The organism is Planctomycetota bacterium (assembly GCA_035384565.1).
Classification (GTDB): domain Bacteria; phylum Planctomycetota; class PUPC01; order DSUN01; family DSUN01; genus DAOOIT01.
Genome location: DAOOIT010000042.1, coordinates 1 through 56,877, shown reverse-complemented (window position 1 = coordinate 56,877; position 56,877 = coordinate 1). Strand labels below are relative to the sequence as shown.

Genomic DNA, 56,877 nt, shown 5'->3' with positions numbered 1-56,877 from the left:
TCTTTGACAATTCGGTCTAACCTCCCGCGGGTTGGCAACCCGCGGGAGGTTGGGGCGGGGGGGTGTCTTCGCGGGTGATCGGCTCGGCCGGCTTCTCGGTGAAGAAACGGTAGAAGCAGAAGACGTTGAGGGCAAGGATGCCAACCCAGGAGCCAATCGCGATGAGCCAGCCGGCGGCGGTCATGGCGGGTCCTCCAGGGGTTCGGTGCGGTCCCAGAGGTCGCGGCGCTTGTGCCAGGCGATTTCGAGGCCGACCACAAGGCCGATAAACAGCACGAGAAGCATCAGGCGGGCGCCGAGCACGTAGGGGCGGTCGGGGTCAGCGACGTCCACCATCAGCACCACCTCGATGATCTTGGCTCGCCGGGGGGCGATCTCGGCGGGGAAAGCGGCCTGGAGGAGCGAGCGGTTGAGCTGCTGCAAGCCGTCTTTCGACAACCCTTTGGGCCTGTGGCTGGCGAGGTCCGGGCTCTCCATGATCTGGTTGAGGCCGGCGAGGATCGCGGTCTTGTGCGCCCAGGCGACCTCTCTGGCGTTGGCGGCCTCGGAGGCCGCGGCCCGAGCGTCGGCAGGAAGCAGTCCCCAGACCCTTCGCCGGAGGTCGCGATCGCCGAAGTCAAGCAGCTTGCCCTCCTGGTACCCGTCCACGCGGAGCTTGGCGCAGAAGGCGGGCCAGTCGCGGATGCTGCCGGGGCGGAGGGCGGGGGGGCCTTTCTGGAGGAACCAGGCGGAGAGGATGACGAGGAGGAAGATAGGGGTGACGTACTTGATGACGTAGCGGTAGAGGCGGGGCACGCGGAGGTCGGCCCCGTAGTGCATCTCGGTCCAGGCCTTGTCAATGCCGAAGAACCAGCCGAAGAGAATGGTCTCGATGGTGGCGAAGAGGACGAGGCAGAAGGTGCCGCCCCAGAAGTCCAACTCGTCCACCACGCCGTTGCCGAGGAAGAAGATGGCGGGCTGGCAGAGGACGAAGGTGACGACGATGAACAGGATGGCGGCCTTGCGCTTCGTGATGCCCAGCTCGTCCTTGAGGAAGGCGACGGCGGGCTGGGCGAGGGAGACGGAGGAGGTGATGCCCGCGAGGAAGAGGAGGAGGAACCAGGCGGCGCCGAAGAGGTTGCCCGTGGGGAGCGTCGCCCCGAAGAGGCGGAGGATGGGCAGGCGCTCGAAGATGAGGGGCATGGTGACGAAGCCGAGGTTGAAGGTGCCGCTCTGCGCGATGTCGGCCATCTGGGCCTGGCCGAAGAACAAGAACGCGGCGGGCAGCACGATGGTGCCGCCGAGGAGGACCTCGGCGAACTCGTTGGCGCTGGCGGCGGAGAGGCCGGAGAGCACCACATCGTCGCGGCGCGAGAGGTAGCTGGCGTAGGTGAGGATGACGCCGATGCCGACGCTCAGGGTAAAGAAGATCTGGCCGGCCGCGGCGAGCCAGACGTCGGGATTCCTCAGCGCCTCGAAGTCGGGGTTCCACATGTAGCCCAGGCCGTTGAGGATGTTCTGGCCGGGGTTGGCAGGATGGGCGGGGAGCGTGAGCACGCGAACGGCCAGGGCGATGGCGATGAGGAAGAGCAGGGGCATGGCCCACTTGCAGAGCCACTCGATGCCCCGCGTGATGCCGCGGAAGAGCACCCAGCAGTTGGCGAGGAAGGTGGCCAGGAAGAAGGCGTAGGCGACGGCGAGGCTGGAGAAATGGGTCTGGTTGAGGCCCTGGTAGGATTGCAGGAAGCCCTTCATCGCCGCCTGGTCGGTGGCGCTGGCGTACTCGCCGAAGAGCGAGAAGAAAGCGTAGGCGAGGGTCCACGATTCGATGTAGGTGTAATAGATGAAGATGACGATGGGCCCGAAGATGCCGATGAGGCCGAAGTACTTGATGGCGGGGTGGCGCCAGAGCCGGTGGAACATGCCGGGCGCGGTGCGATGGCCGAAGGCGCCGCCGTAGCGGCCGGTGGTCCACTCGATCCACATCAGGGGGATGCCGAGCAGGACGAGGGCGACGACGTAGGGGATCATGAAGGCGCCGCCGCCGTTGCGGGCGGCCTGGGCGGGGAAGCGCAGGAAGTTGCCCAGGCCCACCGCGCTGCCGGCCACGGCCAGGATGATGCCCAGCTTGCCCGTCCACCTGTCGCGCGGCTCGCCGCCCACCGCCTCGTCCTCCAACGGCCCTGCGTGCCGGGGATGCGTGCTCGACGGCAGCCAGCATCCTACCGGCTCGCGGCGGCCCCGTCAAGGCCGGCGTGCGGGGGCTGGGAAGGGTGCGAACCGGAATTGCGGGCAGGGTGGTTCTCTCTGGAGCCGGAAGGGCTCGCATGGGATAGCCCAGGGCAACGCCCTGGGTTCAGCGGGCTCCACGGGTCCAGCCCTGAAGGGGCGAGATAGAAGCTCTCGATTCCGCCCTGTCAGGGCTGCCGCGGGGCGGTCTTGTTCCCAGGGCGTTGCCCTGGGCTATCCTATCTCGCTCCTTCGGAGCTCCCGCAGCCACCTGCAATTCCGGCCCGCACCCGGCTGGGAACGCGGCTTGACATGGCGGGGCTTTCGGTCATGCTTAGTAGAAGAGGATGCGAAGAGGAGTTGAAGATGGCCGACCGGCGTGCGAACATGTGGATTCAGGGGCTGGCCGCGGCGCTGGCCCTCGCGCTCGGGGGCGTGGGGCAGGGCAAGCCCACGATCCCCGAGGAGAATATCCCGGGCGATGCCAAGCCGGAGGTGCGGCGCTACCTGGAGCAGCTCTACTCGCGCGACCCGGTGACGCGGGCCTATGCCGCCGTGCACCTGGGGCGCATGGGCGACCCGGCCGAGCCGGCGCTGCCGTTCCTGGTGGCCATGCTCGGGGATGACGTGAAGCTCGAGTGGGAGGTGAAGGAGGCCGACCCGACCAATCCGCTCGAGGAGGCGAAGAAGCGTATCCTGGGGTTCTACAAGGAAAAGGAGACGTCGCCCGGCCGCGAGGCGGCGCGGGCGCTCTCGAAGCTGTGCACCGCGGCGCGGGAGGACCTGCTGGCCGCGGTGAAGGACCCGGCCGCCTCCGTCCGCCGGCACGCGGCGGAGGCGTTGGGCGGCATCCGCGACCGCAAGGCCACGGAGCCGCTGACCCTGCTGCTGAAGGACCCCGACAAGGACGTGCGCGCGCAGGCGGCCCGCGCGCTCGGCCGCCTGCGCGATCCGGCGTCCGTGGAGGCCCTCATTGCGGCGATGAAGGACACCGAGCGCGACGTTCGGCGCGAGGTGGCGGCGGCGCTGGGCGAGATCAGGGACCCGCGGGCGCTGGATGTGCTGCTGGCCGCGCTGACCGATACGGTGGACGTACGCACGGTGGCCGAGGCGGCGCTGCTGGAGACGCGCGACCTGCGCGCGGTCGAGCCGCTCATCGTCTACCTGCGGCACCGCAAGGAGGAGGTGCGGCGCATCTCGGCCCGGCTCCTGGGCGCCATCGGCGACGCGCGGGCGCTCAAGCCGCTCGTGCAGGCCCTCAAGGACCAGGCCTCCGACGTGCGGTTCGAGGCCGCCTCGGCCCTGCGCAGGATGTCGGGGGAGGACTTCGGGGAGGACCCGCAGAAGTGGCAGCGCTGGCAGGAGCTGGAGGCGGCGGCGCGCGCGATCGAGGAGAGCATCGCCGGCGACCGGCTGCACACGTACACCGGCGCGCTCCAGCGGGCCGACTGGGCCGCGCGCGCCTACGCGGCCAAGGCCCTGGGCCTGCTGGGCGACCGCCGCGGCGCCACGGCGCTGCGCGGCGCGCTGTGGGACAAGGATGTCACCGTGCGCCGCAACGCGGCGGTGTCGCTCGGCGCGCTCGGCGACCCGCAGGCGGTCGAGCCCCTCATCGCGTCGCTCAGCGATGCCGAGCCCGAGGTCCAGGAGGCCGCCGAGGATGCCCTCCGGCGCATCACGGGCGCGAACCACGGCCGCGACACCCGCAAGTGGCAGGAGTGGTGGGACGAGCACAAGCGGGTCGTGTTCGCCCGCGACCGCGAGAAGACCGGCGAAGAGGCGAGCCCGGACGCCTCGGAGCAGGCCGGCATCGGCGACGTGCCCGCCCCGCGGGGCTCGAGTACCCTCACCTGGCTGCTCATCGCAGCGCTCATCGCCGTGCTGCCCGTGACGGTGTTCATCACGCTGCGGGTGCTGCGCCCGCGCTGAGCCGCCGGGGCCGGGGCGCTACTTGACTTCCACGAGCGAGTAGCGCGAGGTGCCCAGGCCGCGGCGCTCGAGCGCCCGCACCTGCTCGTAGGGGTCCTTGCCGAAGATCTTCTCGAGCAGGTGCCCGCCTTCGCCCAGCTTCCAGCCGCGGAAGAGCGTGCCGGGGATGAAGTTCTCGGCCTGGATGGCATCGAGCGAGGCAGTCTCGATGGCCACGATGTCGTGCGAGGCCATCACGCCGATGTCGGGCACGATGCTGGGGCAGCTCAGGCCCCAGCAGTCGCAGATCATCGTGATGTTCGTAAGCAGGTTGATGTGCAGCACGCGGCGGGGGTCGAACGAGCCGAGGATGGTCTTGGTGGCCAGGGCCATGCCCTCGTGGAAGTGGCGGAAGTGGGTGCGATCGCTCATCGTGAGGGCCTTCTGAGGGCAGGCGACGACGCAGTGGCGGCAGAAGCGGCAGTCGTGGAAATTGATGTCCAGCTCGCGTTTCGCCTTGTTCATCTCGATGGCGCCGCGGTCGCACGCCTCGACGCACCGGCCGCAGAAGACGCAGGCCTCGGCGTCCCACTCCAGGCCGCCTTCGAGGGCGTGCAGGGCGCCGCGCGTGCGGCCGTGCACGCAGCCCATCGCCAGGTTCTTGCAGGCGCCGCCGTACGCGCAGTCGCCGTGGCCCTTGACGTGCGAGAAGTTGACCAGGCAGGGCGCGTCCCAGATGGCGCCGAAGATCTCGAGCTGCTTGAGCGTGCGGTAGCGCACCTTCTTCGTCACGAGATGCGAATCGTAGACGCCGCCCGCGGCGACGAGGGGGCAGCCGAGCGTCTCGGGCGTGTAGCCGCGCTGCGCGGCGGACTCGATGGTGCCGAAATAGCCGTCCACCACGAACGGCCGGCCGCCGGCGTCCTTGATCGCCTGGACGAGGATGCGCACGAAGACGGGATGGATGGTGGTGTAGCCGAGGCCGCCGCCGAGGTGCATCTTGATCGGCACGCGGTCCTTCTGGCAGAGGGCCGCGAGGTCGAGGCGCTGAAGGATGCGCCGCAGCTTGCCGGGCAGGGTGGCCTCGGCGCTGGGGCGCGCGACCTCGGAGGAGCCGAAAAACACCGTCGCCTTGGTGGCCGCCGCGCGGCCCGTGTTCCGTTGCGCCATCGTGACGTTCTCCTCTGGGCTATGCTTGCATTGCCGCGCCATCTTCGCAGGCCGGGCGGGCCGTGTCAAATCCGCTCCTGCGTGGGGGACGGCGTGGGGCGGCAGCTTCGCGTCGAGGGGAAGAGGGGAGGGGAGGCGGCTATCTGGCCGAACGCCATACGCGAATGGCCGCGGCCAGGCACACCACGCCGGCGAGAAACGACAGGAGCGTGATCGGCACCAGATAGCCTGGCCATTTCTGCGGCTGGAACCAGCCGCCATACCCCAGAAGGCCAGCATGCACCCCAACGGCAAACCCCACGGCTCCCAGAGCCACGACCCAGCGGGACGAGTCCACGGCTTCGCAAGTGCGCGCCAGCTTATTCAGGGCGGCAAGAGCCCCTGCACCTACGAGCATCGAGAGGCCGGCGCTCAGCGTCAGCTTCGCGCCCTCAAAGTAGCTGGGATAGTACGCTGCGCTGAGAATCATCAACGACAGCGCAGCGTGCATCAGCAGGAAGAGCCATGACCAGGTCAGCAGCCCCCGGCCATCTGTCCTCTGCCGTGCACGCCGCACGACCGCTATCGTCAGCAGCACAAGCGCGGAGAGAGCCAATGCCTTGCTCATCACGTAGACCGGCCACTCCGACCAGGCGACGCCCTTGAGGATGTTGTAACCGCACCGTCGCATAGACGACACAACCCAGCAGAACGCTCGTCACCAGCTTCATGGCGCCTCCGTGGGAGAGACCGTTAGGGGGACCATCATACTATAGCCAGGGGGTGTCAGACCTGCAACATGCAGCTCGGGCAGGGGAGGCGATTGCGATCAACCTCCCGCGGGTTGCCAACCCGCGGGAGGTTCCCGCTCCGGCGCGCGGAAGAGAAGAGGCCGCGGAGCGGCCAAGAGGCGCGTCCCCACGCAGAGCGTAGGGACGAGAAGAGAAGCGCGTCCCCACGCAGAGCGTAGGGACGCAGAACGTACTCCATGAGTGGGGGAGGCCAGAGATACGAGGGCATGCACGCCTCAGCCGCCCTCCCCTATCGGCGCGCGTTTGGGAGCCCACCGGCCGTCTTCTCACGCATCACGTTTCACGCCTCATACCTTGAGACCTCCGCCTCCATGTTGCGCCTCCATGTTGCATTGCGCGCGGCGGCTGAACGCGCTATATATGCTATTAAGAGGAAATACCCCCTATGTCCCCCACGAGGAGATCCTGATGCTCCGTCACGAGGAGATCCTGATGCTCCGTGCCTGCCTCGCGTGCGTTCTTGCCGCCGCGGCCTTGGCCGGCGAGCCTGGCGCTGACCCCGCCTGGTACGCGAGGAAGGCGTCGTGGCCCGACACGATGCTGGCGTCGCGCGAGGCGCTGGCCAAGGCCCAGGCCGAGGCGCCCAAGGAGGCGGCCTTCAAGCCCTACGTCACGGGCATTGTCCGCGGCGGCCAGCCGGCGCAGCAGATCTCGCTCGACGTCTCGACGCTCGACCAGCTCTGGCTCGTGGCCGACGTGGGCGACGACAACTACGATTGGGACCAGGCCATCTGGGCCGAGCCGCGCCTGGTGACCAGGGACGGCGCCGAGGTGCGCCTGCCCACGCTCCAGCCCGTGTCGGTCAAGGTCGGCTGGGGCCAGCTCATCCTCAACAACAGCCACACGGGCGGGGGCCTGCGCATCGCCAACAAGAAGTACGAGTACGGCTTCTGGGCGCACGCCCCGAGCGCCCTGTGCTTCGCCCTCGGCAGGAAGTACGCGAGGTTCGAGGCCTGGGTGGGCATTGGCGCCGAGGCGACCTCGCACGGCTCGGTGCGCTTCCACGTGCTGGATCGGGCCGACCGCACGAGCGACCTGGAGACGCTGTGGGCACTCGTCCGCCGCGACTTCCCCGCCGCCGCCCGCGAGATGGCCTGGGAGCGCGACGACCGCATCTGGGACGACGACTGGCGCCCCGGCGACCTCGCCACGCTGGCGGCCCGCTATGCCAAGTGCGCGGCGAGCCGGGCTTCGTCGGTGGGGGCCGAGGCGCAGAAGCTCGCCCCCGGCGTGGCGGAGGCCCCCGCCCTTCAGAAGGTGCGCGAACTCTACTACCGCGCCCGCACCATCGAGGAGAACCTGGCGAAGTTGGGCGACCTGAAGTTCGAGCCGCTCCGCCTGGCCATCGCGGACCTCATCGAGACCCAGGGCGACAAGTATCCCAAGGGCCGCGAGTTCCTCCAACGCCTCGACGCACTCGAGAAGTCGGCCGCGGCCGAGGACAAGGCGGCCAGCGCCGAGCACAAGGCGAGACTCGTCGAAGAGTTCGAGTCGCTCAAGCGCGAGGCCCTGCTCGCCAACCCGCTGCTGTCGTTCGACAAGCTGCTCGTCGTGCGCCGCCATGCCCGCAACCTGGCCCTGCCCGCCAACTGGCAGGGCAACTCGTGCCTGCCGCGCAGCGGCCTCGACAACGAGATCGCCGTCCTCTCGCTGCGCGCTGTGGGCGGGGCCTCTGCGCCCCGCGTCCAAACCCTCTACAAGCCCGAAGGCGGCAAGTTCGTGGGCGACGTGGACCTGCATTTCGACGCCGACCGCATCCTGTTTTCTTCGCTCGATGCCAGGAACCGCTGGCAGGTGTTCGAGATGACGCTTCAGCCTCCCGCGGGTTCGCAACCCGCGGGAGCTTCCCCTGTCCGCCAGCTCACGGGCGAGCAGCCCGACGTGGATAGCTACGACGCCTGCTACCTGCCCGACGGCCGCATCATCTTCGGCTCCACTGCCGCCTTCGTCGGCGTGCCGTGCGTCTTCGGCTCCTCCCACGTCTCGATGCTCTATCGCATGGACGCCGACGGCAGGAACATCCGCCAGCTCTGCTTCGAGCAGGACCACGACTGGTGCCCCACGGTGCTCAACAACGGCCGCGTGCTCTACCTCCGTTGGGAGTACACCGACACCCCGCACTCGCAGACGCGCCTCCTCTTCCACATGAACCCCGACGGCACGGAGCAGATGGAGTACTACGGCAGCAACTCGTACTGGCCGAACGGCATCTTCTACGCCCGCCCGATCCCGAATCACCCGACGAAGGTCGTGGGCATCGTGACCGGCCACCACGGCGTGCCGCGCATGGGCGAGCTGGTCGTCTTCGACCCCGGCAAGGGCCGCCACGAGGCCAGCGGCGCCATCCAGCGCATCCCCGGCTACGGCAAGCCCGTCGAGCGCGTCGTGCGCGACGCGCTGGTGGACGGCTCCTGGCCCAAGTTCCTCCACCCCTATCCCCTCAGCGAGAAGCACTTCCTCGTCTCGTGCAAGCCCACCCCCCAGGCCCATTGGGGCCTCTACCTGGTGGACACCTTCGACAACATGCTCCTGCTGCACGAGGAGCCGGACTACGCGATCCTGGAGCCCGTGCCGCTCCGCAAGACCCCCAGGCCGCCCGTCATCCCCGACAAGGCGGACCCGAAGCGCAAGGACGCGGTGGTCTACATGGTGGACGTCTACCAGGGGGACGGGCTGAAGGGCGTGCCGCGCGGCTCGGTGAAGCGGCTGCGCATCTTCTCGTACCATTTCGCCTACCACGGCATGGGCGGGCTGCTCGGCGTCGTGGGCATGGACGGCCCGTGGGACCCCAAGCGCATCGTGGGCACGGTGCCGGTCGAGGCCGACGGCTCGGCCCTCTTCCGCGTGCCGGCCAACACCCCTCTCTCGATTCAGCCGCTCGACGCCGAGGGCAAGGCCCTTCAACTCATGCGAAGCTGGATGACCGCCATGCCGGGCGAGACCCTCTCGTGCGTGGGCTGCCACGAGAAGCAGAACTCCTCGCCGCCCGCGAAGCAAACGATCGCGCAGTCCAAGCCCCCCGCCGAGATCGAGCCCTGGCGCGGCCCGGCCCGCGCCTTCAGCTATGCGCGCGAGGTGCAGCCCGTGGTGGACAAGTACTGCATCGCCTGCCACGAGGGCACGAAAGCCGTCACCCTGCGCGGCGACCAGAAACCCACCGACTTCAGCCTCGTCACGCCCGGCAACGGCGGCGGGAACGCCGGCCGCTTCTCGCTCGGCTACATCGAGCTCAGCCGCTACGTCCGCCGCAACGGCATCGAGGGCGACTACCACCTGCTCACGCCCCTCGAGTTCCACGCCGACACCACCGAACTCGTCCAACTCCTCCGCAAGGGCCACTACGGCGTCCGGCTCGACGCCGAGGCCTGGGACCGTCTCGTGACCTGGATTGACCTCAACACGCCCTATTTCGGCACATGGACCGAGATGGGCCACAACCCCGGCAAGCAGCGCGAGCGCCGCCTCGAGCTGGCCAGGCTCTACGCCAACCTCGACGACGACCCCGAGGCCGACGCGGCGCTGCCTCCGGCGAAGCTCGGTGATCCCGCTCCTCCGCCTGTCTCTGAAATCGCCAATCGCAAATCGCAGATCGCAAATCCACCTGGCTGGCCCTTCGACGCCGCGGAGGCCAAGAGGAAGCAGGCCGCCGCCGGCCCCGCCACCGCCCGCACGATCGAGCTGGGCCCCGGCATCACCATGGAGCTTGTGCTCATCCCCGCCGGCGAGTTCCTGATGGGCGACAATCCTGTGGGCGGCGTGTCCCCACGCCGCGAGTCGCGGGACGGGGACGTCCCGCCCACAATGTCCTCGCCCGACGAGCAGCCCGTGCACCGCGTGAGGATCGAGCGGCCCTTCTGGATGGGCCGCTGCGAGGTCTCCAACGAGCAGTTCGCCCTCTTCGATTCCGCCCACGACAGCCGCGTGGAGGACAAGAACACCTACCAGTTCGGCGTCCACGGCTACCCCTGCAACGAGCCCAAGCAGCCGGTCGTGCGCCTCTCCTGGCACCAGGCCATGGCCTTCTGCGAATGGCTCTCGCGGAAGACGGGCGAGCGCTTCACCCTGCCCACCGAGGCCCAATGGGAGTGGGCCTGCCGGGCCGGCACCGCCACGCCCTTCTGGTATGGCGGCCTCGACGCCGATTTCTCGAAGTACGCGAACATGGCCGACGCCAAGATGCGCGAGTTCGCGTCCAACCCCTACACCGTCTGGGAGCCGCAGGCCAACGCCACGAAGTACGACGACTGGATCCCCAAGGACACGCGGTTCAACGACGGGCACCTCGTCGCGGCTCCCATCGGCAGCTACCAGCCCAACCCCTGGGGCCTGTGCGACATGCACGGCAACATGGCCGAGTGGACCCGCTCCGAGTACCGCCCCTACCCGTCGGACGAGTCAGACCAGTCGGACAGGTCCGACAAGCCCGCCGCGCGCCGCGTGGTGCGCGGCGGCTCGTGGCGCGACCGGCCCTATCGCTGCACCTCGGCCTATCGCCTGGCCTATCCCGCCTTCCAGCGGCCCTACAACGTCACGTTCCGCGTAATCTGCGAGACCGCTACCAGAACTGCATCCAAGCCGGAATGAGGGGATAGCACCATGGCGCGAGCCTACGTGAAGCATGAGAGGTTCCTCCTGCAGGACGCTCCGGAGTTCTCTGAAGCGTGGCTGCACGAGAGAATCGCCGAGGATCCGAGCATCCTGGGGCTGGGCGAGCTTGAGATACTCGACCGCGAACGAAGGCACGCACGTGCCGGAAGGCTTGACCTGCTCCTCACCGATCCGGACGGCGAGCAAGGATACGAAGTCGAAGTCCAACTAGGGGCGACCGATGCCGACCACATCATCCGGTGCATCGAGTACTGGGACATCGAGCGGCGTCGTTACCCGGCCTACGAGCACAGCGCCGTCCTGGTGGCTGAGGATACGACGAGTCGCTTCCTCAACGTGATGTCCTTGCTCGCCGGAAGCATCCCCCTCATAGCCATCCAGCTCAACGCTCTCAAGGTTGGTGATGGCGTGGTACTCGACTTCGTGAAGGTGCTGGATCAGACGTCCCTGCGCCGTGACGACGAGTCTGAGGGAGGCGAGACCGTTACCAGGTCAGACTGGGTCGAGCGCACAGGCGCGGAGAACATGAGCGTCGTCGATCGAATCCTGGAGATGATCAACGAGAGAGCAAGCCCAAAGCAGCAGTTGAACTACAAGCAGCAGTTCATCGGGCTCACGGACGGTACGCGTTCGCGCAATTTCATTTGGTTCACCCCGCAGAAGAAGGCTGTCCGACTGGGCATGACTACTTCGGAGGTCGCTCCCTGGCAGAAGCGACTCGATGAGGCCGGCGTGCACCACAACCTGATGGAGAGAGGACTCAGAGTGTGGGTCACCTCACGTGATCTGGCCGTTCACGAGGCCCTCCTCCGCGAGCTGGTCCACCGTGTGGTCGGTGAGTACCAGAACAAGTGACGTAGGGAGCGACTTGGCGCCTGGCTGACCACGCGGGTTCCCTCTGGGCGCTTGACTCTCCTACCTGCCAAGGTATAGAATCTATACTGTGGAATTCGAGTTCGACCCGCTCAAGAGCGTCGCGAACAAGAGGAAGCACGGGATCGACTTCGTCGAGGCCTAGGCGCTCTGGGGGGATCCGGACCTGCTCGAAGTGCCCGCGCGCACCGAAGACGAGCCTCGGTGCATTGCCGTGGGCAAGATCGGCGCCAGCTACTGGTCTGCCATCATCACCTACCGAGGCGAGCGGATCCGCATCATCTCCGTGCGCCGCGCCCGCCAGGAAGAAAGAAAAGCCTATGAAGGCTAGAGAGCTGGACAGAAGATTCGACGAGGGCGAGGACATCTCGAAGTACGTTGACTTCGCCCATGCCCGCCGGCCCAACCAGGAGCAGAAGCGCGTCAACGTTGACTTTCCCATCTGGATGGTGGAGTCGCTGGACAGAGAGGCCAAGAGGTTGGGCGTTCCCCGTCAGTCGCTAATCAAGATGTTGATCGGCAGGCATATCGAGAGGATGCGAACCGCGCACTGAGGCGCCGGAGCAGTGCCGTCATTGCTCCGCCATCACGCCCGGGTCGGCGGGGGCGAGCGAGTAGGTGGTGAGGGCGGTGATGCTCTGCGGCGGCAGCTTGTCGGTGAGGCTGGCGGTTTCGGCCGAGAGGGCGAACTCGCCGCTCGGCGCGAGCTTCGCTTCGGCCGCCAGGGCCGCCGCGGTGAGCTGGTAACGGGCGAGCCTGGTGGCGGCGGCCAGGCCGGCCAGCTCAATCGTGGCCTCGTGCTCGGCCTCCGTGGGGTTCACCAGGAAGATCGTGAGCTGGCCCTTTGGGCTGCGTAACGCGGCGACGACGATGCCCGGCGCCGCCTTGCGGCGCGAGGCCGCCCTCACCTCGCACCTCAACACGTCAGACCGCTTGGCCGCGAACCGCGTGAGAATGCCATAGCCGTAATACGCCACGGGCTCCGCACTCGCCTCGGGCAGGTGCTTCTCGGCCTTGGTGTCCCATGTGCGCACGAGCTGCCAGTGGCCTTCGAGGTCGCCGCGGTTCAGGAAACTGCACCGGCTGAAGCCGTCCACTCCCGCCGCCAGGCCGCGCACGACGGTCTCGGCATTCGACAGCGCGGCCTGGAAGCTCGCGGGACCCGGGTGATGGGGGCCGCTGCCGAGGCGCACGTCGCCGAACTCCGAGAGGAACAGCGGCTTGCGGCGCTCGCGCGCCCAGGCGCCCCAGGCGGCGAGAATCGCCTGCCGCTCGGCGTCGAGGCCCGAAAACCAGTGAATGTCATAGGCCGACAGAAGGGCGTCGAAGTCCATCCGCCGCCGGTCCGGCGGGCGCGGGTCGAGCCAGCCGGGGCCCGAGAGCGGCAGCTTGAGGCCGCGGCGCTCGAGCGCGGCCCTGACCGCGGCCAGGCCGTGTGTGATGGATTCCGCGCCGCTCGGCCCCTGCCACCACGACCACTCGTGGCCCGGCTCGTTCGTGATGTTCAGCCACTGGATGCACGTGTAGCGTCGGGTCTTCAGCAGGTGCTCGGCCAGCGTGGCCAGGCCGTCGGCAAAGGCATCCATAGACTTCGGGGCGCTCCGCAGCGGGTCCACGTTGGCCACAGCGTTCCAGTCCACGTGGCTCCACATCTGCTGGAGGAAGACGTCGGCCTTGTGCGTCTCGGCCCAGTCGAGGATGCGGTAGAGCGTGCGCATCTCCTCGTTGTTCCAGTCGAACCGCCCGCGCTCGGGCTCGTACATCCGCTGGTCAATCTGCACGCGGAGCCAGTCGAGGCCCAGCCACGCGGCGTGCTGCTGGATCTGCTGCCAGGCCACCACGTTGTTGAGCGGCGGGTTGGCGCCCCAGGCGCTGGCCCGCGGCCCGCCGAAGTGGGCGCGGATGGCGTGCCACGACGCCCCGATGCCGCCGGCCATCGTGCGCTCAGCCTGCCCCAGGTCCACACGCACCAGCGCCCCGTCGGCCAGAACCGCGGCGGCTAGCGCCACGATCGCCCCTACGATGTACTGCCGTCCCAAGCGTATTCCCCCACAGGGTCGTTCCTGCCGCACCATTCACGAGGTCGGGTTGATTCTACCGGGGAATGCGATTGCCGGCAAGGAGATGACAGGGACCCACAGGGACAGGCACGGACTCGCGCGTTCAGGGGGTCTGGCCGTCCGTGCCCGTTGGTGTGCGTCCGTGTGGTTCCTCACCTGACTTCGTATAGTTCGGCGATGACGCGGCTGGCCTGGCGGCCCTCGGGGCCGAAGGCGGCGAAGCGCAGCTCCCAGAGGCCCGGCTGATCGAGGTGAATCGGCCTCTCGTAACGCGGCGACTCCGCCGTGGGCGACAGGCCGTCGAGGCTGTAGCGGATCACCACGTCCCGGCCGGTCTTTGTGGGCGGGACGTCTCCGTCCCGCGAATCGCGGGGCACGGAGGCCCCGCCCACAATCGAACCCGCCGACGCGACGAGTTCGATGGCGACCTTGCCCTGGAAGACCCCGCCCGCAGGCTTGGCCGCGACGGGGACCGAAGGAGCTTGTGCGGACTCGATGGCCAAGTCGTCAATCCAGGCTTCGAAGGGGCCGCCGCCCGAGCGGCTGTCGTAGGCCACGAGGACAGCCGCGATGGCCTTGCCCGCGTGGGTCTGGCCGAGGGGAATCGCGATCTTCGTCCACTTGCCGACCTCGCCCTTGGGATTGCCGGGATGGACGCCTTGGCCGTCGGTGGTCCTTGCCCCCGAGTCGCGCAGCGTCGAGCCGTCGGCGACGAGGAGGTCGAGGCCCACGCAACGGCCCCGCTCGTTCGTCGGGCGAATCCAGTAGCTCAGCACCGAATCGGGGGCGATGCCGATGGTCTCCTCGAAGAGCGTGCAGTAGACGTGCGAGTAGGCCGGGTCGTCGGCCACGCCCGACACCCGCAGCGCCCGCTTGCCGCCATGGGATGTGGGCGGGATGTCCTCATCCCGCGTATCGCGGCGTGGGGACACGCCGCCCACAGCACCACCCTCGGCCACGCGGCATTCGGGCTTGCTCACGCTCTTGAGGCCGCCGCCTTGTTTCGCAATCGCGTCCGCCGCGGGCTGCGGCTCGCCGGCCTCGAAGCCCGTCTTGAACGTGAGCCGACCAGCAACGGCTGGCGGCGGAAGGGCGAGCGAGTTGCAGCGGGCGTAGAGCTTCCCCCCTGCCCCACTCTCCACCTTCAACTCGTTGGGCGCCAGGTTGGCGATGAGGCGGGCGCTCTCAACCGACGATTCGACGCGGATGTGGCAGGGCATATCCCGCGTCCAGTGGGCGTTCTCGATGGCCACGCGGCCGCCCTTGAGGGTGAAGGGGCCGCAGAGGGTGTTCACCCCCTGAATCAGCACGTCGCCGCTTCCGCCAATGATGCCGCTTGTCTTCCCGCCCCAAATCTGGGTGTTGAAGAAGCTGGCCTTACCCTTGAACGAATCGCCGACGATGATCGCCCCCACCTCGTGCGCGCCGAGGGGCACCAGTTGGGCGTTGATGAACGTCACGTTCGCGCTCCCCTCCAGCACCGCGCAGCGGCTGCCCGTGTCGGTGCCGTGGTTGATCACCGTCGCGTTCGCGCCCTTGTGGGCGGCGTGTCCCCACGCCGCGTCATCCCGAAACGCGATGCCGTCGTAGGCGGCGTAGAGGAACGTGCCCCGCACGTGCTCGTTCTCGCACGCCCCGAACACGATCCCCTCCAGGTTCGCCCGCTGGTACTCGATGACCGCCTGGATGTTCTTCCCCTCGGTGAAGGGGCTTGCCAGGCTCGGATGCACGCGGACGGAGTAGTGGGGATTGAACTGCACGTCCTCGACCCATCCGTCGCCCTTGCACTTGGAGACGAAGAGGCCGCGCTTGAACACGGCGCCCGCGAGGTAGCGGATGACGTGGCCGTCGCTGGGATGCGTCCAGAAATCCGCCCCCTGGTAGGCATTGCCGAGCGTCACGTCCACCAGCCAGCACCCCGGCCCCAGGCTCTGAATCGCCCAGGGATAGGGCTGGATGTTCCGCAGGTCTTGCTCGGGATACCAGATGGTCAGCCCCCGCAGCCCTGACTTCGCTTCGAGGCGAATGAACGGCGTCCCGTCGGCTTTGCCCTTGCCGCTCGTCGTCATCAGCACCGAGCCGCCCGAGACCGTGTGATGCGGCACATCGAAAATGCCGCGAAGCTCCACCCCCGACGGCACCACGATTTCCCCCGCAAACCGATAGTTCCCCGCAGGCACATACACCGTCCCCCCGCCAGCCTTCCGTGCCGCTTCCAGCGCCTTGGTGAACGCCGCCGTGTTATCCTGCTCGCCTTGCCCCGCCCCGAAGTCGGTGACGAGGAAGAGCCGGCGGTTCGGAAGAACCGGGTTTGGCGAGGCAGAGCCGGGGAAGGGCTGGAGTGCCCCCGGACGGAAGTCGTACCCACTGATCAGGGCGTCGCTTGGGGTCCTGCCTTCAATCCGCGGAAGGGATCGTGCCGTATTCCCGAGCAGGCGCACGCGACGGACTCTCTCGCCCAGCCGGACCACGAAGTCCTTGGTTGTGAACAGGCAACCGAGCATCGAGATCTGGCCCTTAGCGGCTTCCGCCAGGAGCGTGGTCGGCCCATCGAGAAAGCACCTCTCGAACGTGAGCGTGCCGGGGCCGTCGAGGAGCGGCGGACTGTTGAAGGTGCACGATTGGAACTGGGCGGTTGAGTTGAAGGATTCAGGCGCATCAACTGAGCGGTCGCCGAGGAATATGCACCCACTTGCCGACAAGCCGATTTCGTTGAGGGCCTCGAGGCGCAAGGCCGTCTCGCAGAGGCCGAATTCAGACCAGGCCATCACTGCGTTGGCGGTTCCCTGCCTGCCTGCGCGCGCAAGGAAGCCCGTCTTGTAGCAGGTGGCCCGAATGTGCTGCAGGTACTCCCAGTCGGAGCGCCGCATCTCGAAGGCGATGCCTTCCCGCCGTAGGCAGCTCTCAAGCGAGTCCATCGCACCTCGTGACACCGGCGAGCCCGGAAGGCCCGATTCCGTCCACCAGCGCGGGCCGAAGTCCACATCCGTCACTCGTCCGATGTCGGTCGTCGTGTCCATCCAGATGCCGGCCTTGAGGGGGGTGCCGACGACGTTGCGGATGGTGTGAAGCTCGTTCCACTCCGGGCCGATCTTGATGGCCTGATAGGGGTTGACGAGCGTCACGTTCTGGATGGTGATGTTGTTGCCCGTGGCCTTCTCCGAGGTGCGGATGGTCCAGGGATAGGGGACGATCTTCATCGGGTCCTGGTCGGGATACCAGATGGCGAGGTTGGTGAGGCCGGTGCCGCGCTCCATCGTGATCGCTGGCGGGCCGTCGGCGTTCCCCTTGTCGGCGGCGGGCATGAGAATCGTCGCCGTTCGTAGTGCGGGCTTCAGCCCGTCTCCTCCGGTACGGCCTGAAGGCCGCACTACGAACGGGTCGAAGTCTCCCCTCAGCGTCACACCTTCCTTGACGGTGAGTCGGCCGGCGAGGCGGTAGCGGCCTGCGGGGAGGAAGACGACGGCTCCGCCCGCGGCGGCGGCCTCGTCAATCGCCGCCTGAATCCCCCCCGTGGCGTCGCCCACGCCGTCCTTCGGCGCATCAATGACCAGCGAGGCAATCACCACGTCGTCGGTGGGGAAACTGGTCTCAATCACGCGGGGCTTCATGGCGGCCGAGACCTCCGAAAGGAGGAGGAGAGCGGCAAGCAAGGCTATTCCGCGCCTCATGGCTTCACCCCAGTTTGCGAAGCCGCAAGCCACGACCCACGAGCCACGAGCGGCGAGCCTCGGAGAAGAAGCAGAACCATTTGGCCAACCCTCTTCAGGCTCGCGGCTCGTGGCTCACCGCTCGCAGCTACTCGGCAATGGCTTTCAGAGCCGTGTCCGCCCCCAGCCTGTGCCCCTCCTCGCCCAGGTGCGTCTTGTCGGAGCAGAAGAGCTTGAGGCGGGCGGCCTCGTCGCTCCCGACCTTCTTGAAGGCCGCGGCAACATCGGCCAGGCCAGTCCGCTTCTTGAGCGCCACGATGCGAACGGCCCCCGCCATCTCGTCCATCTCGTCCCAGCGCTCAATGGCGGGGCAGGTGGTCATCAGGAGCACCTCGCTCTTGCCCTTCGTGAGCCGGCGAATGCGGTCAACGGCGAAGGCGAGGGTGGTCTGGAACTGCTCGCCGCGCATTCCGTCCGTCCAGTCGTTGAAACCGTACCACACCGTCACCAGGTCGGGCTCGGGCGTGTCGCGCACCCACAGGGGCATCTGAAGGAGGCCGTGGGTGAGCTGCGAGCCGCCGCGCGAGACGTTGACCAGGTTCACCTCGGAGCCATAGGTCTCCTTGAGCTTGGCGGCGAAGACCTCGGCCCAGACGACCTGGCGGTTGGCCCAGTGGCGCTTGTCGGTGAGCGAATCCCCCATCGTCACGATGGTCACGGGCTGCTTCGCCTTGAGCTTGGCGAGGAGCTTCGGCACGCCCCCCTTCGCCGGCGCGTAGTCCGTCGTGTCAATCGGGATGTCGCTTTCGAGGGCCACCTGGTCAATCGTGAACGAGTGGGCGGGATAGTCGCGCCAGGTCCACCACTTGCCGAACCAGAAGTTCCCGAAGCCCGAGGGGGCATAGCCATCCTTAGTGCCGATGAGCCTTGCCTTAGGCAACTCGGGGATGAGGTCGCACCAGGGGATGTAGAACTTGCGCCATTCGGTGGAATCGAGCGGGAAGGCGGCGGCGTAGCGGAGAGCGTAGTCCGAGCCGTCAATCAGCTCGATTCCGCCCCAGTTCTTCGAGCCATCGCCCTTGAGCCAGAAGGAGATGCCTGCGGCCTTGTCCCAATCGGGCGTCGCCCGCACGCCGGCGACGAAGAACCCGCCCGACGCGTCGGCGATGAAAGAGAACTTGCACGCCTTCCCCACCTTCCCGTCCACCAGCTCCACCGTACCCGCCGGCTGCTTCTCCTTGCCCACCGGCGTGGGCTTGTGGCGGATGGTGTCCATGTCGAAGATGACCGTCTCGGTGCCCTCCCCGCCGCGGGCAGCCTGCAGGACGGCGCACAACGGGACAATCAGAGTCAGGATTCCTCGACGCGTGTGCATGTTTGCCTCCGGATACACATGGGGGCGATCAGGTCGCCCAGTTCTCGACTTGGAGTCCCGGCACGCGCCGGAACTCGCGTTCGTTGTTGGTCACGAGGGTGTGTTCGGCGGAGAAGGCATGGGCCGCGACAAGGAGGTCCAGCGGTCCGATGGGCTGCCCCCGGCGCTCCAGGAGGGCGCGGAGCCAGCCATAGGCCGGCGCCGCCTCGGGGCCGTAGGCAAGGATCGTCATCGGCATGAGGAACTTGACGAGGGCCAGGCGGTTGCGAGCGGGGTCGGAGCTCTTCTGAACGCCGTATTCCAACTCGCTCAGGGTGATGCTGGAGATGGCGACGAGGGACGGGTCGGCCTCGAGCACGGCGCAGAGCTGCTGCGTGACCCGCGGCGGCCGCCGCTTGATGGCATAGATGCAGGTGTCCGTATCGAGCAGATAGGCCATCAGAGGGATTCCCGCTTCTCCGGGTTACCTTGCTCCCGTTTCTCCATGAAGTCGGGGGTGAACAGGTCCAGGCTCTCCCTGAAGGAATCCAGGAGGGCCGACTTGGGCATGAGGATGACCATGTCGCCGATGCGGTTGACATAGACCTCCTTGCCCCGGAAGCGGCAATCCTTCGGCAGCCGCACCGCCTGGCTCCCGCCATTCGTGAAGACCTTTGCGGTGTGCATCTGGGTTCTCCTTATACCTACGTGAGTATATACTTCCTATCAAGACAAGTCAACCCATGCGATTACAGCACCAGGGCTTCCCCGTCTTTCACCTGCCGAACTGGGACGCCAAACTGTCCGTACTCGTCGTGGTGGAAGGTATGGATGGGCACGAGCCACCGCGGCTGCACCGCCTGGACAAGTCTCCGAAGGTCCTCAATGGAAGCATGCCCGCTGGCGTGGATCTCCCTCCACGTCAGATCTCGCCCCGCGCAGAACGCCTTGAACGGGTTCTCTGAGTTCCGCTTCAGGTACCCGTTCCACATGGACCAGACCAGCCTCAGGCCATCCAGACTCGGCAGCTTGCGCGTGATGGTCGGGAGGTACTTGTTCGCCCGAGCGAGCATCAGAACCTTGCCCCGACGCGTCACGATGCCCTCCTCGGTTATCCCGTGCCTGGTCGCACGGACCGCCTCAATGAAGTCCCCGTGCCCATGCTCTCTGAGCGATCTCATCTGGTGGCCCCAGAACCGCACGCGGATGTCGGGCCAAGCGTACTGGGGCAGCTTGTCGGAGAGGAACCTGAGCTGGTCGAGAACGTATGCTTCGTAGAGGCCAATGACCAGTTGCCGCCCGGTCAGCTTCGCGGCCTTGTATGCGGTGACGATTCGGTCAACGTTCTGGCCCGAGCAGAAGAGAAGCGCCAGATTGTCCGAGCCTTTGATCTCCTCGATGATCGCCCTCTCGACCGCCGGCTCGTCGGGGCAGCCATATTTCCCCTCCTTCCGGCCCAGGCTCGATCCTTCCATGAGCATCGCATCCACGTGGCGCGGCGGATGGTCGAGCAGATGGTAGAAGAGCTTCTTCTTCCAGCCGGTGCCCCGCAGATCGCCCGAATAGAAGACCTTCTTGCGTTCACCGACGACCTCGATTGCCACCGCATCCGGCGCCGAATGGTCCACCGGGTGCAGCCGCACGACGAACGGCCCGATGTCCACAGGCTTCCACATCTTCGTCCTCGGGACGACCTGGAGGTTCCTGGTCTCGCCCGCGTTCGGCAGGAAGATCTGCCCTACGTCCAGCAGGGCCTTTGTCCCTTCTGAGGCGAAGACCGGCACGTCGGGCCGCACGTGATGTGCCAGTCCATAGTGGTCCGCGTGGGCATGTGACAGGACCACGCCCACGACGTTGCAGGGTCCATCGCCATACAGCCCTGGCACATCCGGCAGGATACCCTTCGCCACCAGATCCGCCGCTGTCCCCTTCGCCTCCGTCTCATCGAACGGGGAGCCATCCTTGTTCACCAGGGGCATCCCGAGGTCCAGAATCAGGCTCTTCCCCTGCGCGCGCAGTTCTACGCAGGAGCCCCCGATTTCCTTGGTACCGCGATGGATGATGAGATTCACGAGTGGGTCCCCGCCATGGCTGTCCGAATGTCCCGGCATCTAACGGCCTCACCAACCGGATTCCTGAACACAGGCACGATGTAGCGTTTGCCCTTCACCTGCTTCGCAGGGTACTTGCTGGGATCGAAGCTCTCTGGACGGCAGTCCACGCCAAGCAGCACATAGCCGCCGAACACGGGACCCGGCCTGGACCTCAAGAGCGGCTCGATGCGTGATGCCTCCTCAGCGCGCTTCTCTGCAAACTCAGCAGACATCGCCGTGAAATAGGAACGGGGCAGGGCTAGCACATAATGAACGGTCATGGTGGAAGGGATGGGGTAGAGTGTTCCATAGAAGTGTTGGAAGCATAGGGCGATCTCCTTCTTGAGTTCATCGAGCCGCTTCGGATCACTGGCGTGGTAGTGCAGGCAGAGCCCATAGGCATAGGCTTCGAGCAGCGCGTAGTCAAGGTGGGTTGCTTCTTTGTTTGGATCCGTCTTCCCCTCGATGCAGTAGAGTTCGCCGCGGTTGGTCTCCAGACCGACAAGGTCGCAGGAAATGCACCGGCCGCTGATGCCGGGATTATCTTTCGCCGTCTTCTTGCGCATCAACGGGGCCTCGTACCCGACCAGTCGGACATGGGACGCCGTCTCACCTTCCCTCATCCTCAGGACATGACCGTTGCTGTTGAAGACAGCCCTGAAGTATGGGACCTCGGTTGGCTGGTTGTCCGTTCCGCGCGTCAGATACACTTCCTGGCAACGGAGGACAAAGTCCTTCGTGCGTAGCCCGTCCTCGAGCCACTTGCGGCTCTGTATCGGCCCACGGAGTGCACCACCACCGGGGTCATGGATGCGCAGGTCGCCCTTCTCTGAGAGCTGGTTCAGGCCATCAATCACGCGCTTCTCGTAATGTGCGAGAGCAGCGTCAGTCACAAGAGCAGTGCCCGCTGACGACGAGAGGACTCTTGCGATCTCTCCAGACAGGAAGCTCACGGCGGCCCCTTCTTCGCGGATGTCCCACAGCACTATCGCCCACGCCTCGCCTTCCACTACTCAACGGCAAGCTCGATCATCTGGCAGAGGTCGGTCGCGGGAAGGTCCGTGTGCCGCAGCCGAATCCGCTTTCCCTCAAGCCGATCGGCACTGAGCCCCTTTGCTTTCAGGAAGCCGGCCAGCTTGTCCCACGAGCCCGCGGGTAGCTTTTCCTTGAGGAGATCGATGCCGGCGCGCTGCTTCGCGCTGGCCGGCGCACACTACACAACGCTGGTGCCCGCGTGATCCTTGATCGAAAAGCCTGAACTACACCACGCGAACGGTATGCCTTTCTGGGCCAGGAAGGCCAGGACATCCTTGTAAAACCTCCTCTCCTCATCGTCCGCGCACCGTGCCATGAAGTCCTCTTCGGTCGTCACGCCTGGCTTGGAGAGGGACTTCGCCCTCTCTGCAACATCCTTGGCGAGCTGTCTCGCCTCGAGTTTCCCTTGGTCATCCTTGGGCACCACGTCCTTTCGCATCGCGGCGCTTACCTCGGCGGCTACCCCCAGAAGTTCATCCCTGGTGTCCGCTGTCAACTGTGGATCCCCGGCGACCTTGCTGAAGGTGTCAGTGAACCTGCCAAATGCCTTCACCGTGTCCTCGCCGGCGATGGCGGCCACCCGCTGGTTCAGAAGCTGCACCGCGACAACCACCTCCGGCGTTACCTTCTCCTTCTGGAGGATCTGCTTCAGTTCTTCCATCAGCCGGTCGTACAGGGCCAACCGTGCTTCGAGCAGCTTGGCATCGTGCTCCTTGCGCATCTCGGCTCCCGACTGCATCTTCAGCAGGAGCATTGTGATGATGACTGTCGCCGCGCCGGCTGCCAGGTTGACAGCGAGATCGGGAAAGTGTGGCCGGTCGAAGAAACAGAAGGCAAAGAAGAGCGCCGCGGCCCAGGCGAGAACTGGCAGAGCCCATTTCCGCATGGCTTTCCTCATGAGATGAGTCTTCCTCCTCCGGAGGGTATCGCGACCAGGAACACCGCTGAGATCAGTTGCCTGTTCCTAGCGTCCGCCTAGCCGGTGGGATGATCAGGCCCGCCTGCCGCATCGGACGCAAGCGCCCTTCTTACTGCCCGCGCCGCACGTCGCGCACAGGGTGGCCATGGCGCCGCGGCCGAAGGTGGCGCCACCGCACTTCACGCACTGGTCCTTCTTGTTCCCGATGCTGCACGAGCCGCACAGCACGGCCTTGATGCCGCGGCCGAAGGTCGGCTTCCCGCATTCGATGCACTGGTCCTTCCTGGTCCCCAAACTGCACCGGGAGCACAACTGCGCCATTGCTGCCATATCCGCATCCTTTCCAGTCTCTCCCCCCAGGGACGGCGTATCGCTGCGATAGTATCCTGGCCGTCTTGCCAAGTCAAGGGCGTGGGAGCAGCGCGGTGCGCGGCAGGATGGCCCAGAGGGGGTCGCGGGCCATGGCGTCGCGGGGCTTGGTGAGGTTGGCGTCGAGCCAGGCGAGGGCCTCGCGGGCCTTGGGGAAGCCGCCGTCAACCCCGCAGATGACGGCCGCCCGGGCCGAGTAGGAGTAGCCGCCGCCGTAGCTGGTGAGGCCCGGCTTGCTGAGCCGGGCGTTCTCCTCGCCGAGCTTCTTCCAGTCCTCGTAGAAGCGGGGCTTGCCGTCAGGCCCCTTCTCGCCCACCACCATGCGGTAGGGGCTTGCAAGCATCGGGTCGAAGTCCGGGGCGTTGGTGAGGGTGCCGACGCGCCAGCGGAGCTGGTAGTCGCGGACCTTCGCGGCGTCGGGCCAGCCGAGCTCGACCATGTGGTGGAAGCTCCAGATGAAGTAGTCGTGCTCCCAGGGGGCGGTGATGATCCAATCGGGGTTGGCAGGGTTCTGGATGCGGGCGTCCTGGACCGTGCGTGGTCCCCAGAAGCCGAGCTTACTGAACTCTGGGGGGCCGTACATGCGGCAGATGCGGTCGGCGATGTTGTTGCGGAGCTTTTCATCGAGGTAGCGGCCTTCGGGGGCATCGGTGGGGGCAATCCAGGCGGCGTCGGCGATGTTGCGGAGGGCCCAGGCGTCGCCGCGAATCTGGTCGGCAATGATGCCCTTCGCGCCCCAGCGCGGCGAGGGCCAGGTGGCGAGGAGGCAGTAGTTAGCCCAGAAGAAGGCTTCTTCGAGGTAGTAGAAGTCGCCCGTGAGGAGGTAGGGGATGTAGGCGAAGGAGCCCTGGTGCGCGAGGTCGGGCGAGAGCTTGGACTGCTTGGGGTCGGGCGGCGTGCGGTCGGGCCTCCAGGCGGGCTTGTCCTTGCCGCGCTCGTCGAGCCAGAAGTCGGGGCGGTCGTCAATCGTCATGATGCGGCCGGTCTTTCGGGCGCGGACGTGGATGGGCCAGGACCCCGCGAGATCGCCATTGGCGAGCACGAGGTCGCAGGCGCGCGGGTCCTTGTGGAGGAGGTATTGGACGGCCCAGGCGGGATAAGGGCCGATCTCGGGCCGGCCGCCCGTGGTGGGCATGTAGGCGGTGAGCGAGCCGTGGCCCATGATCTCCCAGCGCGGCCCTTCAAGGCTCAAGTCGCGCTTCATCTGCCAATCGGGCGGCAAGGGGGGCAAGGTCAAATCGTAGTTCGGCAGCGCGCCGGTCGAGGTAAGATGATGGACATCATGGACGATATGGATGGGTGGGGCCTCGCCGCCCCACCAGAAGACCCTGCGCCAGCGGGCGAGGCGGCGGTGGTCCACGGCCTTGGCGGCGAAGACCTCTTTGCCGCCGACCGTGACCGCCGCGTCGTAGCGGATGTTGCCCGCCCACGTGTCCCAGCAGTTCTCGACGACGACCGACACGCGGACACGCTTGCAGCCCGCATAGGCCCGCACCTGGAACTGCACGTTCAGGTCGTCGTCGGGCTTCCCCTCCTTGTCGGCGGGCGGCCCGGAGACGAGCCATTCGGTGACCACTGGACCCTGGAGCCAGGTCTTGGCGTCTTGGCCCGCTGCCTGAAGCATCGCCCGAGCGCTCGCCGAGCGGACCATGCCGTCTGGGAATGTCAGGATCACTACCGCATCGAAGTCCGTTTTCAGCAACTCGTCGAGCATGACGGGCTTCGGCGGCGGGTCCTGCCTTGCGGGGCCCGCCGTGAGAGCGATCGGCGCCGAGCCGTTCGCGGGCAGGCTGGGCAGCATCGCCGAGACAATGGCGAAGCGGGCCGAGCCATCGTCGTACAGCCGCTTCACATCGGCCTGAGCCGTCTCGAGCGCCTGCCCCTTCGGCGCCTCGTCCTTGCGAAGGACCAGCCCGAACGTAACGGGCACGTTCTCCAGCGCCTGGCCGCTCAGATTGCGTACCTCGATACTCGCGACCTCACCCCCCCAGGCCCGGGGCACGAGTACAAACAGGGCAAAGCTGCACGCCAGCGACCGCTGCGCGTTCACATCGAACCTCCTTCTCCCCGGCAACTGAGGCTTGATATAACACCAACTGCCGGATAGAGTCAAGGAGGGTCATCGGCTCGTCTGAGGTGCCGCTTCCAAGCGGCCTCTTGCAGAGAGGAACAGTCGTGCGTATCGCTCAGCGCGCGGTGCTGCTGATGGGGCTGTGCGTGCTGCCTGCGTTCTGTGTGGCGGCTGCCGAGGGCTTCAGGCCCTTTGTTTTCATCCACGCAAGCGATACCGAACTGGGCAGCCCCGACCTGCAAGGCACCGTCAAGCGTTTTGGCCTGCTCGCCGAGCGGGCCAACGCCCTCGGAGCTGACTTCGTCGTCATCACAGGCGATCTGATGCACGACCCCACCGACGAGCAGCTCCAGGCGTTCCAAGGCTGCCTCAAGCGGTTCAAGATGCCCGTGAAGCTCGTGCCAGGGAACCACGACGATCGACGGCTCTTTGAGCAGAACTTCGGCCCCCGCCGCTACGTGTTCACACACAACAACTGCGATTTCGTGTGCCTCGACTCAAACGATCTCAAGGCCCATCCCACCTCCTCGGAGCCGAAGGGCAGGGAACTGTGGGAATGGCTCGATGACGCCCTGGGCGAGGCGGAGCGCCAGAAGCGGACGCATCTCTTCGTTGTACTGCACCACCCCATCAGCGACAGGGCTCCGCTGGCGGAACTCCTTGCCAAGCATAAGGTTGAGGCCGTGCTGAGCGGCCATCTTCACGTGACCAGGGAGCTACCCGGCAAGGGCTTCACCACCTATGTGACGCCGGGTACCGCCAAGTTCCGCGACAACAACGGCCTCGGCTATCGCGTATTCAGAGTCTTCGAGGATCACCTTGAGCAACAGGTCGTGCCCCTGAACGCCGCAGAGGACCGGTAGACGCGTCCGTGCTGCAACGTACTTCCGCCCCGCGAAATCCGATGCGCACGCTTGACACGCCGGGCGCGGGATGCTAGACTACATGTGGGAGGGCGGAACGCTCCGCACAAGGCGCCGCACGGAGGCGACACCATGAAGCTCTCGATCACATTGGCCGTATGCTTTGCGTTGACGTTGCTCGTCGCTGGGGCGGCAGTGGCCGGACAGACCGACATGCACCGCTACTACAGCGACTCCGGCCCCTACATTCGCACGTACCCTCTTTGGAAGGTGCCCGACCTCACCGAGCAGGCCCGCGCGCCCAAGGATGGCCTGAAACTCGACCTGACCGCGGACGAAAAAGGGTCGGCATCGCACCTGAGCAAGGTCGCGCCCAAGGCAATGCAGGCCCTCTCCGACAACACCTTCTCGCAGGTTGGGGCGATGGGATACCCGCGCAACTACCCGTCCAGCCTCCAGGGGATTACCGGAGGCACCGACACGTGGCAGAGGACGTCGAAGATGGTGCTCGAGTTCAGCGGCTCGAGCGCCTGGATGATGGAGCAATCGCCTTCCTACCGCCATGCGCCCAATGCCGGAATGGGCTACCCGAGCGCGATGGAGCGGTACTCCAGGCCATCGTCCACGTACGTCCGCTGACCGGCCTTCGACGCTGCCGCATCACGATTCTTGAGCGCTGCTCCAGTGCCACCCTCCGCGCGAGGACTGAAGCGTTTGTGCGCGCGAAGCGGGTGGCTGGCCGCTCCCTGTGCGCGGTTCAGGGCGGGTCTACCTGGCGCGGATGCCGAGCATCACGGGCACCGGCCGGGGGCGGCGCCCGAGGAGCCCGATGTCGGAGGGCGTGTTCATCGTCCTGAGCTCTCCGCCGTCGGGGGCCAGGAGCAAGATGCTGCTCCCGCCGCCGTCGAGGTTCAGGGCGTCCCAGCCGCCGGCCTCCTTCAGCAGCAACGCCAGTTCGCGGAGCGTCAGGCCCTCGCTGACGCCCGGCTGCCGGCCGTCCACCACCACGAGCCACAACCAGCGGGCTTGGCGGTCGAGGCCCAGGGCCGTTCGCGGGTGGAGCGGCCCGCCTTCGTTCGGCGCGGGCTCGCCGCCGACGAGCAGCGGCCCGAAGCCGGCCACGGCCTCGCGCGCGTCCTGCGGCTCGGCCACGTTGCCCACGCGCGCGCGGCCCGTCGGGTCGAGCCAGAAACACCAGTAACCCTGCTGCGGCGGGCTCACCTGCCGGCCGCCCGTCACGGCCCAGCCCACGATGTCCACCGGCGCCTCGGCCACCCAGCCGTTCGCGGTGCTGCCCTTCGTGTGGGCGAAGGCGTTGGCGTTCACGGCGGCAACCACCTTGTGCCGCGCGGCGAGGGCCGCGGGCGGCTCGAGCTTGGCCTCGGCCGGGCCGGGACCATCGGGGTCCTCGGCCACGAGGGCGACCAGGCCGAGGCGCGGACTCGCCAGGTCCACCTTGAGCCAGTGAATACGGAGGGGGCGCGGTTGGGTGCGCGTCTCGGGCCAGTACTGGAGCGGCGGCTGGTGGTTGGCATCCCGCGAGGGAGGGCCGTCGAGCATCGCCACCATCGGCTCGCGGGCCGCTGCGCAGCCGTTCAGCCCGAGGGCCAGAGCCAACGCCAGCCGGGAGCAGACTGCCGCCTCACGCACGGGAACACCTCCGTGTGAAGTGCATTCAGGCTCGTGGGGACGGGCGCCGCAAGCCACGCTGCGGCGTTTGAGCCCCCCGGGAATCCTCGCCGGCCCATGACGACGGAGCGCGGGGAAGCCGTCGCGTCTCTCCTACTCCACCAGGGTCCACCGTGTGCCGCAGTTGTTCGAGCGCTCCCAGTAGGGGTGGAGGGTGAGGCCGTTCTGCTTTGTGACGGCCTTGTCGGCACCGAAGTCCACGTGCGGCCCCTTGTTGTTGCCGGCTCGGAGCATGAGGCCGAAGGCGGTGCCGGGGGCGAGCTTGAGGGTGGCAAGCTCTTCGCGGGGAAGGGCCAGCTCGTAGGTGTAGACCGTGCCTTCGAGCTTGACGGCGTGCTGTGCGCCGGGCACGGTGCCCGTGGTGCGCGCGCCGCGCGGCTGGCGGGGGAAGTCGTGGATGCGGGGGACGCCGGGCGCGAGATGCCGCCAGACCTCGCTCTTGCCGTCGGCACAGAGGTAGAGCGAGTATTCGTAGTCGGTGTCGGGCACCGCGTGGAAGCCGTAGGGCACGCGGTCGGTCGTGGGAGCCAGGTCGTGCCAGTCGTCGGTGACGTCGAGGGCGATCTGGAGCCTGTCGCGGCGGAAGGGGATGAAGGCTTCGGGGCTGCGGGCGTAGACGAAAGGGACTTCGGCGAAAGAGCGGCCAGGGTGGTTCTTGGCGAGCCAGCTCTTGTAGGGCTCGCGCTGGTCGCTGGCGGCGGAGTGGAAGAAGTCGTCCTCGTTGCGGGCAGCGAAAGAGGGGGCGTCGCCTTGGGGCGTCGGGTCGTTGACACGCGCGGCGAGGTAGAGGAACTGCTCGTCCCACGCGAGCTTGAACTCGGCGAAGGAGCCGTCGGGCGCCTTGTCCCGCAGCTCCAGCCAGGGCCTGCGCAGCAGCTCAGTGATTTCGACCTTCTCGGTCTTCGCCACAACGGTGACGCCGGGGACATCCTTCCAGTCGTCCAGGTTGCCGTCAATGGTCTTCGTGCCCTTGGGCGCGATGGCAGCGTGGAGGGTTTCCTGCCAGTCGGCGTTCCCAGCGTCGCTTGTGAAGGCGAAGGCGAAGGGGTAGGCGTTAAGGGGATTGGGCGTGGCGGAGGCCAGCTCGAAGTCGAGGAGCTTCGTCTCCCCCGCCGCGAGGGTGGCCTTCTGAGTCGCGGCCTTGAGGGTGACGCCTTCGGGAGCCCGGACGGCGAGGGTCCCGGTGATGGCGCGGTTGAGGCAGTTGTGGAGGCCGACGGCGAGCTTCGCGCCGGGGTTGACGCGCGTGGCGAAGTCGCGGGGGAGGATTTCGACGGGGTGTTTGCCCTCGATCACGGCCTCCTTGAGGCGCGCGGCGGCGGCCTTGGGGCCTTTGGCGCACGTGATGTAGGTGGGGAAGATGCTCATCGGGAGCTTCACCTCGCGCTGGCGCTCGTAGAGGGGGTTGCCCGCGAGGTCGAAGAACTTCAACAGGCGGTCGCGGTTGCGGATGGTCATCGTGCCGCCGGGGGCCGAGTCCACCTGCCACCACACCCGCTCGCGCGGGTCGTTGCCGCCGATGCTCATCAGTTGTCCGAAGACCACGAGCAGGGCGTCGGGGTCGTCGTCCTTTCCGAACTGGAAGACCCAGGGCAGGTGGTCGCGGAAGACGATCTTCTCGAAACGCTTGCCGGTGACAAAGGCGTTGAAAGCCGCCGTGGCCGCGCACACGGGCGTGGGGATGTGGTACTGGTCCTCCACGCCCGGCACGGCGTCGTAGAGCACGCGCTGGTGCCAGGGCGACAGGCGCAACTGTCCGGCCGCCATGAACTGGCACATCCCCTGCGGCAGCAGGTACTCGCTGTTGACGAACCACGTCTCGGTCTCGACCGATTCCTTGCCGCGCGCCCTGGCCACCATCGGCCCGTAGCACATCGAGGGCACGACATAGTGGTCGGTGAACACGTCCACGAACTGGTCGAACTCCTTGGAGCCGTCGGAGTAGAGCTTGTCTTCGGTGTTCATTATGGACGAAGCGGCGCACATCTTGATGCGGCGGTCCACGGCGTAGGCGTTCTCGGCGATGAGCTTCTGGATGGCGCGGTACTGGAGGCAGTCGCGTGCCCAGCCGCTGATGCCGCCGCCTTCCCAAGGCTCGTTGAAGTTGTCAATGCCCCACAGGGAGCCCTTGCCGCCGCGCCAATAGCGCTCGCAGAAGGCGCGGATCCACTTGCCGTAGCGCGGATAGAGCTTCGGGTCGCACAGCCAGTCGCACTGGCCCCAGTAGGGGTTGCCGTCCCACCCCGGCCGCACACTGGCGGGGGTCTGGTGGGGCGTGAAGGGCCAGGCCCACTGCGGGTGCGCGCCGAGGGTGATCATCACCTGAATGCCGCCCGATTCGAGCGCCGCAAAGTACTTGTCCAGGCGCTCCCAGTCATAGGTGCCGTCCTTGCGTTCGTTCCAGCCAATTTCGAGGCGCAGGCCGTGGACGCCCATGCGCTGGTAGGCGGCGGCGCGGTCGGCGAAACGCTCGGGGCGGTCGAGAAAGCCTGCCTCGCCGAAGACGGGGGTGTTTTCGAGGTTCCCGCCTTCGCGCGGCTTGGGCACGCGGGCCACGGTGCCGAGGAACTGGCGCCCCTTGCCCCGCAGCAGGACTAGGGCATAAGTGCCGAACCGCTCGGGCAGGGGGAGGTTGGGCACCTCGATCTCCGTCTCGGGTTTGTCGCCGAACGCGGCCTTGAGCTTGTGGACGACGGGCTTGCCCTCCAGGCCGATGAGGGGCGCGTGGCCGGCCGTGTCGGTGAAGCCCTCCATCCCCTCGATCTTCCGCTCGGGGTCGCGCGTCGTGATTTCCTGAATCTCAATGGCCAGCGGCTCGTCGGTCTTCTTCAGCGCCAGCCGCACGGCCACGGGTTCGCCTGGCAGGAAGAGCTGCCCCGGCGCGCTGGAGCCGAGGAGGCGATTGTCCTTCTCCGGCATCGTGCAGTTGAGCGCCTTCATATTCGCTGGCAGCACCAGCGATTTCTCCGCCGCCAGGGCCGCGCCACTCAGGAGCCCCGCGGCCAACACACCCCATGCTGTCACTGAGCGCATCGCATCTCCTTGGGGAATCGGCCATTGCCTACCGCATCGGCGCAGCGGCTACCTCACTGGCCGGCAGGCCCGGGACCACGCCCCGGCCGCCGGCGAACTTGGTGTCGGTCCAGAACTCGACGGCATTGAGCACCAGCGCATCGCCGAGCGCCGCGAAGTTGTAGACCGGGAGGATCAGGAATCCCCAGAAGATCCCGGTCCGGACCCACTTGTTGTCGAAGGCCCCATTGAACTTGTACACCGCCTTGCTCAGCGGGAACGTGCCGTAGCAGCCCGACAGCATCGGGGCCACAAGCAACGCGAACACCAGCATGAGCGCCACACACGCCTTCTTGCTCGCCATGTTCTGCTCTCCACAGGAGCCTCCCTAGCGGCTGCCAGCATACCCGCGGACACGGCTTCGCGCAAGGCGCGCTTCCGTGTTCTCCGGGCTTGCGGAGGGGTGGGGTTCCTGATAATATGTTCTATCATATACCGGGCCGCCGAAGAAGGATAGGGAATCCCCGGCCCGGCCGCGGCAGCGAGTGACTCACGGGGCGGCGACATGGTCCTCAAGTGCCCGGCATGCTCCAAGACCTTCACGGTGCCTGACGGGGTGACGTCGGGCAAGGCCAACTGCCCGCAGTGCGGGCAGCGCCTGGACCTCGGGCGCATCCTGCGCCCCGGGGACCTGCCGCCTGGGACCGTGCTGGGGGGCTGCCGCATCGAGGGGCTGCTGGGGCGCGGCGGGATGGCCGTCGTCTACAAGGCCACGCAGATCTCGCTCGAGCGCCCCGTCGCGCTCAAGGTGCTGCCCACGCGCTTCGCGCGCAACCCGCAGTTCGTCGAGCGCTTCAACCGCGAGGCCTCCGCCCTCGCACGCCTGGCCCATCCGAACATCGTCGGCATCCTGGACAAGGGCCTCGAGGGCGAAACCTACTACTTCGTCATGGAGTACGTCGAGGGAAAAACGCTCCGCGACCGCCTGATGCGCGAGACCAAGCTGTCTCCCCAGGAGACGCTCCAGCTCATGCAAGGCATTTGCGCCGGGCTGGCCTTTGCCCACGAGAACGGCGTGGTCCACCGCGACCTCAAGCCCGGCAACATTCTGCTCGATTCGGCCGGGACGCCGAAGCTGGCCGACTTCGGCATCGCTCGCATGATGGGAAGCGACACGAGCGCCGGCCGCCAACTGACGGCGGCGCACACGATCATGGGCAGCGCCGACTACATGGCCCCCGAGCAGCGCGCCGATGCCGCCCAGGTGGACCACCGCGCCGACATCTACTCGCTGGGCGTGATGGCCTATCAGATGCTCACGGGCGTGCTGCCCGTGGGCAGCTTCAAGCCTGCCTCGCACCTCGTCCACGGTGTGCCAGCCGCCGTGGACCGCGTGCTCCGCACGGCACTCGCCAGCGCGCCCGACGAGCGCTACGACTCCGTGCCCAGGTTCCTCACCGCGCTGGAGCATGCGTTCGAGGACGCCCATCGCCACGCTCCGCGCGTGGCGGCGGCGCACAGGGCCAAGACGCCTACGGCCACGATCGTAATCGCCGCCGCACTGATTGTCGTTGCTTTCGGAGGCCTGGCCGCCCTTCTGCTGTCACCGGGTTCCCATTCGGACCCGGCGCCGCATCGGCCGGCGACGAACCGCGTCGTTCGGCCGGCCACGCCGCCCACGACGAAGAGCCAGGTGACCCGGCCCCGGCCTCCCAAGGAGGACCCGAGCAAGGCTCCTCCACTGCCCGAGGAGGAGCCCGCCGTGGTGCGGCTGGCGCTGGCGCCCATCCGCGAGCACATGGCCCGCCAGCCCGACGACTACCCGCGCCACGTGGAGAGCCTCAAGCAACTGCTCGACAGCAGCAGCAACGCCCAGGTGCTGGCCGCCGCGCGGCAGGAGATGAACGCGGTGGTCGCCCGGCTCGAGAGGGCCATCGCTGAACACTTCGCCGCCGCCCGCCAGCGCGCCGACGCGCTGATGGAGAAGCGCGCCTACGTCGCCGCCGTGCAGCAGGTGAACAACCTGCCGCCCAACCTCTACACCAGCGAGGCCCGCAAGCAGGCCGACACCCTCGCCCAGGAGTACCGCGGCAAGTGCTGGAGCGCGCTCCAGGCCGACCTGAAGCGTTCCGACGCCCTCCTCGAGGCCGACAAGCCGGAGGAGGCGCTGGCGCTCTTCGCCGGCGTGCAGTACCCGGCGGCCGATCTCGAGCGCAGCGCCGCCGCGCAGGTCGCCAAGATCAAGGAAGCCATCGCCGCGCGCCAGGAGCGCCTGCTGAAGGAGCAGGCCAAGCTGCGGGCCGAGCTAACCACGCGCCTCAAGGAGCTGTGGGCCGAGCGCCACTACTCCCAGGCGCTCGCGCTCGTGAACGAGGCCCTCGCCAAGCTGCCCGAAGGCCCTGCACGCGAAGCCCTCCAGCCTCACCTGCGTGTCGCCACGCTCCTCCAGGCCTTCGGCAACGCCATCTTCGAGGCCTTCGCCGCGCGCAAGGGCCAGACCATGACCCTCTTCGGCGAGAAGTACACCGTCAGGAGCGTCGAGAACGGCGAGATCGTGCTCGGCCTGCCCATCGGCGGGGCCACCATCCGCCGCTCGCTCCGCGAGCTCGACTCCGCCGACCTCTACGCTCTGGGCCGCTACTGGCTCGACCCGGGCAAGAAGGCCGACGACAGTCTGATGCTCGCCCTGTACTCGACCTATGATGCCCGGCCCGACCCTGCCGCCGCGGCCCGCGATTTCGACAAGGCCATCAGCCTGGGCGTCGCGCCACAGCTCGTTGCCTCGCTCCGGGACCTCAACACTGCGGCTACCCCCGCGCCGCCCGAGCCCAAGGAGCCCGAACCCAAGGAACCCGAGCCGGCCAGCGGCTGCGCCCTGGACCTCAACGGGATTTCCGACTACGTCGAGGTGCCCGACGACCGCCGCAAGCGCTCGCTCCGCCTCAAGAGCTTCACCGTCGAGGCCTGGGTCTGGCGGCGGCTCGCCGCCGGCCCCGCGCTCGAGCGTTGCGTAGTATCCAAGAACGCAGGATGGACCAATTCGCTCTCCTTCGCCATCTACATCAGCGACGGCTGCTGGGCCTACGCCACGGGCGACGGAGTGGAAGTGGACCCCGTCGTCACCCGCGTCCCCTGCACCCCGTGGGTCTGGACCCACTGCGCCCTGGTGTATGAGGACGGCGCGCGCACCTTGTACGTGGACGGCAAGCAGGTGCACAAGAGCCGCGCGAAAGGCCGCATCGGCTTCGACGACAAGCCGTTCCTCATCGGCGCCTCCAGCTTGGACGGCAACGCGGCGCACTTCTGGAACGGCGGGATTGACGATGTGCGCTTCACCAACGGCGTCCGCTACCGCAAGGACTTCGTGCCGGAGCGGCCCCTGAAGTGCGACGACGCCACGCACATGATGCTCGCGTTGGACGACGCGAAGGGCGTGCGCGCGAAGGACGACAGCCCGTTCGCGAACCACGGCACCTTGCGCGGCGCCGCGCGATTCCTGCCGCTGACCGACTTCAAAGCGCCGCCGAAACCTGGGCCGCCCGTTCCCCCGCCCAAGGGAGCCCCTCCGGCGAAGGACCCTGCCGAACCCGCGGCGCCCAAAGAGGCCCCTCCGAAGGCCGAGCCCAAAGGCTGACGGCTTGACTTGCGCTCGCGCAGCGGAGTAGAATGGCTCTCGCGGAGAGCGTGTTGGCGTGAACGCCCCCCTATCCCTCAACGAAGGACCCACGAAGGCATGGAGGCACCACAACGGAAACACATCGGCCCCTTGACGGTGGCATGCGTGGAGCACAAGGGGCCGTATGACGAGATCGGGCGCGTGTACGGCATGCTCTACGGCTGGGCGCATCGGCACAGTGTTGCGCCGGCCGGCCCCGCCTTCACGCGCTTCCTCGAATCGCCGAGCGAACTGAACTGGGCGGCCGGCCGCTTCGAAGTCTGCCTGCCCGTGGCCAGGGGCACCAAGGGCTCGGGCAGCGTTCAGGTCAAAGACCTCCCTGCCACGGATGTGCTGGCCGTGGTCGTCCAAGGCCCCTATGACGAGATGCCGGCGCATTACGCAGAGTTCCTCGCCTGGATGTCGGTCGAGGGCGAAACCCCGAGCGGCCCGCCGCGCGAAATCTACCTCGTCCACCCCGGCCCCGACGGCTCGGGCGACCCCAGGAAGTTCCGCACCGAGATTCAGTTCCCTGTGGGCGACTGACCGTGGCAAAGCACCGCGTGGCCCTGTTCCGGCAGTACCCGTTCGAGCCGGGGCAGAAGATCCACATCCTCGACGGCCCGCGGCAGGGCGACTGGGAGGTTGTGGTCGCCGACGCGAAGACGGTGAGGGTCCGCTGCCCTATCTCGGGCCGCGAGTTCGAGTGGAAGCCGTTCTGCCACCTCGTCGAAGAGCGCGACGAGGTAGAATGGCCGGCGCACGACTCGTGATACGCGATGCGTGAGAAGAGGAAGAGAGGGCAGGCATCCGCTCTTTCGCCTTCTCTTCTCACGCATCACGTGTCACGCATCACTTGGTCTTCCCCATCGCGTCCACCGCCTGTCGAACCGTGACCTTCCTTGGTGCAATCGCCTTCACCAAGTCGGGCAGGTCGTAGCACGCCAGCGCCCCAGGTACCACCTGATTGAGCTGGGCCTTAGCCTGCGGTGTGGCGACCACCTCCATCCACGATTCGATGGCTTGCTCGATGGTGGCCTCGCGAAGGCGCTCGTCGAGCGCCGCGGCGTGGAGGGCGACGGGGCCGCCCTTCTCGACGCCCACGATGCTCAGCTTCGCCGGGTCCACCTCGGGGCGCTCGGCGAGGACGCCGAGGGCGGCGAGCGCGTCCTCCACCCTCTGGCCGAGCCAGGGCCGGCCGAGGTGGAAGGTGATGTGGGCGAGGGGGAACTCGTTGTGCCAGTAGCCCTGCGGCTTGGCGGGGGCCGTCTCGCCGCAACCGCGCACGTCAATGCTCAGCACCACGCAGTTGGCCTTCACGAGCGTGTCAATGGGGCCGCCGGGCGCGGCGTCGGTGGCCTTGCCGCGGCCGTCCACGTAGAGCACCCCGCCCGGCCGCCCTCCAACGGCCTTCGGCACAAAGAGGAGCGCCGGCATGGGCACTTCGTCGGGCCGCTCGATGAGCAGCTTCTCGATGGAGCAGGCTTCGCGCTCGATGCGCCCCACCGTCCTGACCGTGGGCTTGGGCTCGACGGCCCGAACGCCCGCGAGCCGCCGCACTTCGGCCAGGCATTTGGCCCTCGGGTTGTCTTTCCAGAACGCCTCGCGTTGGGTGGCGAGGGCCTTGGCACGCTGGAGATTGAGGTCCCAGACGGTGACGCCCTTCAGCTCGGAGACCACTTGGCCGGTCTTGGTGGCCCAGAGGTCCTTCTCGGCCTCGGGCTTCAGGTCGGGCTCGGTCACAGGCTCGTCCTTGCCCTGGAGCCAGCGGCGCATCCAGCGGATCATCGCCTCGCGCTGGGCCTTCGGGTAGCCGTGGCCGCCGGGCACCTCGCAGATGTCCACCCGCTCGCTCAGGCCGAGGAGGGTGTAGAGCCGCTTGGCCTCGCGGAACGTGGCCCACGTGCCCTGCTGGTCGAAGAAGTCCTTGCTCGCGGCCAGGATGATGCGCGGGTTGGGCGCGTGCATCATCAGGTAGTCGGCGTGCTCGATGCCGTCGGCCACCTGGTTGGGGATGTTCTGCTCGCCGTCCTGGGGGCCGATGGTGGCGAAGAGGCGCTCGAGCGAGGTGATGTAACACGAGGGCGCGCCGACGACGAGGCGGTCGTCGGTCGCCAGGAGATACGAGGTGAGCGTGCCGCCGCCCGAGCACCCGGTGACGCCGATGCGCTTGGGGTCCACCTCGGGGCGGCTGAGCAGGTAATCGAGCGAACGAACGCCGTCCCAGATGCGATAGTGCGCGGTGCAGAGGCCGACGAGGCGCGCCCCGATGTCAATCTGCGTGTGCTCGGTGGTGCCGGCCATGAGCGGCTTGCCGTTGGCGTCGAGGGTCTGGACGCGCTCACCCTGGCCGATGGGGTCGTAGGAGAGGGCGACGAAGCCGTTTTTCGCCGCCAGCATCGCCACCTCCTGGTTTCCGCCGCCGGCCTTGGCATCGCCGTTGTGGCCCGAGGGGTTGAGGATGGCGGGATAGGGCGGCTTGCCCGTCGTCGGGATGTAGAGGCAGGCGGTGACGTGATGGTTCGGGCGGCTCTCGTAGATGACCTTCTCGACGCGATAGCCGTCGCGCTCGAACGTACCTGTGACCTTGGCGTTGAGGGGGGTTCTCTCGGGGAACGGCCCGACGGCGGCGAGCCATTTCGCCCGCATCTCCTTCTGGCGTGCGAGCACCTGGTCGGCGGTCGTGAAGGCGTCAATCGTCTTCCGCCGCGCGTCGAAGTGCTTCTGACACTCGCCGAGCAAGTAGGCGTGGAACATCCGCTCGCCCGCCTTGGGGGGAAGGCAGCTCAGGTCCTCCTTCTCGGCGCCCCGCGCCGTCACGGCGGACACGAGCATCGCGATGGCCAGGCCCCACATGATCTCGTGCATTGCAGTTCTCCTGCGCTGTTGCGGGGATAGGACTGATGGGACGGACAGGACAGATAGGACCTGGCAACGCTTCCCTGTCCTATCGGTCCTATCCTACCTCTTGCTCGCCAGCTCGCCGAACGGCCCGAGCAACTGGTACTTGTTCTGCCACGTGGTGTACATGATGCCCAGAGCGCTGGGGGTCTTGTCAAGGGCCTCGAGCCAGCCCCTCGGGTTGTCGAGGGTGTCGGCATCGTAGTAGGCGCCCGCGAGGGTCTTGAAGCCGAGTTTCGAGAAGTGGGCCAGGCTCGGCTCCCGCTTCTCGTAGTACCAGCAGACGATGATCAGGTCCTTCGGCACGTGCTGCCACGAGCCGGCGAAGTCGCCCTCAACCAGATAGTAGTCCCCATGCGCATTGTGGTTCGGGTCGAGCATGTCGGACCAGCAATAGACCTCGGCCTTTGGATTGGCCTCGCGGATCATCTGGAACTGGCGGGTAATGCAGTCGCCGAGGATTTCGCCCATCGTCATCTTGCGGCCCTTGCACGCCTCGCACGAGCCGCCGGCACGGACCTCGTCCATGCTCAGGAGCCACTTGGCCGGGGCCAGGTGCTTCTGGACCAGGCGGACCTGCTCGCGCCATATCTCATAGAGCTTCGGCTCGCTCATGCACACGCTCACCTGCCCCTGATTGATGGCGATGCCGTGGTAGTAGCTCACGCGGAGTCGTTCGCCCTCGGCGATGCGGGTGCCGGGGAGAAGCTTGATAGCCGGCCCGACGTGGTCGAAGCGGAAGTTCAGCTTCGGGTCGGCGATGGGCGCGAAGTCCTTGCCCTCCTCGTAGACCGTGCCCGACGCTTCCCCCTTGACGACCACTGGTGTGCCGGGGCGACGGAGGACGTTGATGAGGCCGACCTCCTCGACCGTCAGGTCGTCCACCCAGAACTTCCCGCTCCGCCCGCCCCAGGCGCCGAGGTAGATCCGGACCCTGTCGTACTCGAGGCTGTTGAAGCCGAGGACGACCTCCCGCCAGTCGCTCGTCGCGGGCACCTGCGGCTCGAACGGGGCGAGGGCGCGGCTCTTCTCCGTCAGCACCTGGACGCGGAAGGCACCCTTGGGCTCCAGCCCGTCCGTCTTCACCCACACGCTCACGCGATAGCAGCGGTGGGGCTTGACGGCGACCTCCTGCATCACGCGGGCGTGGCCGTGTTTGTCAGCCCCAGAGGTCTCAAACCGCAGGGACGCCTTGCCGCCGTGGGCCACCGCGGTGTCCACGAAGCTCACCTCGCCCGGCTTGTCGTGGAAGCGGAAGCCCTTGAGCTGATTCCCCTTGAAGTCCTCGAAGCCGCCATTGGCGACTTCGACGGGCGGGTCTGGCACAAGCCGCGCCTCGCCCCCCTTCGCCACAAAGAGCGCGTCGCGCACGGGGATGCCGGCCGCGAGGCTCTTGTCGTGGGCCAGCACGCTGCCGCCGTAGCCGGCCGAGAAGAGGATGGGGATGATCTCGATCTTGTGCTGCTGGCACATGGCCTTCACCTGCTCGACCCGCGCGAAGAAGTGCGGCGGCTGGAGGTCCAGGCGGTCCCACCCCGTCGCCAGCACCATGCCGTTCAGGCCGTGCTCGGAGGCGGTGCGCACGATGTCGCGAATCTCCGCGACGTCGCTGTCCTGGTGCAGGCCGCGGCTCACGTACACCCAGCGCTGTGGGTAGACAATGCCCGCCGCCACAGCCTGCGCCGCGCCAAGCCCGACCAGCAGTGCCGCCAGTTCCGCGATTCTCATCACGTTCCTCCGTGCGGGTGGCATCGCCTCATTCGCCTCATTCTACGCGCCTAGCCACGGCGCTGCAATGGCCGCATCGCTTGAAGCCCCCGGAGCCCTTGGAGTATACTGTCTGCAATCTGCGGAGGGGGCATCACTGCTCTTGGAGGCCACGATGAAACGTTGTTCTTGCCTGGCGGTAGCTTTGCTGGCTCTGTCGGCACCCGCGCTCGCGGTGATCAAGGTGGACCTGCCGGTGTCGAAGATCTACGGCGCCTCGAAGGCCGTGCTCGTCGGCACCGTCACCGCCGCCAATCCCGACAACCGCGTGGCCGACGTGAAGGTGGACGAGGCGCTCAAGGGCCAAGCGCCGGGAGAGAAGGTCCGCATCCAGGTGGCCACGCCGCCCGGGCTGTTCGCCTCGGTCGCTGTGGGCCAGCCCGCGGCCGTGTTCGCGGGCGAGGATGCCGGCAAGGCCGTGGCCGTGGTTCACATCGCCGACACCTGGCTGCTCGCCGAGGGCATTGGCGCCGCGCCGGCGAGCGCCTGGCGGGTCATCCAGACCAAGCCCGACGCGGCGGTCAGCTTCCCCGGCACCACCCGCGGCCTCGTCGCACTCGTCAGGGACATCAAGGCCGGCAAGGTGCCCGCCAAGGAGGAATACCCCGACCCCTTCGTCGGCGGCGCCGCCGAGGCCGCCAAGCTGCCCGTCCAGAAGCCCGCGTGGCTCATCACGAGCGATGTGAATGGCGACAAGAGGCTCGACCTGATTGTGGGCGGGACGTCCCCGTCCCGCGTGTATCTCTTCCTGGCCGCAGCCAAGGGCTACAGCGATGCCACGGATGCCTGGGGCCTGGCGGGCATCAACGCCGCCTTCTGCGCCGCGGGCGACGTGAATGGCGACGGGAAGCCCGATCTGCTGCTCGGCACGACGCTCTACCTCAACACCGGCGACAAGCTCGCGCCTGCAAAGGCCGCCCTCCCGCTTCCCCCCGAATCCGAATGGCTGGCCTGCGCGCTCGCGGATGCGACGGGCGACAAGAGGGCTGACGCCCTCGTGCTGCTCAAGTCGGGCAAGCTCCTGCTCGTGGAGAGCCCCGGCGGCACAGGCGTCCCGCCTGTGGCCCGGCAGCTCTGGGAAGGCGGAGAGGCACCTCTGGCCGCCGCCTTCTCGCCCGACTGGAGCGAGGACGGGGCGCTGGCGGTCCTCGTCGTGCGCGAGAGCGGGGTCACCCGCTACGAGGTAGGCGGCAAGGGCGGCAAGCCCGCTGACTTCGAGCGCCTGACGGGCGCGCCGTTCTCGGCCTACAAGGGCCTGGGCGGGAAGCCCCTCAAGCCACTTATCGCTGTGGCCTTCGACTATGATGGCAACGAGAAGGCCGACTATCTGGTGCTCACCGAGGCCGGCGGGCTGACACTCATCAACCGCGGCTACGGCTCGTTCCTGCTCCCCGACGCCTCCCACACCAATACGCTCCACATGTACTTCCACCCCACGGGCGACAAGAAGCTGCCCTTCACCGTGGCCGACATCGCCGCGGCCGCCCCCGGCCGCATCCCCGAAGGCCCAGCCCCCGCCCAGAACCTGCTCGTGCTGCTGCACGACGGCCGGCTGTTCGAGATGAGCAACGTGGAGAAGTGAGGGGCGAGATGCGTGATACGTGATACGTGATACGTGAGAAGACAAAAGGAGACCATGGCGGCTCCTCTCTTCTCACGCATCACGGTTCCCCCTCACTGCAACGCCCCCGCCGGGCCATGCTCGCCGCCCAGCGCCCGGGCCGGGCTGTCGGCCGCGAGACGGTAGTCGCGCTCTTCGGGTTTGAGGAACTTCGGGTCCGCGACGATGGAGCCGCCGTCCTTCCCCGTCCTCTGCTGATAGGCGGCAAACTGCTCCGGCGTGAAGGTCTCCTTCCCCCACACGATCAGCGCGCCCTTGGCCTGGAACCAGCAGTTACGGTCCATCGTCAAGGCGGCGGTCCAATCGCGCCCGTGGAGCCGCAGGCAGCTCCCCGTGGCGTTGGCGAAGACGTTGTAGCGAATCACGAAGTCCTCCGTCGCGGCGCTGTTGTGGTAGAACATCAGGTGCCGCCCGTTGGGGTCGGGGCGCTGGCGATGGCCCCAGCCGCGCCCGGCGTCCACGCAGGTGTTGTGCTCGAAGAGGATGTTCCGCGTCTGGCTCCTCTCCTCGCGGTTCCAGTACTCGAACGAGTACTCGCAGTTCCAGATCACGTTGCGGCGGTAGGTGATGTTCTCCTGCACGTTGGTGCCGCTGCCCTGGTTGGTGAGCGCGGCGTCGTAGATCTCCCACAGGCGGCAGCCCTCGACCAGGCAATCGCGGGCGCCCGCCCAGAACTCGATGCCGTTGCCGTAGCGCACGGGATGGCCGTCGGGCCGCGTGAACTGGTGTCCGCCGCCGATGTAGGAGAGGTCGCAGTCGCGCACGATGATGTTCCGCGTGCCGCCGCCGCCGATGCCGTGGGCCGCGCCGTAGCGCAGGTCGAGGCCCTCGTAGGTGATGTAACCCTTGCCGCTCTGGTCAATGATGTGGCGGGTGAGCGCCAGCTCGATGCTCTTGTGGAGCGTCGCGGGGTTGGCCGCCGCGCGAAGTTTGACCCGTGAGGAGGCGCGGTCGTAGAGGAAATCGCCCTCCTGCGTAAGGTCCTTTTCGCTCCACTTCTTGACGCCCGTCGCCTTGCCGCCATCGAAGATGAGGTTCCCGACGTCGGGGCGAATGGTGGCGGTCGCCCAGATGCCGCCGCCCTGGTCGCGCCAGTCGTCGGGAGCGTTCATCGCCACGGAGCCGAGGAGGAGCGGCTTCGGCCCCTCGCCATAGGCGGCGTAGGTCACTGGCCCTGTGGCGTCGCCGCTGCGCGGCACGAGTTGGCCCCGCCACGTCTCGCCGCGGCGGAAGAGCACCCTGTCGCCCGCGCGAAGCGGCGCCGCGTTCACCTTTTCCAGCGACTGCCACGCTGTTTCCGGCGTGAGGCCGTCCTGCCCGTCGCGACCGCGCGTGGCATCCACGTGAAAGCTCTGTGCCGCCATGCTCGCCTCCATCAAGGCCGCCAGGAGGAAACCAGCCGAAGCGACTCGTCTACTCATCGTCCCACCTGCTCCGAAAGAAACCCTCCCCCCATCCCTCCCGGACGCGGCCACAGGATGCCCAGCCAGCGCGCAGGCCGTGACGAACGCCGTCCCTATCGCCGGTCATCTGGTCAGAGCGTACGATACGCCGCGGCCTGCGTCAACCGGGGTGCATGCGGTTGATGCAGGCGCGGGTTGGCGCTAGGATGGGCGACGGAAAGGAGATTTGGCCATGCGGGCAGCGATTGCCGTGCTTGTATTCCTTATCGCATCGTTGGCCGGGGCCGGAGAGGCCGCCACGCCGCCAAAGAGGGTGAGAATCGCCGCCGTGTCGCTCGTGTGGGACGAGGGGCACCGGACGCTGGAGAACGCGCTGAGGGCGCTCGACGAGGCGGGCGCGGCGGGGGCCGACATCGCCTGCCTGCCCGAGGAGTGCGTGTATCAGCCGCCCGAGACGATCCCCGGCCCGGCCGCCGACGCGATCGCGAAGAAGGCAGCACAGCACAAGATGCTCGTCGTGGCCAACCTGCGCGAGCGAGAGGGCGACAAGACCTTCGTCACTTCGTTCCTGTGCGACCGCGAGGGGAAGGTCGTTGGCAAGTACCGCAAGAGCCACCGGCTGCCCTACGAGGACGACATCGCCCTCGGCGACGACCTGCCCGTGTTTGCGACCGACATCGGCGCGATCGGGATGACGGCCGGCACCGACCACTATTTCCCCGAGATTGACGCCGTGCTGCGCAAGCGGGGGGCGAGCCTTGTCGTCTCGTCAACATCCCCCTTCCCCATCCGCGACGAGCATCTGGAGACCCTCACGCTCCAGGGCCGCGCCGTGCACAACGGCCTGCACATCGCCGTCGCCCGATATGCCGGCAAGGAGGGCTACGGCGGCTCTCGCAACGCTTTCTCGTGGACGGGCACCTGGCCGCTGGGCCGCGCGCAGGTGTTCGACCCCGACGGCCACACGGTGGCCGACAGCGGGCACGCGGGCGGGGTGGCCATCGCCACGATTCCCGCCTCGCGCCTCGGCGGCACGCCACGCAACGGCGGCTACGAGGCGGCGGGCAAGTATGCGGCCATCACCGCGGCGGAGCTTCCCCCGCCCCTGCCGCGCAAGGAGGGGATGAAGCGGACCATCAAGGCTGCCGCCATCGAGTGCGAGGGCGACATCAATCGCCTCATCTCCAAGCTCGACGCCTGCGGCGCGGCGGGCTGCGACCTCGTGTGCCTGTGGGAGTACGTGTGGTACGCCAACGACGCCGAGGTCGAGAAGCACAAGGAGCGCAACCGCGGCTACCTCGCCCGCATCGCCGACGCCGCGAAGCGCCACAAGATGTACGTGGTCATCGCGGGCGAGCTCGACCGGGGCTTCAATGAGGCCATCGTCTTCGACCGCGAGGGCAGGGAGCTCGGCCGCTACACGAAGATCAACCAGACCACCGACAAGAAGTCGAAATACTACCAGGCGGGCGACAAGGTGGGCCTCTTCGACCTCGACTTCGGCCGCGTCTGCGTGAAAATCTGTGCCGACGTCTATTCGCCCGAGATTGACCGCGTAGCCGCGCTCCACCAGGCCGACCTGATGCTGCTGCCGACGCAGGACGCCGGCCCCTTCACCGACCACACGCGCATCCGCGACCTCAGCCGCTGTGTGGACAACGGCTACTTCCTGCTGCGCGCCGCCGGGGGCACCCGCCAGACCGACCACCGCACCTACATCGCCGACCCGTGGGGCTTCGTGCTGGCTGCCTCGCAGTACGCCACGGGCAATGAGCCGCTCGTCGTCACGCTCCAGCTCGACAACCGCCCGAAGTACTACGAATGGCCCGAAGCCGTCCGCAAGGCCGGCCCCTATCCCGACCCCGTGATTCGCGGCATCAAGCCCGAGGCATTCGACCAGATGTACTCCGGCCGCAACGCCCCCGAGGCCAAGGGCGACCTCCGCGCCGCGCTCCTCAAGTGCCGCCGGCCCGAGCTCTACAAGCCGAGATGAGCCTGGGGGAGGAATCCCTTCTGGGGAAAAGGGTTTCCTCCCCCAACCCCCCTCATTGCCGAGACCTCCGACGCCGGCGCGGGCATTCGGGCATCCGAGCCCGAATGCCCGCGCCAATGTGAAGGTTCTTGGAGAGGGGTCTGGGGAGAAGCCTTCTTTCCCAAGAAGGTTCTCCCCAGATCGCGCTTCACGGCACGAGGACGGCTTTGATGCAGGACCACGCGCCCGTGGCGAGGGCCACGAGGTCGGCGGGGGCGCTGTCGAGGGTGACGCGGCGCTCGGCGAGGAGAGTCGCGGGCACGAGGCCGGCGGCGACGAGTTCCAGGCCGCGGCGGAAGTCGGCATCCGTGTAGCCGTAAGAGCCCATGAGCGTGCGCTCGCCCTGGACGATGGCGTGAAGGCTGAGGCCGATGTGGGCCTCGGCGTTGCCGATGCAGGTGAGGTGGCCGGCGGGGCGCGTGAGGTCGAGGGCGAGGGCGACCGTTTCCTCGAAGCCCGCCGCCTCGATGGCCCAGTCCACCCCCCTCCCCTGCGTGGCGTCGCGGACTGCCGCCCGGACATCATCGCGGCCGGCCAACAGGGGAGTCGCGCCGAACGCTGCCGCGAGGTCGAGCTTCCACGCCACCTTGTCGGTGGAGAAGACGCGCTCGGGCTTGAGGGTCGAGAGGGCGGCAAGGGTGAGCAGGCCCACCGTCCCCGCGCCGATGACGGCGACGGAGCGCGCCGGCGTCGCAGGCCCTCGGCCCAGGGCGTGAAGGGCCACGGCCAGCGGCTCGCCCAGGATGGCGAGTTCGTAAGATACACCGTCGGCGATGGGGAAGCAGCGGTCCTCCGTCACCACGGCGCGTTCGGCATAGCCGCCGGGCATGCCCCAGGTCATGCCGTAGAGTGTGCGGTTCGGGCAGGCGTTGGGGCGGCCGGCGAGGCATAGCTCGCACCGCCCGCAGTGGGTGAGGGGCTGAACCGCCACGCGATCGCCCACGCGGCAGGCGGTCACTTGCGGGCCGGTCTCGATCACCTCGCCCGCGAACTCGTGGCCCATGACGATGCCCGGTTTGCGGCGCTCCTGGGCCTCGAGGACGGCGTGCAGCTCCGAGCCGCAGATGCCGCAGGCCCGCACCGCGAGGCGCACATCATTCGGGCAAAGCGGCGGGTCAGGACGGTCTTCGATCCGGAGGTCGCGGGGGCCATAGTAGACAAGCGCTTTCACGGAATCGCTCCTTCCAATGAACGGTGTTGGGTGTCAGGTGGTAGGTGCTGGGGGTAAGAGGAATGTGCCAGAGGCTCTTCTCCTCACCCCCAACACCTCACCCCCAACACCGATCACCGCCTCCGCCTCGCGGGCGATGTGCGGCGCGGTGAGGCGGTGCAGCTCCAGCAGCTCGTCGGCGCTGCCCGATTCGCCAAACGTGTCGCGGATGCCCAGGCGACGGACGGGGATGTGCCTGTCGGCCCGCTCGGCGATGAGTTCACACACGGCGCTGCCGAGACCGCCGATGATGCTGTGCTCCTCGACGGTGAGGAGGCGGCCCGTTTTCGCGGCGGAGGCCAGGATGGCGTCGGCGTCGAGGGGCTTAACGGTGTGCACGTCGAGCACCTCGGCCGAGACACCCTTCGCCACCAGACGCTCCGCTGCCGCGAGCACTTCGCCCATGATGACGCCCGTGGCCGCAATCGTGATGTCGCACCCCTCGCGCAGGCAGCTGGCCTTGCCGATGGCGAAGTCGGTGACGCCGGCCGTCCATGCGGGCGTGTCGTAGCGGCTCAGGCGCAGGTAGATGGGGCCGGGGTGGCTGAGCGACGCCTCGACCGCGCGCTCGGTCTCCGGGCCGTCGCAGGGCACGATCACCGTCATGTTCGGCAGGCTGCGCATCAGGGCAACGTCCACCACGCTCTGATGCGTCGCGCCGTCGGCGCCCAGGGTGAGGCCGGCGCTGGAGCCGCACAAGCGGACGTTGAGTGCGGGTAGTGCCACCTGCTGCCGCACCTGGTCGAAGGCGCGCCCGGTGATGAAGACGGCGAAGCTGTTGGCGAAGGCGATCTTGCCCGCCATCGCCAGGCCCGCGGCCGTGCTCACCATGTCCTGCTCCGCGATGCCCATCTCGAAGAAGCGGTTGGGGAACTTCTCGGCGAACAGGTTCGTGCGGGTCGAGCGAAACAGGTCAGCGTCGAGCACCACCACGCGGGCGTCGCGCTCGCCCAGGCGCACGAGCGCGCGGCCGAATGCGTCGCGGGTGGCTTCTTTTGCGGGGGTGGGCATCTGTGGTTGCTCCCGTGCGGTGTTGGATGTCAGGTGTTGGGGATGAAGAGGAAGACCAAGGTGTCGCGGGCCTACCCCCAACACCGAACACCCAACACCTAACACCGCTCTTCGAGTTCCCTCAGCGCGCAGCCGATCTCCTCCGCGCTCAGCGCGGCGTTGTGGTACTGGTAGCGGCCTTCGAGGAACGACACGCCCTTGCCCTTCACCGTGCGGGCGATGACCACGCTCGGCCGGCCGCGGGTGGCGGCCGCCTCGTCGAGGGCGGCGCACAGAGCCTTCAAGTCGTGGCCGTCGCACTCGAGCACCCGCCAGCCGAAAGCCTCCCACTTGGCGGGGACGGAATCGAGGCGCTTCATTGCCTCGGTCGCGCCCTGGGCCTGGAGGCCGTTGCGGTCCACGATGGCGGTGAGGTTGTCGAGGCGATGGTGGGCGGCGGTCATGGCGGCCTCCCAGACCTGCCCCTCGTCCAGCTCGCCGTCGCCAAGGAGCACGTAGATGCGATGCGATGCCTTGTCGAGCCGGGCCGCGAGGGCGAGGCCGTTTGCGAACGAAAGGCCCTGGCCGAGCGACCCCGTGGGGGCCTCCAGGCCGGGCGTCTTCCGCACGTCGGGGTGGCCCTGGAGGCGCGAGCCGAGCGTTTTCAGCGAGGGCACCTCTTCAGGCTTCAGAACGCCCAGCGCTGCGAGACAGGCGTATTGCGTGGGCACAGCGTGGCCCTTGCTCATCACAAGGCGGTCGCGGTCGTCGTGTCCCGGCTCGCCCTCCTCGTAGTGCATCTTGTAGAAGTAGAGAGCAGTGAGGATTTCGACGCACGACAGCGACCCGCCGAAGTGGTGGGCTTTGCCGGAGCCCATCATGCGGAGGAGCGTGATTCGGATCTGCTTCGCTCGATTGAACAGCGCTTCGAGGTTGGGGGGCATCAGTGGGCTCCTTGACGGTGTGAGGGGATTCGTGATGCGTGAAACGTGATGCGTGAGAAGACACAAGCCTGACAGCATTGCGCCCTTCTTCATCTCACGTTTCCCGTATCCCGTATCACGCCACCTACCGCAGCACCTCACTCCCTGTAGAAAACAACCTTATCCAAGGTCAAGTTCCTATCTTCGCCCCCCACATTCAAGTCATTCGTGAACCGCAGCGCCAGCTCGTGCTTGCCAGCGGGCAGGTCAATGGCGACGGGATAGGGGCGGAGCCCGCCGCCCGTGAGCTGCACCTCGCCCGCCTTCTTGCCGTCAACGCTGATTTCCACGTCGGGGTAGACGCCCTGGGCGGGCGTGCCGCCGGCCACGAGCTCCATCGTGTAGCGTCCCGCGACGGCGACCTCGATGGGCGTCTTGATCCAGCCGTTGCACGCGAGATGCGCCGCTGTGTTGTCTGCGCGGAACCAGCCCATGTCGGGCTGGGGCGACATCGTCTCGCACTCGATGGCCCAGCTTGGGCGGTCGGCGAAGTCGCCGCCGAGGGCCGCGAGCAGCGTTGAGGCATATCGCGCCGCCTTCCGCGCGTTCCGCTCCTCCGTGTCCCAGCGCAGGAAGTCCAGAACAAGCAGGCCCTCGCCCCTGGGAAGACAGGCAACGGCGGGCGGCGTGGTGAGGAAGAGGAGATCGCCTTTCTTCTCGTGGCGGGCGATGAGGAGCTTGTCCACGATGAGATTGCGGTCCTCGCCCTTCGCCGGATCGCTCGCGTCGTTGGTGAAGGAGACAGTGACCTTGTGCCGCCCTTTGGCCACCTCGCCAAACGTCGTGCGGGTGCAAACCTGAGGCGAATCCACCGACACGGCGCCGAGCGTTCGGCCATCCACCGCGACCGACGCAATGGGGTAGTCGCCGTGACACGGGGTCCCGCGTCCCACGATGCCGAAGACGTAGAGGCCGTCCTCGGGGAACTCGACCTCGCCAGTGGCCGAGCCGACCGTGGCGAAGACCACGTGGTCCTCGCGCCGCTCGACGATTCCGCCCTGAAGCGCCCAGCCCTCGACCTCGTGGCTCTTGGCCTTCGCCGGGTCGAGCGAGAGGCCGAGCACGGAGTCGGCCATGTTCCCCGCCCGCGGCGTCTCGGCCCAACTGATCCCGCGATGCTCGCCGAGCCAGTAGAGGTCCTCGCGCGCGAGGAAGCCCAAGGGGTCGGTGTCGGCTCGGGAGGCGATGCCCGAGTAGTGCGCGAGGGTCAGATCGAGGCCGAAGGCTCGGCGAAGCTCCTGGAACGCCTCAGGCGAGAGGCGGTGGGCCAGCACGGCGCCACCCTGCCGGATGAATTGGAGGATCCTGTCGGCGTCTCTCACGTCGCCTCGGCAGATGAGGAGCGAGTACCGGGAGAGGTCGGCGCCCGCGAGCCGGCCTGTCAGGTCATCGAAGCGGAGGCCCAGGCGGCGCAGGCAGGCCCTGTAGTCGGGTGAGCCGCCTGCCACGGCGGTCCGCCGCTCCTTCGGCCGGTACTCGGCGAGGAAGGTGAGCAGGCGGCCGAGCAGTTGCGCCGCGATCGGCTCGGCAGTGAACTTCTCGACCAGTTTGAGTTGGGCGTGGACGATGCAGCCGCGCCCGACGAAGCGCTGGAGGAGCGGCGCATGGTCGAGGCCAGCGGCAGAGCCAGACACGATGATGGGACAAAACGCGCCGCTCGCCGGCCTCGTGGGCTCGCGCTCCGCCACGAGGTTATCGCCGCGCCAGAACCGGAGGCCCCCCGGCCCGAGCGCGAGGCCGTGGAGGATCGGATGGTCCGACTGGAGTGGGAAGGCCATGGTGGAGCTGTGGGACGTGAGGCCGAAGCCGAAAAGGCCCTCGGGATATGCCTGCTGCTCCAGGACGAGCACGCGGCCGCCCTGAGCGGTGAAGGTGTCGAGCGCAGCGCGGCGCGGGTCCACGCGGCCAATGACGGGGCCGCCGGCTTTCTCAGCGGCGAAGGCTCCGGCCCCAATGACCAGGACGTCCAGGCCAGCGGGCAGCTTGTCGAGCGCTTCGACCGGAGCGGCCGCAAGGTCGTTGGACTCGAAGAGCTTGCGCGTGGCGCCTTTGGGGTCGTAGAGGCCGATGCGGGCCGCCAGCTTGGGCAACGTGGGACGCGGGAAGACGGCGTAGGCGTGGGTCTCGTCGAACGCGCGGCGGCCGTCGCGGTCGAGGGTGACACGCCACTGTGCCGGCGTGCGCTCGTCCACGCTCGGCATCGGCACGGTGACGTTCAGCCCCTGTTGCCCGGCGGGGCCAAGCTCCACCTTCTCGCTGCCTTCCGCGACGGTCTTGCCGCCGAGAGAAAGGGTCCAGGACAAGGTGAGCTTGGAGGGCTCCAGGATGTCGCTGAAGATGGCGATGCGGCGGGTCACCTTCTCGCCGGCGTAGAAGCGGCTATCGTAGTCGAGGCAATAGGCGGCGATGGGCTGGTAGGCCCATTTGTGGGCACGCCAGAGGGCGTTCGTGTCGTCCAGCGGGCCGCCCTCGGTGACGGTCCAGGGGCAGATGCCGCTGACGCCCTGGACGCGGTAGGCGAGGATTTGCATCTTCCAGGCCTCGGCCTTCGCCAGGTTGCGGTAGAGGTGGTAGTCGCGGTAGGCGTCGTCGCCGAAGAAGATGGTGTGCGGCGCGGGGTCGCTGGAGGGGACCCAGAGGAACTCGCCGATGTAGAGCGGCTTGTCGCGCTTCCAGAGGAACTGCTTTTCGCCGTTGAGGAAGATGCCGCCGCCTCCGCTGCCGGGGCTCGGCTTGTCGAGCCAGTAGCCCTCGTTCGGCCAGCAGGTGTAGTCGGGATACTCGTGCGGATAGTGGATGCCGATGACGTCGGCCACGCCGCCGGGGTCGCCGTCCGATTCATACATAATCGGGCGGGTGGGGTCGAGCTGCTTGACGAGCTTGCCGAGGCGGATGAGCTGTTCCTTGGGGTAGGGCGTGTTGTCGTTGACGCGGCCGCCGGTGAACTCGTTTTCGAGGCTCCACATGACGACGGAGGGGTGGTTCTTGAGGCTGCCCACCATCGCGGCGAGGTGGGCGGCATAGTTGTCCCAGAAGGCGGGGTCGTTGACGCGGTAGACATCGTCGTCGTTCCACACGGCGCCTTCGGGGATGACGAGGAGGCCGAGTTCATCGGCCACGTCGTAGTAGGCGGCGGGCCAGGGTTGGGTGTGGGTGCGGAAGGCCACGCAGCCGCAGGCCTTGAGGCCGTTCCAGAAGGCGGCGATTTCCTCGCGCGTCTGGGGGCCGTGGGGCGGCCAGCCGCTGGAGGCGAGAAGGTGCATCTTCGAGCCATTGAGGTAGAAATCGGGGCCTTGGCACCAGAACTCTCTGAAGCCGAAGCGGGTCACGACTTCGTCGTTGATTTGCGATTTGCGATTTGCGATTTGCGATTTCAGAGCATACAGATGGGGGTCGGCGTGGGACCAGAGGCGGGGCTTGGGCCAGGGGGCCTTGAGGCTGACGGTGGCGGTCTTGCCGGCAGGGACCTTGACGGTGGTCTTGGAGAGGGTGACGGCCTCTTCGACGACGGCGGAGAGCTCCACCTCGGCGTCTGCTTCGGACTCGTTGGCGAGGGTGTAGTCCACGACCAGTTCGCTTCGGCGGACGGAGGGCTTGATGAAAAGGTCCTTGATGTAGACAGCGGGGTGCGAGACGAGCGTCACGTCGTCCCAGATGCCGTAGAGGCCGTAAAGGCCGCCGATGGGGGCGAGGATGCGGTCGCGGGGCGCGCTGCGCACCTGGTCCCAGCCGCCCGCTTTGCTGAACTGCTTCGGGCCGTCGGTCATCACGCCGGCCCACGTGTGGCAGCGGACGGCGAGCTGGTTGGGCTTCTCAACGCTCACGGCATCTGTCACGTCCACCTCGAACGGCTCGTATCCGCCGAAGTGGGTAGCGACCTGTTTGCCGTTGACGAGGACCGTGCTGTTGAACTTCACGCTGCCGAAGCGGAGCTTGAGGCGCTGGCCCCGCATCGCCTCGGGCACGGCGAACTCGCGGGAGAGCGCGGCCACCTCGTCGTCCACGCCGCTCAGGTAACCCGGCACCATCACTCTGCTGGGCTTGCCCGGTGGGATGGAGCAGGCCCATTCGCCGTTGAGGCTCAACTCCTGGCGCGGTGGGGCGGCCAGGGCGACGCCGGCGCACAGGAGCAGCAGGACGCGGAGATGGCGTATCTTGTTCATGTCCGCTCCTTTGGGCGGCAGCTTAGCGCAAGGGCGTCGCAAAGACAAGCTGAACCGCCCTTGTTTTCCGCGTGCGGCCCTGGTATCATGCGGGCCTGACCCCCGGAGTCCAGCCGATGAGACGAGTCCGCCTCGCCAGCCTGTTCGTGGCCGCTCTGTGCGCCGTTGCGGCGGCGGTAGAGCCCCCTTCTTCGGGGACCGGCGCCCCGGAGACGAGCCGCTTCGAGGCGCTCAAGCCGAAGCTCTGGAGCAAGGACCGGGCCGAACGCGAGAAGGCCTACGACGCCTACCTCGCCGCGGGCGACGAGGGGCGCAAGCAGCTCGTGGCCGACCTGCTCGCCATCCGCGCCGCGGCCGTGGCCGCCTGCCGCGAGATCTGCCTCTCCGACGACACCCAGAAGAAGCTCCTCACGGGCTACACCAAGCTCGCCGAGGCCCGCAAGGAGGCCCTGCGCGTGATCTTCGACACGAAGATCTACCCCGACGCCGACCACGGCCGCATCGGCCAGCCGATCGTGGACAAGGCGGTGGACGCGGTGAAGGCGTATCACCCCCTCTTCACCAAGGCCTTCGACCCGCTGGTCAAGCGGTTCGAGCGCATCCCGCGCGCCTACGAGCGTGTGTGCGAGATTGACGCCCGGCTCGAGAAGCTGGGGGTCAAGGACGTCGAGTTCCGCCCCCCGCTCGAGAAGCTGATGGGCTGGAGCCCCGAGCTGCTGAAGATCGTGCAGGAACAGGCGGAGTACACGGCCCTGTGCGACCGCGTGGCCCGCTACAACCGCCTGATCCGCACCACGCTCACGAGCGACGAGCGGAAGGTGGTAGACCTTACGAACGAGTACCGCATGCAGCTCGGCCTCAAGCCCCTGGCCATCAGCGAGCCGCTCACCCAGGCCGCGCGCAAGCACAGCCAGGAGATGGAGCGCCTGGGCTACTTCGCCCACGAGTCGCCCACGCCCGGGCGCCGGTCGCCCGGCGACCGTTGCGCGCTCGAGGGCTACCACCACTTCCGCGGCGAGAACTGCGCCAGCGGCGGCGGGCCCGAAATGGCCTTCCGCATGTGGTACAACAGCTCGGGCCACCACCGCAACATGCTCGGCGGCCACAACGAGATCGGAGTCGGCCAGGGCGGCCCGTGGACCGAGGACTTCGGCAACCGCCCCGACCTCGACCTCGACAACCCGCCCCGCACGCTGCCCAGGCCCGCCGCCGTCCCCGCCAAGGAGCCGCCGCCGAAGAAGAAGTGAGGGGCCCGCCATGCCGGCACGCCACGCGGTCGCCGCAGGCACCATCCTCCTCGCCATCTCGGCCCACGCCCAGCTCTCGTTGAACCCGCGCGTGCGCGAGGTGGCCGACTTCGCCCTCGCGCAACAGACGCCCCAGGGCTGCATCCCCGACGCGCCCGGCGCCCTGCGGGCGAACGAGGACGGCGCGATGGCGCGCTCGCTCCTCGCCGCCGCCTACGCCTATCGCACCACGGGGCGCGTCGCCTACCGCAACGCCTGGCGCGACGGCATCAAGTGGCTGGCCCTCGCGATGGAGCGCGACGGCCAGTGGGCGGGAACCTGGCACCACGCCCACGCCGCCCAGACGCCCCACGTGGCGCTGCCCACCGCGCTCGACGGCGGCGCGCAGGACACTCGCGGCTGCTCCTCGGCCGCGGCCCTGTTCCTCTACCACGTCGCCCTCTACACCGATCTGGCGACCGATGACTCGCTGGCCGTCGCCTGCCGGCCGCACGTGTACGCCGCCCTCGACTTCCTCCTCGAGAAGAACCGCGGGCCCAACGACCTCTTCTACCTGGGCTGGGTGCAACCCAAGGGCCAGGACACCTGGGAGCTATGCCGCCGCCAGCGCGCGCGCGACCAGGCCGACGTGCTCCTGGGCCTCTGGGCGGGCAGCTTCCTCACCGGCCAGGCGCGCTGCCGCCTCGCCGCGAGCCGCCTCGAGCAGCACATTCCCCAGCACCTCTTCCACAAGCGCGAGCAAGCCTTCGCCACGGCCATTGACGAGGCGGGCAGCCTCATCCCCCCCGTGGACGACGCGGAGAGCCAGTTCACTCAGGCCTACCTGGCCTGGGTGCTGGGCGCCTCGCGCGAGACGGAGGCCGCGCTCAAGTGGCTGGAGGCCCGCATGGCCCCCGACGGCTCGTTCCGCAAGAGGAAGGACGACCGCGCCTTCGTGCTGCCCGTGGCGGCCTATTGCCTGGGGGCCGGGCGCGTCGGCAACCGCTTCAATGACATCCGCAAGGCCCGCACCTGGCTGCGCGACTTCGCCGTCACGCCCAAGGGCGGGATCCGCGAGTTCATCGCGCCCGACGCCCCGGTGCGCAACGACCTCGCCGGGTGGGTGATTCTGGCCTGGCTCACCCCCGACCCGCGCCCGTTCAGCCGCCTGCCCACCAAGCCCTGACGCGAGGAGTCGCCCTCCCCGCCGATGCGGCCAGCGCGCCCCAGAGGCGCTGGAAATGCGTTTTGGGGCCTTCCGGAGGCGGAGTCTGATTTCCAAGACACGCTGCGTAAGGCCAGTTGAGCGCTACGCTTGCGGCGATCGGCACCTCGAGTTACGGCGCCCAATGACCCGTAGGTCTCATGGGCTCTCCGAAACGCGTCCTGGGCCATCCTGGAGCGTTTCTATAGCAAGCCATAATATCTTGCGCTATCTTCACTTAGGACGATGCGGCGCTCATGTCGCCCCGGGCGTCGCGGGGCTGGTCGGTGTTGCCCCCTCCTCTTGACTGCCTCCTGCCGACTGCTGCCTGGCGTCTGGCTCATCGCAGCCGGCGCGGAGCTGGCGCTCGGCGTCCACGGCGCCGCGGTTGAGGGCGCGCTCGGCCTCCCACAGCTTGTCGCGCAGCGCGGGGTCGTCGGTGGCGTACTTGAGCTGGCGCAGTATCTGGATAGTCATGCGCAGCGAGCGAATGATGTCGCCCTCCGCCGCGCGGGTGAGCGACGCGAGGTCGGCGAAGTCGGCGCCCCGGCTCCAGGCGTTCACGGCCACGCCCAGGCTGAAGTCGAGTCTGCGCACGGGGTCGAGCACGCCGTACTGCTTTTCGAGGTTGAAGATGCGCTTGACGGCTTTGATGGCGCGGCGGCGGACGTGGGGGATGAGGTGGCGGGGCGGGGGCGCGCCCAGCTCGGCCCGCCGCGCCTCGTGCACGATGGCGTTCACGAGCACGTTGATGCCGTGCGCGTTCACTTCGTCGAAGACTCCGGCGAAGAACAGCTCGGTGGTGGGCAGCTCGTAGCCGGGGATGCGGATGGCGAACTCGCCCTTGGCCGTGACGCCGCGCTTGCCGAGGTAGCCGAGCGTCTGGAGCACCTTGAGGCGGTGCTCGACCTGCTTGCGCAGCGAGACGTGCGGGTTGCGCCCCTTGCGGCTGCGCGGCTGCTGGGCCTGGTAGGCGGCGAAGCTGCGGTCGCAGGCGTCGAAGAGCCGCCCGCCCCAGCGGCCGTAGAGGCTGAGGATCGTGGCGTAGGAGAGGTTGAACTGGCTCTCGATGCGCTCGGGCGGCCCGGCCACGACGCGCTTGACGCCCTCGAAGCGCACCTCGTCGGTGTCGAGGCGGGCGTAGACGTAGCCGCGGGTGTCCAGGCCCCGCCGGCCCGCGCGGCCGGCCATCTGCTGGTATTCGCGGGCGCGCAGGTAGCCGAAGTGGGTGCCGTGGAACTTCTCGAGGGCGTCGAGCACCACGGTCTGCGCGGGCATGTTCACGCCGAGGGCGAAGGTTTCGGTGGTGAAGAGCATCTTGATGAGGCCGCTGGTGAAGAGGCGCTCGACAACCTCCTTGAGGGTGGGCAGGATGCCGGCGTGGTGGAAGGCCACGCCGCGGCGCACCAGCTCGCCCATGAGCACGGCGCTGGCCTCGTGGGCCACGTCGAAGCGGTCGCACAGCTCCTCGAACAGGCGCGCCACCTCGGCCGCCTCATCGCTGGTGAGCAGATTGCGGCGGGCGTTGGCCTCGGCCCGCGCCTCGCACAGGCGGCGGTTGAAGCAGAAGTACAGCACGGGCAGGCGGCAGGAGGCCACGAGGGTGTCGAGCAGCGCCTCGGAGCCGAAGTGCTGGCGGCGCGGGATGCGCTGGCCGCGGGCCAGGTCGTGCATCAGGCGCTCGAGCGAGCCGAGGCTGTGCACGCCGTAGCCGTCGGCCCACAGCGCATGGTCGAGGGGCACGGGGCGGTGGTCCTCGACGATCACCTCGACGGGCGCGCTCCGCACCTCGCGCATCCAGCCGGCCAGCTCGGCGATGTTGGGCATGGTCGCGCTCAGGCAGATGAAGCGGATGCTCTCGGGCGCGAAGATCACGCTCTCCTCCCACACCGTGCCGCGCTCGATGTCGTTGATGTAGTGGAACTCGTCGAAGATCGCGAAGTCCACCTTCGCCAGGCGGTCGGGGTCCTCGAGCAGGGTGTTGCGGAAGATCTCGGTCGTCATGATCAGGCAGGGCGCGTCGTAATTGATGCTCACGTCGCCGGTGAGGATGCCGATGCGGTCGGGGTACTTCGCCGAGAAGTCGCGGAACTTCTGGTTCGAGAGGGCCTTGATGGGCGCGGTGTAGACGATCTGGCGGCCGCGCCGCATGGCCTGGTCAATGGCGTATTCGGCGATGAGCGTCTTGCCCGCGCCTGTGGGCGCGGCCACGATCAGCGAGTGCCCGCGGTCAATCGCCGCGATGGCCTGTTCCTGAAAGGGGTCGAGCGTGAAGCCGGCGTATTCCATCGCCATCCTCTCTGCGATTCCCCCTGGACCATACCGTTGCGGCGGTCCGCTGTCAACCGCGGGAGGCGAGTCGGGCGCGAACCGGGAAAGCAGACGACCGTACGGCACCAGCGCCCTCATCTGTGGGGGACATTGTGGGCGGCGTGTCCCCACGCCGCGGACCGCGGGACGGGGACGTCCCGCCCACAAGCACAGCCGAGGACGGCTGTGCCACATGGAACCCGCTGCCCAGGAGCAGGGCCACCTGCTATTCCGGGTCGCACCCGAGCGAGTCTCCTTGCAGGCGGGCACGCGACGAGGGCTTGCCGCCCCGGCCGCGAGTGTGCTTGCGGGCTCCCGCGTGCGGAAGGGATGCAAGGGGGCGGGAACAGCCACGAAGTGCCCCGGAGCGCCCCGGCGCCATACTTGCTCATCTGCGAGGGGGAGGAAATTGAGCAAGTATGGGCGGAAAGGCCACGGAGCCGCCCGGATCGCCAAAGCGCCATACTTGCTCAACTCTCGGCGGCGGGAGAGCTGAGCAAGTATGGGGGTGCCGTGTCTGGTTTCCAGCGCGGATTCCTGTGGCGACAGGCGTCCCGCTTGTCGAACGGAGGAAGCGAGCCGCAGGCGGGACGTTCGCGGCTGCCTTTGCAGCGGGCCTTCCCCTCTTTCCGGGGATTTCCGCGGCAGAAGCCGCCGACGATTCCGACCCTCCACTTCCCCGTCTGGGGTGTGGGCCGGAATTGTGGGCGGCGGCGGGAGCTCCGAAGGAGCGAAATAG

At 67.7% G+C, this 56,877-nt stretch carries 38 protein-coding genes and 1 pseudogene; 14 read left to right on the top strand and 25 right to left on the bottom strand.

Features of this window, described 5'->3' with window-relative positions; genetic code table 11:
* Positions 1-16 precede the first annotated feature (16 nt).
* On the bottom strand, positions 17-184 hold the full coding sequence (locus PLE19_15700) for a hypothetical protein (GenBank protein HPD16397.1): 168 nt from the start codon (positions 182-184) through the stop codon (positions 17-19).
* Complete coding sequence (locus tag PLE19_15695; protein HPD16396.1) at positions 181-2,142, bottom strand: sodium-dependent transporter; 1,962 nt, start codon at positions 2,140-2,142, stop codon at positions 181-183. The genes PLE19_15700 and PLE19_15695 overlap by 4 nt, the downstream gene beginning before the upstream one ends.
* A 432-nt stretch (positions 2,143-2,574) precedes the next feature.
* Here PLE19_15695 and PLE19_15690 point away from each other — a divergent pair, with 432 nt between their 5' ends.
* The gene (locus tag PLE19_15690) at positions 2,575-4,137 is read left to right on the top strand and encodes a HEAT repeat domain-containing protein (GenBank protein ID HPD16395.1); all 1,563 of its coding nucleotides are present in this window, start codon (positions 2,575-2,577) and stop codon (positions 4,135-4,137) included.
* 18 nt (positions 4,138-4,155) lie between these two features.
* Here the strand turns inward: PLE19_15690 and PLE19_15685 are convergent, their stop codons facing one another.
* Both PLE19_15685 and PLE19_15680 read right to left on the bottom strand, forming a co-directional pair.
* Complete coding sequence (locus PLE19_15685; GenBank protein HPD16394.1) at positions 4,156-5,286, bottom strand: DUF362 domain-containing protein; 1,131 nt, start codon at positions 5,284-5,286, stop codon at positions 4,156-4,158.
* 139 nt (positions 5,287-5,425) lie between these two features.
* Entirely contained in the window at positions 5,426-5,956 is a 531-nt protein-coding gene (locus PLE19_15680) for a hypothetical protein (GenBank protein ID HPD16393.1), read from the bottom strand.
* Between the two features lie 529 nt (positions 5,957-6,485).
* Between PLE19_15680 and PLE19_15675 the strand changes: the two genes are divergently transcribed.
* The 4 genes and pseudogenes from PLE19_15675 (at position 6,486) to PLE19_15660 (ending at position 12,112) form a co-directional block, all read left to right on the top strand.
* Positions 6,486-10,661 carry an SUMF1/EgtB/PvdO family nonheme iron enzyme gene (locus PLE19_15675; protein HPD16392.1) on the top strand — a complete coding sequence of 1,392 codons (4,176 nt, stop codon included), beginning with the start codon at positions 6,486-6,488 and terminating at the stop codon, positions 10,659-10,661.
* 12 nt (positions 10,662-10,673) lie between these two features.
* Entirely contained in the window at positions 10,674-11,540 is an 867-nt protein-coding gene (locus PLE19_15670) for a hypothetical protein (protein ID HPD16391.1), read from the top strand.
* An 88-nt stretch (positions 11,541-11,628) separates the two neighbouring features.
* A pseudogene (locus PLE19_15665) lies at positions 11,629-11,889 on the top strand (BrnT family toxin).
* Complete coding sequence (locus PLE19_15660; GenBank protein HPD16390.1) at positions 11,879-12,112, top strand: CopG family antitoxin; 234 nt, start codon at positions 11,879-11,881, stop codon at positions 12,110-12,112. The pseudogene PLE19_15665 and the gene PLE19_15660 overlap by 11 nt, the downstream one beginning before the upstream one ends.
* A gap of 18 nt (positions 12,113-12,130) precedes the next feature.
* Here the strand turns inward: PLE19_15660 and PLE19_15655 are convergent, their stop codons facing one another.
* From PLE19_15655 to PLE19_15610, 10 genes are all read right to left on the bottom strand, one after another.
* Positions 12,131-13,567 carry a hypothetical protein gene (locus PLE19_15655; protein ID HPD16389.1) on the bottom strand — a complete coding sequence of 479 codons (1,437 nt, stop codon included), beginning with the start codon at positions 13,565-13,567 and terminating at the stop codon, positions 12,131-12,133.
* A gap of 203 nt (positions 13,568-13,770) precedes the next feature.
* Positions 13,771-17,229, bottom strand: a complete 3,459-nt coding sequence (locus tag PLE19_15650) for a glycosyl hydrolase family 28-related protein (protein HPD16388.1) — start codon at positions 17,227-17,229, stop codon at positions 13,771-13,773.
* A gap of 187 nt (positions 17,230-17,416) precedes the next feature.
* Positions 17,417-18,643: a GDSL-type esterase/lipase family protein gene (locus tag PLE19_15645; protein ID HPD16387.1), complete on the bottom strand. Its 1,227-nt coding sequence runs from the start codon at positions 18,641-18,643 to the stop codon at positions 17,417-17,419.
* Positions 18,644-18,671: 28 nt separating this feature from the next.
* Positions 18,672-19,082: a type II toxin-antitoxin system VapC family toxin gene (locus tag PLE19_15640; protein HPD16386.1), complete on the bottom strand. Its 411-nt coding sequence runs from the start codon at positions 19,080-19,082 to the stop codon at positions 18,672-18,674.
* Complete coding sequence (gene vapB / locus PLE19_15635; GenBank protein HPD16385.1) at positions 19,082-19,309, bottom strand: type II toxin-antitoxin system VapB family antitoxin; 228 nt, start codon at positions 19,307-19,309, stop codon at positions 19,082-19,084. The genes PLE19_15640 and vapB overlap by 1 nt, the downstream gene beginning before the upstream one ends.
* A gap of 62 nt (positions 19,310-19,371) precedes the next feature.
* Complete coding sequence (locus PLE19_15630; protein HPD16384.1) at positions 19,372-20,694, bottom strand: MBL fold metallo-hydrolase; 1,323 nt, start codon at positions 20,692-20,694, stop codon at positions 19,372-19,374.
* Entirely contained in the window at positions 20,691-21,668 is a 978-nt protein-coding gene (locus tag PLE19_15625; GenBank protein HPD16383.1) for a hypothetical protein, read from the bottom strand. Before PLE19_15625 ends, PLE19_15630 begins: the two co-directional genes overlap by 4 nt.
* A 260-nt stretch (positions 21,669-21,928) precedes the next feature.
* Positions 21,929-22,648 (bottom strand): hypothetical protein, encoded by a 720-nt coding sequence (locus tag PLE19_15620; GenBank protein HPD16382.1) that lies wholly within the window; start codon positions 22,646-22,648, stop codon positions 21,929-21,931.
* A 93-nt stretch (positions 22,649-22,741) separates the two neighbouring features.
* Positions 22,742-22,999, bottom strand: coding sequence for a hypothetical protein (locus PLE19_15615; GenBank protein HPD16381.1), 258 nt, complete (start codon positions 22,997-22,999; stop codon positions 22,742-22,744).
* Positions 23,000-23,072: 73 nt separating this feature from the next.
* Positions 23,073-25,088 carry a hypothetical protein gene (locus PLE19_15610; GenBank protein HPD16380.1) on the bottom strand — a complete coding sequence of 672 codons (2,016 nt, stop codon included), beginning with the start codon at positions 25,086-25,088 and terminating at the stop codon, positions 23,073-23,075.
* A 125-nt stretch (positions 25,089-25,213) separates the two neighbouring features.
* On the opposite strand from PLE19_15610, the gene PLE19_15605 reads away from it, so the two are divergent.
* Both PLE19_15605 and PLE19_15600 read left to right on the top strand, forming a co-directional pair.
* A complete protein-coding gene (locus PLE19_15605; GenBank protein ID HPD16379.1) occupies positions 25,214-25,972 on the top strand; it encodes a metallophosphoesterase in 759 nt (252 codons plus the stop codon).
* Between the two features lie 132 nt (positions 25,973-26,104).
* A complete protein-coding gene (locus PLE19_15600; protein HPD16378.1) occupies positions 26,105-26,611 on the top strand; it encodes a hypothetical protein in 507 nt (168 codons plus the stop codon).
* Between the two features lie 129 nt (positions 26,612-26,740).
* Here PLE19_15600 and PLE19_15595 read toward each other — a convergent pair whose 3' ends face one another.
* The 3 genes from PLE19_15595 to PLE19_15585 form a co-directional block, all read right to left on the bottom strand.
* The gene (locus tag PLE19_15595) at positions 26,741-27,622 is read right to left on the bottom strand and encodes a phosphodiester glycosidase family protein (GenBank protein HPD16377.1); all 882 of its coding nucleotides are present in this window, start codon (positions 27,620-27,622) and stop codon (positions 26,741-26,743) included.
* A 132-nt stretch (positions 27,623-27,754) separates the two neighbouring features.
* Complete coding sequence (locus PLE19_15590; GenBank protein HPD16376.1) at positions 27,755-30,616, bottom strand: hypothetical protein; 2,862 nt, start codon at positions 30,614-30,616, stop codon at positions 27,755-27,757.
* A gap of 106 nt (positions 30,617-30,722) precedes the next feature.
* Positions 30,723-31,037: a DUF3332 family protein gene (locus tag PLE19_15585; protein HPD16375.1), complete on the bottom strand. Its 315-nt coding sequence runs from the start codon at positions 31,035-31,037 to the stop codon at positions 30,723-30,725.
* A 201-nt stretch (positions 31,038-31,238) separates the two neighbouring features.
* On the opposite strand from PLE19_15585, the gene PLE19_15580 reads away from it, so the two are divergent.
* The 3 genes from PLE19_15580 (at position 31,239) to PLE19_15570 (ending at position 35,101) form a co-directional block, all read left to right on the top strand.
* On the top strand, positions 31,239-34,307 hold the full coding sequence (locus tag PLE19_15580; protein HPD16374.1) for a protein kinase: 3,069 nt from the start codon (positions 31,239-31,241) through the stop codon (positions 34,305-34,307).
* Between the two features lie 99 nt (positions 34,308-34,406).
* Complete coding sequence (locus PLE19_15575) at positions 34,407-34,874, top strand: GyrI-like domain-containing protein (protein HPD16373.1); 468 nt, start codon at positions 34,407-34,409, stop codon at positions 34,872-34,874.
* A 2-nt stretch (positions 34,875-34,876) separates the two neighbouring features.
* On the top strand, positions 34,877-35,101 hold the full coding sequence (locus tag PLE19_15570; GenBank protein HPD16372.1) for a hypothetical protein: 225 nt from the start codon (positions 34,877-34,879) through the stop codon (positions 35,099-35,101).
* A gap of 79 nt (positions 35,102-35,180) precedes the next feature.
* On the opposite strand, the gene PLE19_15565 is transcribed toward PLE19_15570, so the two are convergent.
* Both PLE19_15565 and PLE19_15560 read right to left on the bottom strand, forming a co-directional pair.
* Positions 35,181-37,196 (bottom strand): acetylxylan esterase, encoded by a 2,016-nt coding sequence (locus PLE19_15565; GenBank protein HPD16371.1) that lies wholly within the window; start codon positions 37,194-37,196, stop codon positions 35,181-35,183.
* 93 nt (positions 37,197-37,289) lie between these two features.
* Positions 37,290-38,957 carry a carbohydrate binding domain-containing protein gene (locus PLE19_15560; protein ID HPD16370.1) on the bottom strand — a complete coding sequence of 556 codons (1,668 nt, stop codon included), beginning with the start codon at positions 38,955-38,957 and terminating at the stop codon, positions 37,290-37,292.
* 154 nt (positions 38,958-39,111) lie between these two features.
* On the opposite strand from PLE19_15560, the gene PLE19_15555 reads away from it, so the two are divergent.
* Complete coding sequence (locus tag PLE19_15555; protein ID HPD16369.1) at positions 39,112-40,578, top strand: VCBS repeat-containing protein; 1,467 nt, start codon at positions 39,112-39,114, stop codon at positions 40,576-40,578.
* Positions 40,579-40,670: 92 nt separating this feature from the next.
* Here PLE19_15555 and PLE19_15550 read toward each other — a convergent pair whose 3' ends face one another.
* Complete coding sequence (locus PLE19_15550) at positions 40,671-41,981, bottom strand: hypothetical protein (GenBank protein ID HPD16368.1); 1,311 nt, start codon at positions 41,979-41,981, stop codon at positions 40,671-40,673.
* A 271-nt stretch (positions 41,982-42,252) separates the two neighbouring features.
* On the opposite strand from PLE19_15550, the gene PLE19_15545 reads away from it, so the two are divergent.
* Positions 42,253-44,013, top strand: coding sequence for a carbon-nitrogen hydrolase family protein (locus PLE19_15545; GenBank protein HPD16367.1), 1,761 nt, complete (start codon positions 42,253-42,255; stop codon positions 44,011-44,013).
* Positions 44,014-44,200: 187 nt separating this feature from the next.
* Here PLE19_15545 and PLE19_15540 read toward each other — a convergent pair whose 3' ends face one another.
* The 4 genes from PLE19_15540 to PLE19_15525 all read right to left on the bottom strand — a co-directional run bounded on the left by PLE19_15540 (position 44,201) and on the right by PLE19_15525 (position 51,398).
* Positions 44,201-45,223, bottom strand: a complete 1,023-nt coding sequence (locus PLE19_15540; protein HPD16366.1) for an alcohol dehydrogenase catalytic domain-containing protein — start codon at positions 45,221-45,223, stop codon at positions 44,201-44,203.
* A gap of 33 nt (positions 45,224-45,256) precedes the next feature.
* Positions 45,257-46,273, bottom strand: a complete 1,017-nt coding sequence (locus PLE19_15535; protein HPD16365.1) for a transketolase C-terminal domain-containing protein — start codon at positions 46,271-46,273, stop codon at positions 45,257-45,259.
* A 98-nt stretch (positions 46,274-46,371) separates the two neighbouring features.
* Positions 46,372-47,196 carry a transketolase gene (locus PLE19_15530; GenBank protein ID HPD16364.1) on the bottom strand — a complete coding sequence of 275 codons (825 nt, stop codon included), beginning with the start codon at positions 47,194-47,196 and terminating at the stop codon, positions 46,372-46,374.
* A 137-nt stretch (positions 47,197-47,333) separates the two neighbouring features.
* Positions 47,334-51,398: a carbohydrate-binding domain-containing protein gene (locus tag PLE19_15525; protein ID HPD16363.1), complete on the bottom strand. Its 4,065-nt coding sequence runs from the start codon at positions 51,396-51,398 to the stop codon at positions 47,334-47,336.
* Positions 51,399-51,514: 116 nt separating this feature from the next.
* Between PLE19_15525 and PLE19_15520 the strand changes: the two genes are divergently transcribed.
* Both PLE19_15520 and PLE19_15515 read left to right on the top strand, forming a co-directional pair.
* Entirely contained in the window at positions 51,515-52,645 is a 1,131-nt protein-coding gene (locus PLE19_15520; GenBank protein HPD16362.1) for a CAP domain-containing protein, read from the top strand.
* A gap of 10 nt (positions 52,646-52,655) precedes the next feature.
* Positions 52,656-53,810: a hypothetical protein gene (locus PLE19_15515; protein HPD16361.1), complete on the top strand. Its 1,155-nt coding sequence runs from the start codon at positions 52,656-52,658 to the stop codon at positions 53,808-53,810.
* A gap of 273 nt (positions 53,811-54,083) precedes the next feature.
* On the opposite strand, the gene PLE19_15510 is transcribed toward PLE19_15515, so the two are convergent.
* Positions 54,084-56,117 carry a DEAD/DEAH box helicase gene (locus tag PLE19_15510; protein ID HPD16360.1) on the bottom strand — a complete coding sequence of 678 codons (2,034 nt, stop codon included), beginning with the start codon at positions 56,115-56,117 and terminating at the stop codon, positions 54,084-54,086.
* Positions 56,118-56,877 lie beyond the last annotated feature (760 nt).

Excerpts from the sequence above, each read along its gene's own strand:
- PLE19_15670 (HPD16391.1), top strand. The coding sequence starts at position 10,674 with ATGGCGCGAGCCTACGTGAAGCATGAGAGGTTCCTCCTGCAGGACGCT.
- PLE19_15680 (HPD16393.1), bottom strand. The coding sequence starts at position 5,956 with ATGCGACGGTGCGGTTACAACATCCTCAAGGGCGTCGCCTGGTCGGAG.
- PLE19_15675 (HPD16392.1), top strand. The coding sequence starts at position 6,486 with ATGCTCCGTCACGAGGAGATCCTGATGCTCCGTGCCTGCCTCGCGTGC.
- PLE19_15530 (HPD16364.1), bottom strand. The coding sequence starts at position 47,196 with ATGCCCCCCAACCTCGAAGCGCTGTTCAATCGAGCGAAGCAGATCCGA.
- PLE19_15575 (HPD16373.1), top strand. The coding sequence starts at position 34,407 with ATGGAGGCACCACAACGGAAACACATCGGCCCCTTGACGGTGGCATGC.
- PLE19_15650 (HPD16388.1), bottom strand. The coding sequence starts at position 17,229 with ATGAAGCCCCGCGTGATTGAGACCAGTTTCCCCACCGACGACGTGGTG.
- PLE19_15700 (HPD16397.1), bottom strand. The coding sequence starts at position 184 with ATGACCGCCGCCGGCTGGCTCATCGCGATTGGCTCCTGGGTTGGCATC.
- PLE19_15615 (HPD16381.1), bottom strand. The coding sequence starts at position 22,999 with ATGGCAGCAATGGCGCAGTTGTGCTCCCGGTGCAGTTTGGGGACCAGG.
- PLE19_15515 (HPD16361.1), top strand. The coding sequence starts at position 52,656 with ATGCCGGCACGCCACGCGGTCGCCGCAGGCACCATCCTCCTCGCCATC.
- PLE19_15555 (HPD16369.1), top strand. The coding sequence starts at position 39,112 with ATGAAACGTTGTTCTTGCCTGGCGGTAGCTTTGCTGGCTCTGTCGGCA.
- PLE19_15645 (HPD16387.1), bottom strand. The coding sequence starts at position 18,643 with ATGCACACGCGTCGAGGAATCCTGACTCTGATTGTCCCGTTGTGCGCC.
- PLE19_15560 (HPD16370.1), bottom strand. The coding sequence starts at position 38,957 with ATGAGAATCGCGGAACTGGCGGCACTGCTGGTCGGGCTTGGCGCGGCG.
- PLE19_15545 (HPD16367.1), top strand. The coding sequence starts at position 42,253 with ATGCGGGCAGCGATTGCCGTGCTTGTATTCCTTATCGCATCGTTGGCC.
- PLE19_15600 (HPD16378.1), top strand. The coding sequence starts at position 26,105 with ATGAAGCTCTCGATCACATTGGCCGTATGCTTTGCGTTGACGTTGCTC.
- PLE19_15535 (HPD16365.1), bottom strand. The coding sequence starts at position 46,273 with ATGCCCACCCCCGCAAAAGAAGCCACCCGCGACGCATTCGGCCGCGCG.
- PLE19_15585 (HPD16375.1), bottom strand. The coding sequence starts at position 31,037 with ATGGCGAGCAAGAAGGCGTGTGTGGCGCTCATGCTGGTGTTCGCGTTG.
- PLE19_15565 (HPD16371.1), bottom strand. The coding sequence starts at position 37,196 with ATGCACGAGATCATGTGGGGCCTGGCCATCGCGATGCTCGTGTCCGCC.
- PLE19_15580 (HPD16374.1), top strand. The coding sequence starts at position 31,239 with ATGGTCCTCAAGTGCCCGGCATGCTCCAAGACCTTCACGGTGCCTGAC.
- PLE19_15640 (HPD16386.1), bottom strand. The coding sequence starts at position 19,082 with ATGGCCTATCTGCTCGATACGGACACCTGCATCTATGCCATCAAGCGG.
- PLE19_15685 (HPD16394.1), bottom strand. The coding sequence starts at position 5,286 with ATGGCGCAACGGAACACGGGCCGCGCGGCGGCCACCAAGGCGACGGTG.
- PLE19_15620 (HPD16382.1), bottom strand. The coding sequence starts at position 22,648 with ATGAGGAAAGCCATGCGGAAATGGGCTCTGCCAGTTCTCGCCTGGGCC.
- PLE19_15660 (HPD16390.1), top strand. The coding sequence starts at position 11,879 with ATGAAGGCTAGAGAGCTGGACAGAAGATTCGACGAGGGCGAGGACATC.
- PLE19_15510 (HPD16360.1), bottom strand. The coding sequence starts at position 56,117 with ATGGAATACGCCGGCTTCACGCTCGACCCCTTTCAGGAACAGGCCATC.
- PLE19_15690 (HPD16395.1), top strand. The coding sequence starts at position 2,575 with ATGGCCGACCGGCGTGCGAACATGTGGATTCAGGGGCTGGCCGCGGCG.
- PLE19_15550 (HPD16368.1), bottom strand. The coding sequence starts at position 41,981 with ATGGCGGCACAGAGCTTTCACGTGGATGCCACGCGCGGTCGCGACGGG.
- vapB (HPD16385.1), bottom strand. The coding sequence starts at position 19,309 with ATGCACACCGCAAAGGTCTTCACGAATGGCGGGAGCCAGGCGGTGCGG.
- PLE19_15525 (HPD16363.1), bottom strand. The coding sequence starts at position 51,398 with ATGAACAAGATACGCCATCTCCGCGTCCTGCTGCTCCTGTGCGCCGGC.
- PLE19_15520 (HPD16362.1), top strand. The coding sequence starts at position 51,515 with ATGAGACGAGTCCGCCTCGCCAGCCTGTTCGTGGCCGCTCTGTGCGCC.